General features: G+C 34.4%; 58 protein-coding genes and 1 tRNA gene. 41 read left to right on the forward strand and 18 right to left on the reverse strand.

Features of this window, described 5'->3' with window-relative positions:
* Window positions 1-148 precede the first annotated feature (148 nt).
* The gene (locus C6989_RS06070) at window positions 149-601 is read left to right on the forward strand and encodes a GNAT family N-acetyltransferase (RefSeq protein WP_182126668.1); all 453 of its coding nucleotides are present in this window, start codon (window positions 149-151) and stop codon (window positions 599-601) included.
* A gap of 563 nt (window positions 602-1164) precedes the next feature.
* Here the strand turns inward: C6989_RS06070 and C6989_RS06075 are convergent.
* From C6989_RS06075 to C6989_RS06095, 5 genes are all read right to left on the reverse strand, one after another.
* Window positions 1165-1338, reverse strand: coding sequence for a DUF1059 domain-containing protein (locus C6989_RS06075; RefSeq protein WP_182126669.1), 174 nt, complete (start codon window positions 1336-1338; stop codon window positions 1165-1167).
* Window positions 1339-1350: 12 nt separating this feature from the next.
* Window positions 1351-1605 carry a hypothetical protein gene (locus C6989_RS06080; RefSeq protein WP_148703799.1) on the reverse strand — a complete coding sequence of 85 codons (255 nt, stop codon included), beginning with the start codon at window positions 1603-1605 and terminating at the stop codon, window positions 1351-1353.
* A 472-nt stretch (window positions 1606-2077) separates the two neighbouring features.
* Entirely contained in the window at window positions 2078-2608 is a 531-nt protein-coding gene (locus C6989_RS06085) for an Lrp/AsnC ligand binding domain-containing protein (RefSeq protein WP_182126670.1), read from the reverse strand.
* 6 nt (window positions 2609-2614) lie between these two features.
* Window positions 2615-2854: an Lrp/AsnC ligand binding domain-containing protein gene (locus tag C6989_RS06090; protein WP_182126671.1), complete on the reverse strand. Its 240-nt coding sequence runs from the start codon at window positions 2852-2854 to the stop codon at window positions 2615-2617.
* A 126-nt stretch (window positions 2855-2980) separates the two neighbouring features.
* A complete protein-coding gene (locus tag C6989_RS06095) occupies window positions 2981-3139 on the reverse strand; it encodes a hypothetical protein (RefSeq protein WP_182126672.1) in 159 nt (52 codons plus the stop codon).
* A 449-nt stretch (window positions 3140-3588) separates the two neighbouring features.
* On the opposite strand from C6989_RS06095, the gene C6989_RS06100 reads away from it, so the two are divergent.
* The gene (locus tag C6989_RS06100) at window positions 3589-3939 is read left to right on the forward strand and encodes a DUF6659 family protein (protein WP_182126673.1); all 351 of its coding nucleotides are present in this window, start codon (window positions 3589-3591) and stop codon (window positions 3937-3939) included.
* 3 nt (window positions 3940-3942) lie between these two features.
* Here the strand turns inward: C6989_RS06100 and C6989_RS06105 are convergent, their stop codons facing one another.
* Window positions 3943-4095 (reverse strand): hypothetical protein, encoded by a 153-nt coding sequence (locus C6989_RS06105; RefSeq protein WP_160272916.1) that lies wholly within the window; start codon window positions 4093-4095, stop codon window positions 3943-3945.
* Window positions 4096-4234: 139 nt separating this feature from the next.
* Between C6989_RS06105 and C6989_RS06110 the strand changes: the two genes are divergently transcribed.
* From C6989_RS06110 to C6989_RS06120, 3 genes are all read left to right on the forward strand, one after another.
* Window positions 4235-4474, forward strand: a complete 240-nt coding sequence (locus C6989_RS06110; protein ID WP_182126674.1) for an Lrp/AsnC ligand binding domain-containing protein — start codon at window positions 4235-4237, stop codon at window positions 4472-4474.
* A 9-nt stretch (window positions 4475-4483) separates the two neighbouring features.
* Entirely contained in the window at window positions 4484-4633 is a 150-nt protein-coding gene (locus tag C6989_RS06115; protein ID WP_182126675.1) for a hypothetical protein, read from the forward strand.
* Window positions 4634-4901: 268 nt separating this feature from the next.
* A complete protein-coding gene (locus C6989_RS06120; protein WP_182126676.1) occupies window positions 4902-5198 on the forward strand; it encodes a hypothetical protein in 297 nt (98 codons plus the stop codon).
* A gap of 10 nt (window positions 5199-5208) precedes the next feature.
* Here C6989_RS06120 and C6989_RS06125 read toward each other — a convergent pair whose 3' ends face one another.
* Window positions 5209-5652 (reverse strand): Lrp/AsnC family transcriptional regulator, encoded by a 444-nt coding sequence (locus C6989_RS06125; RefSeq protein WP_182126677.1) that lies wholly within the window; start codon window positions 5650-5652, stop codon window positions 5209-5211.
* A 105-nt stretch (window positions 5653-5757) separates the two neighbouring features.
* Here C6989_RS06125 and C6989_RS06130 point away from each other — a divergent pair, with 105 nt between their 5' ends.
* Together C6989_RS06130 and C6989_RS06135 are read left to right on the forward strand one after the other, a co-directional pair.
* The gene (locus C6989_RS06130) at window positions 5758-6468 is read left to right on the forward strand and encodes a hypothetical protein (protein ID WP_182126678.1); all 711 of its coding nucleotides are present in this window, start codon (window positions 5758-5760) and stop codon (window positions 6466-6468) included.
* 238 nt (window positions 6469-6706) lie between these two features.
* Window positions 6707-7081: a hypothetical protein gene (locus C6989_RS06135; RefSeq protein WP_182126679.1), complete on the forward strand. Its 375-nt coding sequence runs from the start codon at window positions 6707-6709 to the stop codon at window positions 7079-7081.
* Window positions 7082-7085: 4 nt separating this feature from the next.
* Here C6989_RS06135 and C6989_RS06140 read toward each other — a convergent pair whose 3' ends face one another.
* A complete protein-coding gene (locus tag C6989_RS06140) occupies window positions 7086-7256 on the reverse strand; it encodes a hypothetical protein (protein ID WP_182126680.1) in 171 nt (56 codons plus the stop codon).
* Between the two features lie 614 nt (window positions 7257-7870).
* Window positions 7871-7945 (reverse strand) — tRNA-Glu (locus C6989_RS06145).
* Between the two features lie 112 nt (window positions 7946-8057).
* Here C6989_RS06145 and C6989_RS06150 point away from each other — a divergent pair.
* Complete coding sequence (locus C6989_RS06150) at window positions 8058-8936, forward strand: hypothetical protein (protein WP_182126681.1); 879 nt, start codon at window positions 8058-8060, stop codon at window positions 8934-8936.
* A 53-nt stretch (window positions 8937-8989) separates the two neighbouring features.
* Entirely contained in the window at window positions 8990-9133 is a 144-nt protein-coding gene (locus C6989_RS06155) for a hypothetical protein (RefSeq protein WP_014962771.1), read from the forward strand.
* A 35-nt stretch (window positions 9134-9168) separates the two neighbouring features.
* On the opposite strand, the gene C6989_RS06160 is transcribed toward C6989_RS06155, so the two are convergent.
* The gene (locus C6989_RS06160; protein ID WP_182126729.1) at window positions 9169-9396 is read right to left on the reverse strand and encodes a hypothetical protein; all 228 of its coding nucleotides are present in this window, start codon (window positions 9394-9396) and stop codon (window positions 9169-9171) included.
* Window positions 9397-9482: 86 nt separating this feature from the next.
* Between C6989_RS06160 and C6989_RS06165 the strand changes: the two genes are divergently transcribed.
* Together C6989_RS06165 and C6989_RS06170 are read left to right on the forward strand one after the other, a co-directional pair.
* Window positions 9483-10892, forward strand: a complete 1410-nt coding sequence (locus C6989_RS06165) for a peptidase (protein WP_182126724.1) — start codon at window positions 9483-9485, stop codon at window positions 10890-10892.
* Between the two features lie 46 nt (window positions 10893-10938).
* On the forward strand, window positions 10939-11295 hold the full coding sequence (locus tag C6989_RS06170) for a tetratricopeptide repeat protein (protein WP_182126682.1): 357 nt from the start codon (window positions 10939-10941) through the stop codon (window positions 11293-11295).
* 4 nt (window positions 11296-11299) lie between these two features.
* On the opposite strand, the gene C6989_RS06175 is transcribed toward C6989_RS06170, so the two are convergent.
* Complete coding sequence (locus C6989_RS06175) at window positions 11300-11776, reverse strand: hypothetical protein (RefSeq protein ID WP_182126683.1); 477 nt, start codon at window positions 11774-11776, stop codon at window positions 11300-11302.
* An 83-nt stretch (window positions 11777-11859) separates the two neighbouring features.
* On the opposite strand from C6989_RS06175, the gene C6989_RS06180 reads away from it, so the two are divergent.
* On the forward strand, window positions 11860-12501 hold the full coding sequence (locus tag C6989_RS06180; protein WP_148703762.1) for a hypothetical protein: 642 nt from the start codon (window positions 11860-11862) through the stop codon (window positions 12499-12501).
* Between the two features lie 3 nt (window positions 12502-12504).
* On the opposite strand, the gene C6989_RS06185 is transcribed toward C6989_RS06180, so the two are convergent.
* Window positions 12505-14727: a beta-propeller domain-containing protein gene (locus tag C6989_RS06185; RefSeq protein ID WP_182126684.1), complete on the reverse strand. Its 2223-nt coding sequence runs from the start codon at window positions 14725-14727 to the stop codon at window positions 12505-12507.
* Between the two features lie 128 nt (window positions 14728-14855).
* On the opposite strand from C6989_RS06185, the gene C6989_RS06190 reads away from it, so the two are divergent.
* The gene (locus C6989_RS06190; RefSeq protein ID WP_148703760.1) at window positions 14856-15599 is read left to right on the forward strand and encodes an ArsR/SmtB family transcription factor; all 744 of its coding nucleotides are present in this window, start codon (window positions 14856-14858) and stop codon (window positions 15597-15599) included.
* On the opposite strand, the gene C6989_RS06195 is transcribed toward C6989_RS06190, so the two are convergent.
* The gene (locus C6989_RS06195) at window positions 15596-15913 is read right to left on the reverse strand and encodes a nitroreductase/quinone reductase family protein (protein WP_148703759.1); all 318 of its coding nucleotides are present in this window, start codon (window positions 15911-15913) and stop codon (window positions 15596-15598) included. The genes C6989_RS06190 and C6989_RS06195 overlap by 4 nt on opposite strands.
* A gap of 88 nt (window positions 15914-16001) precedes the next feature.
* Here C6989_RS06195 and C6989_RS06200 point away from each other — a divergent pair, with 88 nt between their 5' ends.
* From C6989_RS06200 to C6989_RS06225, 6 genes are all read left to right on the forward strand, one after another.
* The gene (locus tag C6989_RS06200) at window positions 16002-16454 is read left to right on the forward strand and encodes a PRC-barrel domain-containing protein (protein ID WP_148703758.1); all 453 of its coding nucleotides are present in this window, start codon (window positions 16002-16004) and stop codon (window positions 16452-16454) included.
* 219 nt (window positions 16455-16673) lie between these two features.
* A complete protein-coding gene (locus C6989_RS06205) occupies window positions 16674-17672 on the forward strand; it encodes an ATP-binding cassette domain-containing protein (RefSeq protein WP_148704186.1) in 999 nt (332 codons plus the stop codon).
* Complete coding sequence (locus C6989_RS06210) at window positions 17669-18454, forward strand: ABC transporter permease (RefSeq protein ID WP_148703757.1); 786 nt, start codon at window positions 17669-17671, stop codon at window positions 18452-18454. The genes C6989_RS06205 and C6989_RS06210 overlap by 4 nt, the downstream gene beginning before the upstream one ends.
* A 71-nt stretch (window positions 18455-18525) precedes the next feature.
* Window positions 18526-20103: a 6-bladed beta-propeller gene (locus C6989_RS06215; protein WP_237087652.1), complete on the forward strand. Its 1578-nt coding sequence runs from the start codon at window positions 18526-18528 to the stop codon at window positions 20101-20103.
* Between the two features lie 86 nt (window positions 20104-20189).
* Window positions 20190-21443, forward strand: a complete 1254-nt coding sequence (pstS, locus tag C6989_RS06220) for a phosphate ABC transporter substrate-binding protein PstS (protein WP_148703756.1) — start codon at window positions 20190-20192, stop codon at window positions 21441-21443.
* A gap of 177 nt (window positions 21444-21620) precedes the next feature.
* On the forward strand, window positions 21621-23252 hold the full coding sequence (locus tag C6989_RS06225; RefSeq protein ID WP_182126685.1) for a hypothetical protein: 1632 nt from the start codon (window positions 21621-21623) through the stop codon (window positions 23250-23252).
* Between the two features lie 25 nt (window positions 23253-23277).
* Here C6989_RS06225 and C6989_RS06230 read toward each other — a convergent pair whose 3' ends face one another.
* Together C6989_RS06230 and C6989_RS06235 are read right to left on the reverse strand one after the other, a co-directional pair.
* Window positions 23278-23469, reverse strand: a complete 192-nt coding sequence (locus C6989_RS06230; protein WP_148703754.1) for a hypothetical protein — start codon at window positions 23467-23469, stop codon at window positions 23278-23280.
* Window positions 23470-23540: 71 nt separating this feature from the next.
* Complete coding sequence (locus C6989_RS06235) at window positions 23541-24584, reverse strand: PhoU domain-containing protein (protein WP_182126686.1); 1044 nt, start codon at window positions 24582-24584, stop codon at window positions 23541-23543.
* Between the two features lie 117 nt (window positions 24585-24701).
* On the opposite strand from C6989_RS06235, the gene pstC reads away from it, so the two are divergent.
* From pstC to C6989_RS06265, 6 genes are read left to right on the forward strand one after another with little or no spacing between them, the layout of a single operon-like run.
* Window positions 24702-25679 carry a phosphate ABC transporter permease subunit PstC gene (gene pstC, locus C6989_RS06240; protein WP_148703752.1) on the forward strand — a complete coding sequence of 326 codons (978 nt, stop codon included), beginning with the start codon at window positions 24702-24704 and terminating at the stop codon, window positions 25677-25679.
* A complete protein-coding gene (gene pstA, locus C6989_RS06245; RefSeq protein ID WP_182126687.1) occupies window positions 25676-26608 on the forward strand; it encodes a phosphate ABC transporter permease PstA in 933 nt (310 codons plus the stop codon). Before pstC ends, pstA begins: the two co-directional genes overlap by 4 nt.
* A 56-nt stretch (window positions 26609-26664) precedes the next feature.
* Window positions 26665-27438 carry a phosphate ABC transporter ATP-binding protein PstB gene (pstB, locus tag C6989_RS06250; protein ID WP_342751992.1) on the forward strand — a complete coding sequence of 258 codons (774 nt, stop codon included), beginning with the start codon at window positions 26665-26667 and terminating at the stop codon, window positions 27436-27438.
* Window positions 27438-28097: a phosphate signaling complex PhoU family protein gene (locus tag C6989_RS06255; RefSeq protein ID WP_148703750.1), complete on the forward strand. Its 660-nt coding sequence runs from the start codon at window positions 27438-27440 to the stop codon at window positions 28095-28097. Before pstB ends, C6989_RS06255 begins: the two co-directional genes overlap by 1 nt.
* A gap of 46 nt (window positions 28098-28143) precedes the next feature.
* Window positions 28144-29226 carry a sodium-dependent bicarbonate transport family permease gene (locus C6989_RS06260; protein WP_182126688.1) on the forward strand — a complete coding sequence of 361 codons (1083 nt, stop codon included), beginning with the start codon at window positions 28144-28146 and terminating at the stop codon, window positions 29224-29226.
* Window positions 29223-29525 carry a P-II family nitrogen regulator gene (locus C6989_RS06265; RefSeq protein ID WP_148703748.1) on the forward strand — a complete coding sequence of 101 codons (303 nt, stop codon included), beginning with the start codon at window positions 29223-29225 and terminating at the stop codon, window positions 29523-29525. Before C6989_RS06260 ends, C6989_RS06265 begins: the two co-directional genes overlap by 4 nt.
* Here C6989_RS06265 and C6989_RS06270 read toward each other — a convergent pair.
* Complete coding sequence (locus C6989_RS06270; RefSeq protein ID WP_148703747.1) at window positions 29522-29821, reverse strand: ArsR/SmtB family transcription factor; 300 nt, start codon at window positions 29819-29821, stop codon at window positions 29522-29524. The genes C6989_RS06265 and C6989_RS06270 overlap by 4 nt on opposite strands.
* A 40-nt stretch (window positions 29822-29861) precedes the next feature.
* On the opposite strand from C6989_RS06270, the gene C6989_RS06275 reads away from it, so the two are divergent.
* The 14 genes from C6989_RS06275 to C6989_RS06340 all read left to right on the forward strand — a co-directional run bounded on the left by C6989_RS06275 (window position 29862) and on the right by C6989_RS06340 (window position 41415).
* Complete coding sequence (locus C6989_RS06275; RefSeq protein WP_148703746.1) at window positions 29862-30260, forward strand: arsenate-mycothiol transferase ArsC; 399 nt, start codon at window positions 29862-29864, stop codon at window positions 30258-30260.
* A gap of 3 nt (window positions 30261-30263) precedes the next feature.
* Complete coding sequence (locus tag C6989_RS06280; protein WP_148703745.1) at window positions 30264-30944, forward strand: MIP/aquaporin family protein; 681 nt, start codon at window positions 30264-30266, stop codon at window positions 30942-30944.
* 81 nt (window positions 30945-31025) lie between these two features.
* Window positions 31026-31442 (forward strand): hypothetical protein, encoded by a 417-nt coding sequence (locus tag C6989_RS06285; RefSeq protein WP_182126689.1) that lies wholly within the window; start codon window positions 31026-31028, stop codon window positions 31440-31442.
* 756 nt (window positions 31443-32198) lie between these two features.
* Window positions 32199-33476 carry a glutamate-1-semialdehyde 2,1-aminomutase gene (gene hemL, locus C6989_RS06290; RefSeq protein WP_182126726.1) on the forward strand — a complete coding sequence of 426 codons (1278 nt, stop codon included), beginning with the start codon at window positions 32199-32201 and terminating at the stop codon, window positions 33474-33476.
* A complete protein-coding gene (gene hemC / locus C6989_RS06295; protein ID WP_148703743.1) occupies window positions 33473-34408 on the forward strand; it encodes a hydroxymethylbilane synthase in 936 nt (311 codons plus the stop codon). The genes hemL and hemC overlap by 4 nt, the downstream gene beginning before the upstream one ends.
* Window positions 34405-35145, forward strand: a complete 741-nt coding sequence (gene cobA, locus C6989_RS06300; protein WP_182126690.1) for a uroporphyrinogen-III C-methyltransferase — start codon at window positions 34405-34407, stop codon at window positions 35143-35145. The genes hemC and cobA overlap by 4 nt, the downstream gene beginning before the upstream one ends.
* The gene (locus C6989_RS06305; protein WP_182126691.1) at window positions 35145-35948 is read left to right on the forward strand and encodes a uroporphyrinogen-III synthase; all 804 of its coding nucleotides are present in this window, start codon (window positions 35145-35147) and stop codon (window positions 35946-35948) included. The genes cobA and C6989_RS06305 overlap by 1 nt, the downstream gene beginning before the upstream one ends.
* Window positions 35949-35989: 41 nt before the next feature.
* On the forward strand, window positions 35990-36178 hold the full coding sequence (locus C6989_RS06310) for a hypothetical protein (protein WP_148703740.1): 189 nt from the start codon (window positions 35990-35992) through the stop codon (window positions 36176-36178).
* A gap of 65 nt (window positions 36179-36243) precedes the next feature.
* A complete protein-coding gene (gene sufB / locus C6989_RS06315; RefSeq protein WP_148703739.1) occupies window positions 36244-37644 on the forward strand; it encodes a Fe-S cluster assembly protein SufB in 1401 nt (466 codons plus the stop codon).
* A gap of 25 nt (window positions 37645-37669) precedes the next feature.
* Window positions 37670-39067 (forward strand): Fe-S cluster assembly protein SufD, encoded by a 1398-nt coding sequence (gene sufD, locus C6989_RS06320; protein WP_182126692.1) that lies wholly within the window; start codon window positions 37670-37672, stop codon window positions 39065-39067.
* Between the two features lie 5 nt (window positions 39068-39072).
* On the forward strand, window positions 39073-39381 hold the full coding sequence (locus tag C6989_RS06325) for a Rieske (2Fe-2S) protein (protein ID WP_182126727.1): 309 nt from the start codon (window positions 39073-39075) through the stop codon (window positions 39379-39381).
* 3 nt (window positions 39382-39384) lie between these two features.
* Window positions 39385-40629: a cysteine desulfurase gene (locus C6989_RS06330; RefSeq protein ID WP_182126693.1), complete on the forward strand. Its 1245-nt coding sequence runs from the start codon at window positions 39385-39387 to the stop codon at window positions 40627-40629.
* Entirely contained in the window at window positions 40626-41069 is a 444-nt protein-coding gene (locus C6989_RS06335; RefSeq protein ID WP_182126694.1) for an iron-sulfur cluster assembly scaffold protein, read from the forward strand. The genes C6989_RS06330 and C6989_RS06335 overlap by 4 nt, the downstream gene beginning before the upstream one ends.
* A 1-nt stretch (window position 41070) precedes the next feature.
* On the forward strand, window positions 41071-41415 hold the full coding sequence (locus C6989_RS06340; RefSeq protein ID WP_148703735.1) for a hypothetical protein: 345 nt from the start codon (window positions 41071-41073) through the stop codon (window positions 41413-41415).
* Here the strand turns inward: C6989_RS06340 and pgk are convergent.
* Window positions 41408-42634, reverse strand: coding sequence for a phosphoglycerate kinase (gene pgk, locus C6989_RS06345; protein WP_182126695.1), 1227 nt, complete (start codon window positions 42632-42634; stop codon window positions 41408-41410). The genes C6989_RS06340 and pgk overlap by 8 nt on opposite strands.
* Window positions 42635-42751: 117 nt before the next feature.
* Here pgk and C6989_RS06350 point away from each other — a divergent pair, with 117 nt between their 5' ends.
* Window positions 42752-43420: a phosphatase PAP2 family protein gene (locus tag C6989_RS06350; protein ID WP_182126696.1), complete on the forward strand. Its 669-nt coding sequence runs from the start codon at window positions 42752-42754 to the stop codon at window positions 43418-43420.
* Here C6989_RS06350 and C6989_RS06355 read toward each other — a convergent pair.
* The gene (locus tag C6989_RS06355) at window positions 43409-43720 is read right to left on the reverse strand and encodes a hypothetical protein (protein WP_148703732.1); all 312 of its coding nucleotides are present in this window, start codon (window positions 43718-43720) and stop codon (window positions 43409-43411) included. The two genes, C6989_RS06350 and C6989_RS06355, sit on opposite strands and share 12 nt — an antisense overlap.
* A 137-nt stretch (window positions 43721-43857) precedes the next feature.
* On the opposite strand from C6989_RS06355, the gene C6989_RS06360 reads away from it, so the two are divergent.
* The coding region (locus C6989_RS06360) for a coiled-coil domain-containing protein (RefSeq protein ID WP_255464658.1) at window positions 43858-44569 on the forward strand (712 nt) is incomplete at its 3' end.

The raw sequence follows: 44569 nt of genomic DNA on the forward strand, positions 1-44569 counted from the left end.
GTGTTAGATTAATTCCATAAATCTCACTCAAGGATAACTTGGTCAATACTTGCAAAACGATAATTGGTCTGTGAGCCAAACTTTGTCTACATAAACGGTTCAAGACTCTATAGGCTCAATTCTTATGATATAATGATCTTGTCTAATCATGGACAATGTGACAATCAGAGATGCATCTGATAAAGACATTCCAATAATTCTTGGATTGTTATATGATTTAGGACGTCCAAAACCACAAAAAGACTCTGATATAGATTCATTTAGAAAATTAGTAAAAAAATACATCATAGATTCAGACAAACAAATCCGTGTTACAATTCTTGATGATACAAAAATAGTTGGTATGGTAAGTTTGATGTTTTTATCAAGACTAAATCGTGATACCTTGGAGATGTATATTCCAGAGTTGGTGGTTATTGAAAAATATCGTAATCAGGGAATCGGTAAAAAACTAATCAACTCTTGTATTGACTTTGCAAAAGAGAAAAAATGTCATAGAATTAGACTAGAATCTGGAAATCAACGAACAGAATCTCATCAATTTTACAAACGTTTGGGTTTTGAACAATCTGCATTTTCGTTTACATTGAATCTGGATTAAATCTGATAACGGTTCAAGCCTCTTACAAATTGAACCTATGATGAAATTATTGTTTAAATCAAATAAAGTACTAATTATTTTGTGAAACCTCAATCTTGTCGAAATTGTGGAAAAGAATTATTCCAAAACCAAAGGACTTGTAGTCATTGTGGCAGGGAAAGTGGTTATGACGACACTGAAACTTAATTTTTGGAATTTTGAAAAACAACTAGTGATAGTTAAAACTTATTAGATTTTTCTTGCAGAATCAAACAAATTTTTTGTTTTGACACCATTATGTTTATTGTTAATTTCTTATTAGATTGATTATGGCTGAAGCTGGAATGGCAGCATATGGAGCTGCTGCAGGAGTAGCAATTACCCTTGCAATAGTCTTGTTTTCACTACGTGGAAAAGGACATCCCGAAGAACTTGATTGAGGGAAAACCAAATGGAATTTCAAGAATGTATGTGTATGTGTGGTTGCAAAAGACTGGATATAGAAAGCATATGTTCTGTATGTAAGGCAAGTGTTTGCAGTATGGGACAAAAATTCAAAATTCGTATTTGAATAATCTGTATTTTTATTTACATTCAGGATATTTTCGTAGTATGAACTGTGTAACTGCCTCTTTTGTGTAATCTATTCCATGTTCTTCATAGACATGTGCCTTGAATTGTTCTGTAACTGATTCTTTGTCTCCTTTAATCTCATAATTGCATTCAAACCCATAATCATTACATTTTAACTCAAACATGGATTTTCACTATTACACTGGCACCGATAGTTTTTGCAAATAGTCATAATGAACTCTCAAAAAATCCATTACTTTTCTGTCCTCTCTTTTATCAATAGGTGCACCATTTGCAAGAATGCTCAGATATTTCAAATCTGATTCTAACTTGTGTAATGATTTTTTGATTTCTGCTTGATGTCTAAAATTCATAAATTCAACTATTTTGTTTTCTATCTGTACGATCTCGTTTTCTAATTTTCTGATATCATGACGGACATCAGTTTGCATATTTTATGAGTAACAATATACAAAATAACTCTAGTTCATTGATTTCTTAATACTTGTAAAAATTACTAAAAAATACTTAACATATTTTCATACTTGATTGTTTTTTAACAATTTTTCTAAACAAAAAATCAAAGACTAGGATTGTGCTTCAACCCAGCCTTCACATGAAACACAAATCTGCATTCCATCATCATTTTCATAGGTCTTTGAGCCTGGTGGGCATTCACATTTTAGAATCTCATCCATAATTCATAATCATATCCATGATATTAGAAGAAAAATTTCTAAACTTGAAAAGATGTTTAATTTTTTGATCATTTTTAGACAGTTTTATAGAATTTTCACTAGCTACAATAAATGATATAATTGTAATACTTAAGGCATGTCCAAAAACATGAAAGACCAAGAAAAAGATAAAGAAGATTTTAAAGAAAAATGTGCTAAAGGCGAAGTGCTGGCATTTACATAAAAATTATTTATCAAATCCCTGATTGTTTATTAGATTAATTGTTATTGTAGATTTTATTCCAGGAATCTTTCTAATCTTTTTGCTTATGATTTCTGATATTTCATTATAAGTTGGTGCTACAACTTTGCTAATGATTTCATAGTTTCCTACTAGTGTGTATGCCTCTACTACTTCGGCAACTGCATTTAATTTACTGATAATATTTTCTTCTTCTGATTTTAAACAATGAATTGTAATGTAGGCTTGAGCCATATGCTCATCTAGTACTTTTTGCTCTGTATCACTTATTTTAGAAATTCCTGATCTTTTGTCAACTAGTAGTGTGAGTGTGGATCTTATGTTTGGTATTTTTCTTATTCCATTTGAAATGTCTTGTTGAATGTTTTTCTCATCTGATGATTCTAGCTTTGCTAAAATATCATAACTTCCAAATGTACCATATGCATTAGAAACACTTTGTATATTACGTAGATGAGAAATTACTGAATCTTCTTTTCCTGATTCATTAATAATTAAAACATAAACTTTGGCCATTTTTTTCTAGGACTGTCCTGGTATCCCAACTAGTGTCAATGTAGAGCGTACGTGTGGAATTTTCCTAATATTCCAAGTAATTGTATCTCTGACTTTGTCTCTATCTGAATCTTCAATCTTTGCAATAACATCGTATGCTCCAAATGTTCCACATACTTCCTTTACCGAATCAATATGTTTTAGTTCTACAAGCACTTTTTCTTCTGCCCCAAGATCGCAGTTAACTAATACAAAGGCAGTGTCCATGAGGAAAATATGCGAAAAAAATATTTAAGCAAAACTCTACATTGCATTAAAAATTGTTTAATATTTTAAAAATTTTCTAAATGATTTTAAATAATTTTTTCATTAAATTTAATAGAAGTTTTGAGCCTAGTGATAAATCAGGTATGGCATCTTGTCTTTTACATCTGGTATGGGATTTGAGCATTGACCGCACCTTGGAAGGATAATCTCTGCATCATAATCTACTTCTCCAATAACTTTACCACAATCCTTGCATGTTATTGATTTTGTATCATAGATGTTCAATCTGACTACTATGTGATTTTATTATCAATAAAGTAGTATATTGGGGAAATGAAAATTTATTTGAAAATCTAACATTAATTAAAAAAATTTAAAGTTTCCAAAGATTAAATTTATCTTTTAGAAAACCCAAAATATGTTATGATGAGTCATTTGGTACATACCAGTTCTCTGCGAAATGTTCTAATTTTTATTGGAATACTGGCTGCAGTATCGGCATTAGTTTTGTTTATAAAATAACATAAACAAAAATTCATTTTCTATTTTAAAAATTAATAAAAAATGAATATCTGTATAGGTTTTTCTCCCCATTATTTTTGTTTTAGATATGTTATAATGAATTCATGGGGAAGACTGAACACAAGATAAAGTCCTCTGATAAACAAAATGATGATGAAGATTGGAAGCGGTTAGAAAAATGGCGTATTGGTAGAGCAAATTTTCCATAAGTCATGAATCCTAAAAAACTATGTTCATTAATTCTTGGACTAGAACCACAGATAAGATCTGTTTATGTTTATCATAATAATGGTGAGTTGTTAGCAGGAGGAATGCATGATGGGATTTCATCACTATTGCCTCCAGATGAATTAACAAAATCCATTCACAATACTTTACTACGTTGGAAAACACGTGAATTGCTGTATCCATTTTTAGGTACAGGAAAATATTCTCTTACTGAGTATGAAAAAGTCAAAAGAATTACTTTTCCTCTAAAAAATTATGCTGTACTTGTAATTGGAATGGAAACAACAGCCGAACACAACGTCATTATTGAAAAAATTCGTCAACTAATAGAATGATTTCTAGGCTGATTGTTCTTTTAGCTCAAAGAGAAGAGACAAGTCATGCTTAAAATCACACTTTTCCTTACTGTGTAATTCTAGTTCTCGTAAGGCTTGAAAATGGTATTCTTCTATCACTGCTCCGTGTTTTGGACATTGTACTACCCATGACATTTGAGTTAATTTAACAATAAATGAATATAAAGGAATATGTCTATAAAGTTTAAATCTTTTTAAAAAAACTGGATTAATAGTTTTAAATTTATAATATTTTGAACTAATGTTTAAAATATAATTTAACTAAAAATACCTCATGAAAAAGGCATATGTGCTAATTAATTGTAGTTTAGGATCAGAAAAAGAGATTCTGGAGGCTCTGAGAAGTCTATCATCTGTAAAAGAAGCTCATGGAACATTTGGGGCATATGATATTATTGCAGAAGTCATTACTGATTCCACTGACAAGTTACGTGAAGAGATAACCTGGAAGATTCGTAAACTGCCATACATCCGAGCTACTTTGACATTAACTGGTGTAGTAGGACAAAGTTAGGTGGAAAAAATGTCACAAAAAACATCTTTACAAATTGATAAATTTACCGATTGTCACTTGTGTCATAATCCTCTTCCACATTGTCATTGTAGATGTCCTTATTGTGATAAAAGAGATGAATGTGAATGTGCATTATTTGATGCAGCAACAGGCGGATAAACTATTTTAAAAAATCATCATATTTTAAACAAGTTTTAAGAATTCAAACAATCGTACTTTTATTCCAATATGTGGGTAGTAACTTTGCAGTAGTCAAACAATGAACAACATTGAAAAGTTAAACTGATCAATGGGCTGTACCCAGAGAAAGCCTGGTTTTGTAAGATTACTGCTATTCAATATTTTAAAAAATAATATTTTTTGTAAACAAATTTTTTGTATTGGCACAATGACCAATAAATTCTATTAAATCAATCCTAAAGTGAAAATGAGTTTGTTTTGGTTTGAAATAGGATTTGGATTATTAATAATTCTAATTTTGATTGTGTTGTCAATAAAATTCTCTAAACAAAAAACAACAATAAATGATGAAAAGGCATTGAAAATAATTCATGATGAATTAGAAAGAGACGGGCACTATAATTTTGAATTAGAATCAATCACATCTATTGATAATCCAAAGATAATTTCAGTAATTGTAAGAATGAGATATCAAGAGATAGGAATTGAAATTAACAAGAATTCTGGTGAAATCCTCAGCAAAGAGAGGATTGCAAGACAATGACTGAAGAATTTTATATGAAACGTTCATCTTCTTTAATAGTATTTAGTACAATATGGGTTACAGTATTTTCTACATTTGGAACTGTAGAGAGTTTCTTGACAAAGATGCTCAAAGATTTCCTGTCTTTGAATTTTGCAATAACTAGTATGTCTGCATTGCCTGTAATATCATAAACTGCAATAACATTTTCTTGTTGTGCAATATGGTTTTCAATCTCTAACATCTTTCCTTGATTTGTTGTAATCTCAATTACTGCTGTCAGCTCATATCCAAGTAGTTCATGATCAAGACGAACAGAATACCCCTGAATCACTTTTTGTTCTTCAAGCCTCTTGATTCTTGATATCATAGTTACTGTAGATAGTCCCATTCTAAGTGACAACTTTCTTGCAGATTGCCTAGAATCTGCTAAAAGCAGTTTTAGTATATGAGTATCTTTTTCATCCATTTTCATACGTATTATTCTCTTAACAAATATTTAAGAATAGAAGGTTTTACTTTATAAATATAAGGTTTTTAATTGATATATCTTATAATCATCAAATTATAACATAATCTAATGTCCATGTTATTACATGTTGAACCTGAGATAGAAAAACTGCAGACACATCTCAAAAAACATGAAATCAGTTCTATGATTTCAGAGAAGAGACTAGATTTTGAAGCAGATAACATTGATGCTGTTTTTCTTGGAACTACTGATGGAATTGGACATGTAGGGACATTAAAACTAGAAAACTATCCAATTGATTTTATTGAAATCATAAAAAAACAAGAATATGCAAAATGTGACTTTGTGATGGGAAGCCATGTTGGGATGGGTGTTCACAAACATTCTTGGAGGAAACTACGATTCTTTTTGTCACTTTCGCCCTCAATACAATTAGGACCGTTAGATTTTGGAACAATCACAACAATAAAGAAAGGATTATTCAATTCAAAAGTTGAAGATTTTGTGTGGAGTGGATATCAAAAACTCACAACATTACCTCCTGGGCTAGTCAGAGATAATGTTGCAGATGCATTATACCAAGAACAAAGATTACGAGCATTGATGATAAAATGCCTACTCAAAGAGCGAACAATTGTTATCTCTAGATACACCCCACAAGAAAAAGATGTTAAAACAAATTCAAAAATTGTAATTGAATCCCAATGGAAATTTCTCAAAGACATCTATCTTGATTTAGATACAATAGAGATGTATAGGATAATTGCAACTGTTCTCAAAAATAAAATCAATGAACTAAAGTATCATTTGGCATATTAGAAAAGATGATAGTAATCCACTGAAACCTTACGCAAGAACATTGTCCTTGTCCGTTGACCTTTTTTATCGCACCAACGTTTTCATTCAGTTGACTACTACCATCACAGCTTATTCTAATATGGAATAAAAAACTCTCCATCTAAAACATGAAAATATGTTTAAATTAATTTGAAATTACTTACAATAATTAATTTGTATGAGAAAAGAGTTATCTTTGATCCCAACATATTAACCATTTATGCACTCAAGCATTACTCAAAATATTCATGCATTAGAAAAGGATGTTTTAGAAATTGAAGGAAACATCAAAGAATTTTCAAAATTACACAATGTAGAGGAAATCAAAAAATCACATACCAAACTAAGGTCTGATTTGAAAGATCTTGGCATGTTTGCAACTAATTCATGCCTAAAAAAGGACGAAAACAGGCAAATTGTTGATTTTTTGAAAATTCATTACAACTATCTTCAACAATTTTCTATTGACAAATCGTTTCAATCAAACATTTTGAAGAGTGAGATTAATCCTAACAATCCAAGTAATACTAGAAGAAAAAACCATGGCATGTCTTTGGGCTTGCTAGAAGAAAATACAGAGTCTTTAGAGGATTGAGGTTTCATTTTCCTACAAACCCTTGTAATTTCTTTATGACTGCTTCAGAATCTTGAATGTCTATCTCTAAAACAAGTCCATTTCTCCATCCTAGTTTTTCAACACATTCAGGAGGAATCTCAATTTCAAAGCGACTTCCTTGCTTGGTCAATCTTGTTGTCTTTAACAATGACATGTTTTGATTAGGGGTTTGTGTTATCTAAGAATGAGTTTTTGAAAACTGAATATTTTTTTAAAAATTTTAAAAAAATCTATCAAATTTAAACATGTTTTAAGATTTTTTCTGATCATATTTTATGTGATGAATGAGTAATAGTATCAAGGAGCCGACACAATATCCATTGTCATATGAAATTCCCATCGTGTTACTGATGCTCGCTTACAGCAGCATTAGGTAGAGGGTGGATGCAGTTGGCTTCCTGATTTTTAGAGAAAGTTAATTTCAAAAAGACATGTGTTTTTTTAGTGATGAATTGCCAACTATTGCGACGGAAGCTGGAATGCAGTTATGATTAACATAACTTTGCTGAGAATTGCCACTGTTCCCTCTCAGCTTCCGTGAATTAAATTTGATTAAGTCCATTCCAAGATTATTAATCAAAACAATTCTACATTGATTGATTAGATTTACATTTTTTTCACTAAGATCTTTTTGCATTAGCGTAAACGTTCGAGTAATAATCCTGTCATAATTGTATAATCTGATCGAATTGTCTTTTGTGCCTAAAAATTGTTGTTTTAACATTCTTGTATAATGTAGCCAGATGGAGATTTAAACCAAACGTGTAATGCTCCCACCGGGATTTGAACCCGGGTCACAGCCTTGAGAGGGCTGTATGCTTAACCGGACTACACTATAGGAGCTTAATCCAAAACAATCTATGTCTCAATTTAAAGGAAAGGTTTTGACTTTACATGAATTTGTTAAACTTTGTGAGTTTGGCAATTTATAGAAAATCTAGTAATATCATTTCATATGGATTTGAAAAAACTTGCTCAAAGACTAGAGTTATCTGATTTTCCTGCGGGTCTAGGTGGATGTAGAATTTCTGAAAACTGCTTTGATTCATGTGCATATGATATTGTAGTTTTTGATGACAAATCAGAACCTGATCAAATTATACAAATTGATAATGAAACTGTCGTTCTTCATCATGGTACATTTTCTGAAAACAATTCAAAAAAACTATTGCAATATGATAACATGCAAATTCTTCAAGATGACTCTTGGGAACTTCGTATGTTTCTCTCAAAAATCAAAGAAAAACGTTCATCTCTGTTTTCTGATTTTGCTAAAAATTCTTTGATTGAATCAATGTTTTGCTGCCAAAAAACTAAAGAAGCAATTGAGAATTCTGATGAATTTGCTCCTTGCTGGCAAAAGTGTGCATCATTTTATTTGGCAGATGCCATCTCATCATTGAATAATCAGAGGTTAGGACCTACGCATCTACTTGACTCTTTAAGAAAATTAAAAAAAACTCTAATCAATGAACACATCTCTGTTGTAACTCAAACAGTTGGAATTGAAAGGGCCACACCTGTCTTACTTGAACGCATGACAAAGTCTACCATCGGATTTTCTGATATGGTTGAAAATAGTAATTCCCAAATCATTCAAAAAAAGCATGACTATTTTTTACAAAATTCGATGATTTCAGATTGCTACTTTTATCTTGGATATCTCAACAAGGAAAATTTCATAAAAATCAAAGACACACTACACAGAAATCCTGATCTTATTCATGTGCTAAAGACTGCATTTGATATTGAGGCTGATTCTAATGTATTGCTACAACAGGCTGATTTAGTTCAAAATTCTTGCAATAGATTACTTGGAGCAGGCTTGGAATAATTCTTCCATCGTCTTGTACTAACCTTTTAAAATAAGTAAGATTATGGTTTGTCATGACAGATCAAGCATGTGGATGCGAAGCTGATAGCGGCGATCCTGATTATGCATGTGATTGTGCAATGCAAGGTCATTGCATCTGTAGTGCAGATTGCAAATGTAATACTGACGTTTGTAAAGAAGCTACTAAAGACATGTAATTGGATTATTCCAATTTTTTCTTTTATTTTTAAAATTACTCTTCGTCTTCTTCAAAGCCCCAAGATTTTACTAACTCTTTTTGGAACTTGTCGTTTTGTTTTGAATCAAGTGCAAATCCACAATTTTTGTGGGTTGGTACAACATTCATTCCATCTAACTTGAATTCTACTTCATACAAGTGAACTTTTGGGCATTCACACATGTCTAACCACTCTCTAAATTTTCCTCTATATTTGCTTATTTGAACAAGGTTGAATAACATTTAACTATCTCTTTTGATAATTTTTTTTAGATTTGAATAAACTGTTTACTCTTTCAATACTTTTGACTGTACTTTTAGGTACATTGATGATTCCTTCAGCATTTGCACAGATCCAATCTGGAGGTGTCGATAAACCTGGAACCTGGTATGTTGGTGAAGGTCTCAAACAAGGTGACTATTTTTCATACAATATGTGCCATGTTGACTACAAAGAATGTGCTCAATTTGGTCTTGATATGTGGATAAAGGGAGACAAGCAAGTTGGTAGCGAAACAAAGTGGTTAGCAGAAGTTGTAGTATATGATGGCAACAAAGTAATTGTTGGTGAAATGGAACTTGGAAAGATTGCACCTGAACCAACTGGCGGAAGTCCTGAATTGGGAGTATATCGTGGCGCATTCAAGTCTTCAGTAGCTTGGTTGTCTGCATTTGCTACATCTGATGGAAGTGCAGGTGGAAAAGGACCTAAAGCATTTAGTGCTACATCTTGGGGAAAGATTGGAAACATTGGTGGTGAACAAGTACTTCCAATGAAAATTGAAACAATTACTGTGCAATCTGGAACTTGGGATACTGTACAAATTGGATGGAAGACTGGTGGATATTCTAGTAAAGTTTGGATTGTAGATGAATTTCCATTTCCTGTAAAAGCACATACTTTGACACATGTCTCAGAAGGTATTCCACCAGCTGAATACAAATTTGAATTATTAAAATATCAAGAGAATGTATCTACTAGTCCATTTTCTGGAATTGTTTCAACTGTTGATACTTTTTCAGCACAAGGATGTGATACTAGCTTTGAAAGAGATACTCAAGTAAAGAAGGCCACCAAAAACTTTGCTTATCAAATTCATGTATTTTATGGACCTGAAGATCCTGTGCAAGGATGTGAAATGCAATGGCTAATCAAATTCATCAGTAAATTTGATGATACAGAATTTTTGAATCAAGTCCAATTTGATGTTCTGGTTGTAGATGATAATTTGACTCCGCTAAGATCCCTTGCTCAAGAAGAAGGCAGGCAATACCTCTATTCTCCATCAGGCCAGTATATTTTGGATATGGTAGTTAAGGAAAAACCAGGAACTGCAAATTATGTTATTTGGATTTATGGCTTGGCCCCTGAAGGACTTGTCCCATCAACTCAAGATGATTATTTGGAAATTCCTATTACAATTTATGGTGATGGAAGCACAGTAACTCCCCCAGTAAGCACAACTCAAAAAATCCCTGAATGGATTAAGAACAACGCTGGATGGTGGGCAGATGGCGCAATTGATGATAACTCCTTTGTTCAGGGTATTCAGTTCCTAATCAAAGAAGGAATTATGCAGATTCCCCCAACTGCACAAGGAACTGGCTCTTCAAATGAAATTCCTTCTTGGATAAAACAAAATGCTGCATGGTGGGCAGATGGCGCAATTGATGATAACTCCTTTGTTCAGGGTATTCAATTCCTAATCAAAGAAGGAATCATGAGCATCTCTTCATGATTGTCTACATTCAAATTGTGAACTAGCTAAACTCAATTGAGGAAAAATGGTTGGACTTTTCAAGCATCCTAAACGTAAAATAAAAAAATTGATCAAAGATGGTGAGTATGGAGACGCAATAAAACTTGGAAAAAGTCTAGAATCTCAATATTCAGATGATCATGATTTTATGTTCATTATGGGCAGTGTCTATTTTTTAGTAGATGATGCAAAAAATGCATTACCATATTTTGAGAAAGCATTTGAGCTAGATGAGACTGACGTTGAGACACTAAAACTAAAAACCAATGTTCATTTGGCTTTGGAACAAAAAGACAAAGCCATAGAGTGCTGCAAACAAGTTCTAAAGATAGACTCTAAAAATTCTGAAGCCCAAAACTTGCTTGAAAAACTAGAAAACTAGTAGATTATTTCTTTTTCATCTGATATGCATTTTCCATTAACCAATCACAAAATGCTGTAACTTTCTCATCAAACTCAGTCCAGATGTGTACTGAGTGAGGCAAAATGTCTATCTTCCAGTTTTTCCCAAAAACTCTGACCCCTTCTTTGTTCTCATACATGTATGCATCTTCTGTTTGAACATCTCCTAAGAACTCCAATGCCTTTTGTTTGATTTGCTCTCTGTCTATTGGAAATCTCTTTCTTTCATAGTCTACGATCAAACTCAAATCCCTTTTCCCATACATCTCAAATTCCTCGATTCTTCCTTCTTTTGGAAAATTCACAACTAGTTTGATGTTGTATTTTTTGCCTACCTCTTTTCCAATATCGACAATTTTGGTGTATCCCATTGCTGGGTTTTTCTTTAAGAGAAATCGAATCTGCGCCAAGTCCTTTTTCAAAGCATCTTGAAGATCTGCAATCAATTCTGAAAATATCATGATTATTTTGAAAAGAAATTCCTATTATAACCATTAATTTTTTCCCAGATTGGTTTTTTTAGAACTTTGGAATGGCTTAGGGTATGGCAATGCCGACTGATGACTCTATGAGAACTGGTGATGAGTCAGAGAGAACTACTGATGTGAACTCATATCAAAGGACATGCATGGACTTTATCGAAGATATTTCTCATGACTATGAGGCATGGGTTGATTATTACAAATTGCCTGAAGATGAAGACAAACGAAGAAGAGAAGGAATTCGTGCAACCATTACTAAAACAAACACTTGGATTGCAAAAGTAGCAACATCGATTCCAGCAATAGATGTTGTAATGAATGACGGTATACAAAAGATGGCAGAATCAACTGCCGGAAAACCTCTCCAAATTGGAGTCTTTGTAAACAAGACTGCAAGTTACACTGAGGCAAAACCTGGAATAATTGATGTAAATGTAAAAGCAACTGCAAGAAAAGGTAGGAAAGTTAGACTGGGATATCACTTCAAAGATGACCGATTTAGGATAGAATCAACATGTGGCGCATACTTGGATGAGACAAATCTGCCCCTAGATGATTTTGAATTTATGGATATACATCTAAAACTTCATGCAGAAAATGCAAAGCAGCGAGATGTCATATCATTTACGGTTACCATTTATGAATTTGAAAATGATGTTGAAACAGAAAAGCGAGGACTAAGTACTATAGTTCACATTGTTTGAATTCTATCTGACAGGTTCTACTTCCATTACTGGCTCTTCCAAGTAATCAATAAACTTGCCAGTGTTCTCTAGTTTTATTGAATTAATCTTTTCTAGATTCTCAAAAGAATTCATCTTCAAGTATCCTTGTGATGCTGTGTATAAAACATCATCGATGTAAAATGTTCTAGCATCTCCCATGCTGTAGTATCTTGAATCACTATCTGAATGAGTGATTGTTCCTTTGATGCTAAATCCATTTGTCTCATCTATATCAAATACATAGAATCCACTCCAGCGGTTGTACTCTGGTGCAAACATCTTTGAAGAAATTCCCTCCAAGCTCTTTGAATCGCTACTTATTGGAATTGAAAGCACGTTTCTTGTCTTATCAAAGAAGAATGCCTTGTGGTTGTGTAATGCTTCAGAATGACTTGACCTGTCTCCAATAATATAGTCATCTACAACTTTGGGGTTCTTTACATCTGCTACATTAAACAATGCAATTTTGACTCCCAATTGCTGAACTCTATCATTACTATCCACTTTGGTGTCTCTGCCCACTCCAATTACATGCTCTTCATCAAATGGATGCAAATAGTTTGAGAATCCAGGAATCTTTAGTTCGCCTAGAATCTTTGGTGTGTCAGTTGATAAATCGATTACAAAGAATGGGTCAATCTGCTCAAATGTTACCAAGTAGAGCCTATCGTCCATGAATCTTGATGAAAATATGCTCTCATCAGGTGCAATGTTTTCTAGTTCTCCAACTATGTTGAGCTGATCATCTAAGACATAGACTGCATTTGATCTGACTGTTCCTTCATGCTGAATGTAATACTCTATTGTGGTTGCAACTCTGAATCTGTCTCCTGACTCATCCATTGAGAACTGGTTAAGTAGTCTTCCTGGGACAGTTCCCTTTGCAACATATTCTATTTTGTCCTCATCAATTGAAATTTTATGAATGATTGTCTTTCTTGTTTCTTCTTGGATTTTTGCATCATACTCATTTAGCGCATCTCTAATTTTTTCAAATAATTCCTCTTTATCTTTTTTGTCCATTTTGTTGTAAAAGTCTTGCATAAATTCAGAAATCTTTACCCATTGTTGGGATGAACTTAGTGATGAATCATTTTTGATATTGTTAATTTGGTTTTGAATGTCAATTGGCAATAGTGGAACAATTACTTCATAGAATCTATCTCGTGATGAGTTTTCATAGAATCCAAATGGCATGTTTTGCTGATATGTCAAGTAGAAATTATTCTCTGAAACATAGAATGAGCCCGTATATCCCATAAGGAATGTCTCAGAGTTTACTGTATCTCCAAAGATATCAATTGCAGTTAATGTGTTAAAGTTTGAAAACTCTTCGACATTATCAAAGTAAAATGCCTCTGGTGTCATGATTCTAACAGAATCCTCCATTATTACTGGGAGTCTTGGGTGTTGGTGGTTGATGTGGCTATTTGTAACAAAATATGCATAGTCTCCAATCATTCGGGCATCTCTGAAATGACCATCAATTGAGTAGTCCTTGAGAATTGTTGGGTTTTCCTTGTCTGAGACATCTACAATCAATGCATGAGTAACTGGACTGTAAGATGGTCTTGGGATAAAGTCAAACTGTGGAATGATCTCTTCGTCACTTTGTCCGTTGTAAAATATCACCAATCTGTCACCGTTGAGGAACATGTTGTGAATGTATTGAGATTCAATGTCTAGGGCAATTTTTAGAATTAATTTTGCGTCTTTGGCAGGATACGCATCAATTATTGAAAGTGTATTTCTTGAAACAATATAGACATACTTGCCATCATTTTTGAGATAGTCTGGCTCATCAACATTTTGCACTTGAACATTTGTTGTTGAATACTCTGCACCTGACTGTCTTTTTTCCATCATCATTCCTGATTCAGGGACTGCAGTTGGCATGGCACTATCAAATGCCATTTCATCAACTGCTGCAAATGTTCTAATCATTCCATCACTGTATACTGTTCTAAACGTTGATGATGCCTCAAGAATTGATGCAAGATCTTCTTGTGATGATATTTTCTTTATGTCGTTTGTTCCTTCAAAAAATTCTGAAATTGATTTGTCTACATAGATAATTTCTGGTTCTGGTACCTCTGTAACTATTCTTGTTTGTGGCTCTTGGTCAAATGTTACGGAATATGTGATACCTGCTGTTACTATTACCGAAATGGCAACTACAATTGGGATTATTATTTTTGAGTTCATTTTTATCATCTTTTTTTGTTTATCCGTTTTAGTGATTACTATTCTTTGGTAGTTTGGGATAAAAGGATTAGTGAAATTGAAATTTTACCAAAGAACTTACATATTCAAGATTCTCCCTATCAAATTTGATGTCAGCTGAAAATCCTGATGACGGACTAACTGAGAAAATCAAAATTCTAGCCACAGATGATGAAAAAATAAAGTCCTTTGGAGAACTGTTTACAAATGATTCTAGCCGTGAAATTCTGCAATTGCTCTTCAACGAAGAGTTGACAGCAAACCAAATTGCACAAAAGACCGACATCTCACTGCAACTGGTAAAATACCATCTTAACAAATTACAAGACTTGGGTGTCGTAAAAATTTCAAAGATTGAAAAAAATTCAAAATCTCAAGACATGAAAGTTTATTCTGCTACAAAATTTAGTATTGTAATTGTTCCTCCAAAACTATCTGAAAAAACTAAAGAAAGCAAACTACTTGTTCGCTCATTTAGACACATCTACAAGGTAGCTGGACTTGCTATTGCAACTGGAGTTTCAGGATTATTGTCACTATCTCAACTGCAAGAAAAATCAATTCCAGTAGATTCCTCAAAACAGTTTGCTGCAACTGAAGACATGTCTAAGCGTCTAGAGTCAGGTGATGAATCTGTTGCTTCTGTCCATGTGGGAGAGCCTGAATCTATTGCTTCTGCTCCTGTTGCCGAATCACAATCACAGGATTTTGCACCACGAAGTTTAGAAATTACTGAAGATGTAATTGATTCTGGTGTAACTCAGATTGATTTGTTTATACCATTTGTAGTAATTACAGTAATTCTTGGCGGATTGACTGCATATTATTTGTGGAAATTTAAAAAATCTAGTTAGTCTAGAGTAACTTCTATTGTTACTCTTTTCTCTTTTGCCCTCTCTTCGCCAGGATATTTTAGCTCAGAAATTTTTTTGCCCAACTCTTCATCTGCAACTAGTTTTGCTTTTCCTAAAAAAACAGAATCATTGTATTGAATTTTTACTTGAGGATTTGCAATTACATTTTGAAACCAATCTCCATCTGGTCTGTGTCTTGAAAAATAGATTTTTCCATTATAGTTTACAGCCCTTAGCATCACTGCATGCTCTTTTCCTGTCTTTCTTCCCTTTGTTACTAGAACCGGCCTAAACAAGTCCTCTGTAATCTTCATGCGTAATTTCTTTCTGTCAAGTAATTTAACCCCATTGCTAGAAATTTCTGATATTTGGTATGATAAGCAAATCTGAACACCTCAATCCATGTCCGTAAAACTAGAAGGAATGCCATCAAACCTGGCTACTGCAGATACCTTTACTGGAAAAAAAGTCATAGATAGAGAAGGAATAGAGTACGGCAAAGTCAAACACATTCACATCAATCAAGACACACTTACCGTATCTGGTGTTACAATCCACCAAGGATTCAACAAAGACTATTTTCTCTCAAATGATTACATTGACAAATTCTCTGAGGAGAAATTACTTCTTTGTAGACCTCCTGTCCGAACAGGAATTCCTGTAATTGATATCGATGGCCGCAAGATTGGCAAAGTAAAGAGATTGCACAGACATCCTGATACCAATGAATTAGAATCAATCGAAGTATCAGATGGATTGATGCATTCAAAGATCCTATCCAAATCAGAAATTTGGGGAATTGGAGAAAAAATCATTTTAAGAATGACCAAAGACGAATTCAAGGAACTTGAATAATCTCTTTTTTTAATTTCTTTTTTCAAAAATCACTTAGCTTTTCTTCGAACAGTTTTCACAAACAGGAATTCCTTCCTGAATTACTACATCTACATTTGATGAGTGACATTTTTGACATAACCCTTTCATGAAGAATACTCTCAAATCACTCTTTAAATTTTTTTATGAATTAGTAATTGAATACTTAGCAATTTATAATTGAAAAATGCGATCTATGTGTTGCATTCCATAGAGACAAAATCACTGACAAAATCATTTGGTGATGTCATTGCAGTAGACGATATCTCATTTACTGTTGAGAATGGTGAGATCTTTGGATTTCTTGGACCTAATGGGGCAGGAAAAAGCACTACTATGATGATTCTAACAACTTTGCTAAAACCTACATCTGGCCAAGCTTTGATTTCTGGATATGATGTAAGAGTTGATGCAAAAAAGGTCAGAGAAAATATTGGATATGTTCAGCAAGAGACTACAGTAGATGAATATCTTACTGGACGAGAAAATCTCTTGTTACAAGCAAAACTAAACCACATACCAAAAAATGAAATTGATTCTAGAATTGATGAAGTTTTAGATTTAATTGAATTATCTGACAAACAAAACGAGCCAGTTGTAACTTATTCAGGTGGTATGAGAAAGAGACTAGATATTGCTGGTGGATTGTTGCATCGACCAAAGGTTTTGTTTCTTGATGAGCCAACAGTTGGGCTAGATATTCAGACTAGACGGAAAATTTGGGAATATATTAAAAAAATTCATGACGAGTTTGAGATGACAATATTTCTTTCAACCCACTACATGGAAGAGGCTGATCAACTCTGCGATAGAATTGGAATAATTGATGGGGGAAAAATTCAGGTGATAGATTCACCTGAAAACATGAAAAATGCTATGGGAAATGAAGTGATCTCTATTGTGACTGAGGATGATTCCAATAGGGACTCTTTCATATCTGAACTCAAAAAAATAGAGCCTATTAACAAAATTAATGAAGACAATTTCAAACTCACTTTGTTTGTATCAAATGGAGCTGAAGTTATCCCCAAAGTATTTCAAATTTCATCAGACATTGGAATCAAGATTACTTCTATCTCATTGACCCAACCCACACTTGATGATGTATTCATATCTTATACAGGTCATGAGATTCGAGACGATGATGTAACGTTTAATCGAAAACGAGAACACGCAAAAATGAAGAGGTTACGTGCATGAATACTTTGATGTGTGATACCTATACAATTTTTTGGAGAGAACTAAAACGATACAAAAAATCCCGCAGTGGTGTTTTAATTCGATTAATACAACCTGCAATCTGGATTATAGTGATTGGAAATACGTTTTCAGGAACTCAACCACTAATTCAATCAGTTGGTTTTGAAGGTGAGTACATTGAGTTTATGGCACCGGGTGTCATTATTCTTACTGCAATTTTTACAAGCATCTTTGGTGGTGTCAATACCTTGTGGGATAGACGATATGGTTTTATGAACAAGGCACTAACATCTCCAATTTCTCGCTCTGCAATCGCACTGGGAAAAATGTCTGCAATATCTCTAATTGCAGCTCTGCAAGCTAGTTTGATTCTGGGAATTGCTTTGGCAATTGGTGTAACGTTTCCAAATCCAATAATGATTGCCCCGATTATGGCAATTGTAATTTTGTTTTCTCTAGGATTTTCAGGAATCTCTGTGATGGTTGCAGCTACTGCAAAGTCTCAGGAGACCTTTTGGGGTGTAATCAATTTCCTTGGAATGCCTTTGTTCATGCTGAGTCCTGCACTGTTCCCCTTGGAACTGCTTCCTGATTGGCTTGCAACAATTGCAAAACTCAATCCTGTAACCTACACAGTTTTGCTTGTAAGGGAGATGATGACTGGTGTTTCTGAGGGAGGGGTGTCTGTATTGCTTAGCCTTGGAATTATCTTTGTCTTTGTATTGGTGATGGTTGGGCTTGCAAGCTATGTGTTCACGCGTGAAGTAAACAAACCATTTTGAGATAAAGTTGACAAAAAATCAAACTATTGTTAACTCTGTTGATCTTTGAGAAATTTTGAAACGACTATCTGTTGACAACAATACCTGCACTTGTAGCAGTCTTTTCTGTAATATTACTATCTAGCACTTTAACTCAATACTCTTTTGCTTTGGGTGACTATGACTTTATTTTGGAATGGGGGGAATTTGGAATATACACACCTGGATATTTTTCATATCCTGAATTTATTGCAGTTGATGAGGACGGAAACTCTTACGTCAGTGATTTAGGAAATAAACGAATTCAAAAGTTCTCAAGTGATGGTCAATACATTACTCATTGGGGACAGAGCGGAAAACTGCCTGGTGAATTTCATTACCCATCTGGTATTGCAATAAGCGGTGATTTAGTTTATGTTGCAGACCAGAGTTTGCATAGAGTTCAAGTGTTTACTATGAATGGAACCTATGTAGATGGATGGGGCAGCAAGGGAATTCATGATGGAGAGTTCAAGTATCCATATGGCATTGCAGCTGATTCAGAAAGTGTCTATGTCGTAGATACTGGCAATCAACGAATTCAAAAATTTACAACTGATGGGGAATTTGTTTTATCATTTGGAACTAGCGGAATGGGCCCAGGACAATTTCTTACAGCAATTGGAATTGATGTTGATGAAAACGGTGATGTCTATGTAACTGATAAAGGCAATCGCAAGATTGAACAATTTGATTCTAATGGAAATCACATAAAGTCATATCAGTTTAATGGACTAGACTATGTATTTTCCCCTGAAGGAATTGCAGTATCTCCTGAAGACAAAGTTTTTGTTACAAATTCCGATAACAACAAGGTTTTGTATCTTCACCTAGATGGTGATTTGCGTTTAGATATCTTTGAGAAGAACGGTCCGTTATCTCAAACCTTTACTAGATTAACTGATGTTGCATTGGGACCAAACGGAGAATTACTGGTAGTAGATTCTGCAGCACACAAGGTAAAATCATTTGAAACTCCCTTTTACTCAGAACCTGCGATAGTTGAAAAAGTAGAAATCATTGCACCTGAAATAACTGAAGATTACACATTTGATGATATTGATCCTACGATCATGGCTCCAAGTGATATGAAATTAGAGGCAACTGATCTATTTACACCAGTATCAATCGGTGATGCGATTGCACATGATTTTCATAGTGGGATAAAGGCAATTTTGAATAACGCTCCTGAAGCATTCTCTTTGGGTGTAAACAAAGTCACCTGGATTGCATTTGATTATGCCGGAAATACTGCTGAAGATTATCAAATCATTACCGTCTTTGCATGTGGAAATGTTTATTCTGACTATAACATGGTAGTTGGCTCCGATGATGGCGATTATCTAGAGGGAACTGCTGCAAATGATCTAATCTTTGGACTAGGTGGAAACGATGTGATTAGCGGTCTTGAAGGAGATGACTGTATCTTTGGTGGGGACGGCGATGACATTATCTTTGGAAATGATGGATCTGACACCATTAATGGAAATGGTGGACATGACATCCTCAAAGGCGAATCAGGATATGATGTGATTTATGGCGGTTCAGGCTCTGATGTGATTGATGGTGGTTCTGAGAGTGATAACTGCTATGACTCACAAGAAAGCATCATTCTAAATTGTAATGACTAGAATTTCTATATAGTTAATAGAGTGATCTTGTTTTCCCGTAATCTATGATTGCTATTTGTAAATAAATTTCAAAACATGTTCTTTCAATGAGAAAACAAATAACATCAATACTTTTGATCGCAACATTAGTTGCTATCGTACCACCTCTTAATGCAAATGCCGATTCTATGCCTGATGCCCCAGATGCAAATGTTGAATTTAATTTGACAGGTGCCGGTGCAACATTTCCCTTTCCACTCATTGATTTGTGGAGAGTTGAATACAACAAAATTTACAACAATGTAAATCTCAACTACCAATCAATTGGAAGTGGCGGTGGAATCAAACAGCACATTGAAAAAACTGTAAACTTTGCAGCATCAGATAAACCAATGAGTGAAAAAGAAAGAGATCTAGCTAAAGGAACATTACACATCCCTGAATCAATTGGCGGTGTAGTGCTAGTTTACAACCTTCCTGAAGTCCCAAACAAAGGACTAAAACTGACTGCAGATGTTGTAGCTAAAATCTTCTTGGGAGAAATTACAAAATGGAATGATCCTGCAATTGCTGCAGAGAATCCAGGTTTGAATTTGCCTGACAAAGAAATAGTTACTGCACACAGATCAGATGGTTCAGGAACAACTTTCATCTTCACAGATTATCTAACAACTGTAAGCCCAAAATGGGATGAACAGATAGGTAAAGGAAAATCTGTTCCATGGCCTTCAGGTCTTGCTGCTGCAGGAAATGAAGGTGTTGCTGGAATTGTAAAATCAACTGCTTACTCAATTGGATACATTGAACTTGCATATGCATTCCAAACAGGAATGAGTTTTGCATTCATTGAAAATGCTGACAAAAGTGCATTTATTGAACCAACATTAGACAGCATCTCTGCTGCATCTAGTGGTGTTGCAAATTCCCTACCTGCAGCTGAAGAAAGCTGGGTTGGAGTATCTCTAGTAAATGCACCTGGTTCAGATTCATATCCACTTGCTAGTTTCACATACCTACTTGTGTATGATGATCTAAAACCAGTTACTAAAAACAAAGAGCAGGCAAAAGCAGTCATTCACCTTATTCACTGGATGATTACAGATGGTCAGGAATTCTCTTCTAGTCTTTTGTATGTTCCACTAGCTGACAAAGTCAAAGAGATAGGAAAGCAAGGACTATCCAAAATAACCTATGATGGTGAAGTACTTTGGGATTATCAGGCATCTGCAGATGGCGGTGCATTAGAAATTCCAAAATGGATTAGAGATAACGCAAAATGGTGGTCAGAAGGACTGATAACTGATCAAGACTATATCAACGGACTACAATTCCTAATCAAAGAAGGAATTCTCAAAGTCTAAACTCTTTTCTTTTTACTTTTATTTTTTGAAACTTGATATTACAAATTTTTATTCTAACTTCTTAGACTGATATTCAAAAAATTTCTCTATATAGCATTACGATGGCTATCTATTGATATATTCTAATTGGATAGAATGAGGATCTAGCTTATAGATAGAATTTCATTTTGATATTCAATGACTATCAAAAACGTACAAAACATTGCAGTGTTTAGCATTATTGCAACAATTGCTTTTGCTACTTTTGCAACTTCTAGTGTATTTGCAGAAGAGGATAGAAAATACAAAATGACTGGTGACATTACTCCTGTACTTACCTTTACATTTAGAGATGGAGTTGAAGTGTATTCATTTCCTGTCTTTAATATGGGTGAAAATCTCATAAGTGATTCAGGCGTATCCTTCTCAGTTGAAGGAACTGTTACCAAATCACCATTGTTGCACGAAGCAATGGATCAGGCATACAAATACAGATTCTCAAACAACGCATTTGATTATCAAATGAAATACTTTGACGTAGATGCGGCTTTTATTAAAGAAGGCAAATCTATCATGTCTATAGATTATAACACCTGTAGAATTGACAACTATCAAGTTGAAACTCTGGATTCCAACGACTATGAAAGCTATTTCAAAGATGTTGGATTTGCAGTTGTAGATAAGATAGACTTTGTATGTAGCGGTGTAGATATAGATAAAAAATTTGTAAAACCTGCCGTATCATTTACTGATTTTGGTGATTCTGGATTCAAGTTTGCAAAGGACACAAAAACTTTTGTGACTTTTATGTATGATAACGGTGCAGAAAAAATTCAATTTCCTGTGTTTAACCTAGTTTCAGCATATGAAGAATCTCAAGAGAATGTTATTGCAGAGTTTAAAGTGGAAGGTGTTTTAGAATATTATCCACTACTATACAAAGCAATTAAGAATTCAAAAGATGTCTCTGGAATGACATATGCATCAAATATAGACTTTGATGCTAAAGTCGAGTTTACTAATGGTGAGGAGACTTTGAGAGGATTCAATTTCAGAGAATGTGTTGTAAGTGATGCTAAGATTGTTACAAAGGCTGACAAAGAAGAAGGCTTTACCGGAAAAAGTGGCTTTGCTGTTGTTCATCAGTTAACCTTTACATGCTCTGGTATTAAGCCCATAAATTCAAACTTTGAAAAACTGTATGGAGATACTCCTATCTGGAAAACCTCCCAACTTTCAAATGTTTACATGGAATCTTTGCAAAATACTGATCAAGGACTAGATGTATTTACAACCTTTACCTTTGCAAACGGCATTGAGACAATAGAGTTTTCAATGTTTAAGCAAAGTGAAGTGTTGACTGCAACTGAAAATGTAAACAATGAAAACGGTAACACGGGTGTTGCTGCAGAAAAGTTTACAAGAAAAACTGTAGCTCCTACCTTGGAATTGCGAGGAATTGTAGGTGATTATCCAATGCTGTATAAGCATGTAGATAATAATCGTAAGATTCAAAGTGTTGCAGGATCTGCACTAAAAGATCTTGTAGACCTTGATGTAGAAATTGTTTCTAATGGTGAAGTAGTTCGTGGATTTAACTATTCTACTTGTAGAGTAACTGATTACACTGTTGAAACAGATCCAAACAACGAAGAGAGCTACATCAAAAATAAGTTTGCATTAGAAAGCATCTTTAACTTTGAATGCCAAGGATATACTCCAAACAATCCAATCTACGATGCAATGTTTGAAATCGAATCTGCAAACAACATTAGTTCTGCAGACCTAAGAAATACCCAAGACTGGGGTAAAGGCTTCTACGTTCAGTAGATTCTTTTCCTTTTTCTTTATTTTATCAAATTGTTGCTAAATGATTTGCATTACAGCTAGCATATCCTGCAATATCGCTAAAATGTGCAGTCAACCAGATGTATGCATTTGCAACTGTTGATGAATCTACAATCCCTGCATGCTTCCAACACAATACTTGAGAGAACCACTCTATCACTGTGTAATTATAGCGATAATATGTTAAATCGTATTCCATCGTAATATTTTTGACAAATTAGATAGTTTTTATCATAAATTCAAGAACTTATGAGTAAATTTTCCTAAAAATTACTCTTCTATGATTATTTTTTGAATATTTTCATCTATGGCTACTTCTGCAATATCTCCTGAATATTCTGCAATTCTTCTCAGGTCTTGTAGAATGAATCTGATTGAAATGGAATTTTTGTCTGTATCTGAAACTTTGGACATTATCTGCCGTTCATCTTCAATCACATCTGCAACCTTCTGTGCAACCTTTTCGCCTTTAATGAAATCTTGATTTTGAACTGCCGTAATTGCTTCTTCAAATACTGTAAGGGATTCTTCAGATAGTCTTTTAATTTTATTGAATAACTTTGTATCTAGTTTTCCTTCGATGAATTTTTTTCTTTTTGCAACATGTGCTGCATGGTCTGCAATCCTTTCAATTCTTGTAACTACTGCTCTATACCCCAGACAATCTGATGGTTTTCTTAGTCCCATGTCTTGTAGTATGTTTTCATTTTCTACTGCTAATACCAGGTTACGTCTCATGTATAATCCAAATCTGTCTACCTCATCATCCATGTTTACCACTTCATCTGCGTGAATATCTTCTTCTTCATCAATACTCTCAACAGCTTCTCTTACCATATTGCTTGCCATAAGATACATTCTCTTGAGAGCTGTCTCAAATGATAATTCTGGAAGGCGAGTTAGAATCTGAATTGAGATTTTCTCTGAACTAGATTCCACGATCTCAGTTCCGATCATACTTGTTCTAACTAATTCCCTGACATTTCTAGTGTGTTCTGTAGGAAGTCTGATTCCCTTTGATTTTATCTCAATGGTGTTGTATCCTCTAAGATATGCTGCAATTATTTTTCTTTTTATAGATTCACCTGATTCTTTTTGACTAGACTGAATGACTGCTATGGTTTTCCCCCCATTGTTGGTCTTTTCATTTGAAAATAGTGTTAATGATTGATTGGAATTCTTAACAATTGTAACGTTTTGCCCAACTTTGATCTTTAATTCCTCTATCCAGTTTTTTGGTAATGAAATAATGTATGTAGAGCCGCCACTGAGTTGCATACGTCTAGTTTGCTTTGAACTTTCAACGGTTTCCAATTAATTTCTATTTGGAAATTTTCCTTTTTACAATTTTGTTGAGGATCTATATAGAACTATGATGTTCTCATAAAATATGATCAGATCCTAGATAACATCACATTTACGCCCAAAATTGTGGGAAAGATAAAACTAAAATCTGAAAAATCTAGCAGACGACCAATCGCTGATAAAATCTTCAAAATTGGTGCAACCGTTGCGGGTGTTTATGTTTTAGTAATGGTAGTGTTATTGGTATTCCAATTATTTTCTGAATCTTATCCCATTTGGGAGGAAGAAGGATTATCTTTTATTTCTGGAACTGATTGGAATGCTGTAGAAGGTCGTGAATCATTTGGCGCACTGCCCTATATTTTGGGAACTTTGGTAACTGCTGCCCTTGCAATGATTATTGGGGTTCCGCTAAGTATTGGAATTGCGATGTTCATTTCAGATGCACCTGCAAAGATTGGAGGCCCTTTAGGATTTATTGTAGAATTGTTGGCAGCTGTCCCAAGTGTAATTTATGGACTGTGGGGTCTCTTTGTTTTTAGAATTTATTTCAAGGATTGGATTGAAACTCCACTTCATGATGTGTTTGGTGATTCTATTTGGTTATTTTCTGGAACTCCTTTTGGTTTGGACATCATTACTGCAAGTGTGATTTTAGCTATTATGATTATTCCAACAGTATCTGCTGTTTCTCGAGAAGTAATGAAGGCAGTCCCTCAACAACAAAAGGAGGCTGCGTATATGCTTGGCGCAACAAAGTGGGAGATGTTCAAGCTTGCAGTATTTCCTTATTCAAAAACTGGTTTGATTGGGGCCTCTATTCTTGGATTAGGTAGAGCTGTAGGTGAGACAATGGCAGTGACTATGCTAATTGGAAATGCAACCGGAATTGCTGCAATCCCATCATCATTTTTCAAACCTAGCCAAACTATGTCTAGTATTATTGCAAATGAATTTGTTGAGGCATCCCCTGCATCACTTCATCTTCCCGCGTTGATTGGTGTTGCATTGGTTTTGTTATTAATTGCAATTGCCATCAATATTGTTGCTCACTTACTAGTTACTAGAATGCTCAAAGTAAAGGAAGGTGCGATTAACAATTGAGCACAACTAATGAAAGAAGACAAGAGTATCGCGCATTATTCAAACAAAATGTAGAGAAACGACTAGTCGTTGATAAAATTGTTAGAATTATTGTTTTTGCTTGTGTAATTATTGCAATAATTCCTTTAGGCAGTATTCTTGTTGAAGTTTTTAAAAATGGAATTGCTGCAATAAGCTATGAATTTTTAACTGCAACTCCTGGTGCAATTGGTTCCGGTGAAGGAGGAATTGGTCCTGCCATTCAAGGAACTCTGATAATTATTGGATTGTCTAGTCTGATTGGTGTTCCGATTGGTGTGATGTCTGGAATTTATCTCTCTGAATATGGCGACAATAAACTTGCTCGTACTATTCGATTCTTCAATGATGTGTTTATGGAATTCCCATCAATCGTTTTAGGAATATTTGCATTCTTGGTGATTGTATTGATTTTAGGACATTTCTCAGTTTGGGCAGGAGCGTTTGCACTGTCTTTGATTATGTTCCCAATAGTTGCTAGAACTACTGAGGAGTCTCTCAAAATGGTGCCTATAACATATCGTGAAGCAGGTACTGCCCTTGGACTTAAAAAATGGGTAATTACATTTAGAATTGTAGTTTCTGCTGCAAAAAATGGAATGATTACTGGAATTTTGCTTTCTGTTTCAAGAATAGGTGGTGAAACTGCTCCATTAATCATGACTATTTTGGGAAGCAGTCAATTCTTTAGCAGTATGGATGTTCCAATGGATGCGCTCCCATTACGAATTTGGAGATTGTCTTTGTTGCCTTATGATAGTGCGCAACTACAAGGCTGGGGATCTGCATTAGTCTTGATCTTCATTATTCTTGGAATCAATCTTGCTGTTAGATACTTTTTTGCAAATAAGAAAAGAAAGAATGGATTATTCGGACAATTAATTAAGAAAGGAGGCAAGACTAAAAATTGACAGCATTGAGCGTTAAACCAACCGATATGGAAACACAGGTTACTTCTGATCCAACTATGACCGTTGATTCTGAAAAATATAAAATGATTACTGAAAATGTCACAATCAGCTATGATGGTTTTGAAGCTGTAAAAAATGTCACAATGAAATTCAAAGAAAAATCTGTTACTGCCTTGATTGGACCATCTGGGTGTGGTAAGACAACATTTCTTCGTTGTCTAAACAGAATGCATGATATGACAAAAAATGCCAAAGTTGATGGTAAAGTGATGATTGATAATATTGATCTTTATGATAAATCAATTGATCCAATTTATCACAGAAGAAAAGTTGGAATGGTCTTCCAAAAACCAAATCCTTTTCCAACAATGTCTATTTATGATAATGTAACTGCTGGACTGAAACTAAACGGCGTTAGAGACAAAAAAATCCTTGATGAAATTGTAGAGGACTCCCTTAAGATGGCCTACCTTTGGGATGAGGTGAAAACTGATTTGAAAAAATCTGCAATTGAATTGTCTGGTGGTCAACAACAACGCCTTTGCATTGCAAGAGCATTGGCAATACAGCCTGAAGTGTTGCTTATGGATGAGCCTGCATCAGCACTTGATCCTATAGCCACCCAAAAAATTGAAGAGACAATTACTGAACTCAAAAAAGAGTATACTATCATTATCGTTACACATAACATGCAGCAAGCAGTTAGGGTTTCTGATTATACTGGATTCATGTATCTTGGTGACTTGATAGAGTTTAGAGAAACAAAGAAACTCTTTACCGATCCTAAAGATGAATTGACTGCAAAATATGTTCAGGGTCAGTTTGGATAATGGCTCGGTTAATTGATCCCTCTTTAGAAAAACTGTCTTTTATTATGGCAGAAATGGGTGATATGGTAATTGAATCAATATCGCTTGCAATAGATTCGTATCTTGATGGGACAAACACGATGGATAAAGTCTTGGCATTATCTGATTCAATCCGCTCCAAATACTATGAAGTAGAAGACTTGACTTTTGACATGTTGCTAAAATTTCAACCAGTAGCTGACGATTTTAGATTAATACGTTCATCTACTGAAATATCTTATGCATTTTCTAGATTTGGTAGGTATGCCTATGATATAACACAAGTACGTGACTTGTTTGGAGATGTTTCAGAATGTACAAACGCATCACTAATTGAATCTACAAAAAAAGTAAAGCATATGATAAAAGAAGCAGTTATGTCATTTGCAGAACTTGATGTGAGAAAAGCAATTAAGATTCGTGAGGATGAAAAAGTAATTGATCAAATCTACAAAGACAGACTTCCTAAACTCATTGAATCAAACAACACCAAATGTGCTCTAGCTGAAGCATTACTCTTACGATATCTAGAACGTATTGGTGATCATGCTGTGTTTATGAGTGATGCAATTAACTACATCGTTACTGGAAAACACAGACCTAGTGAGGCTAGAATTGCATCTCATACAAAGTCTGACTAGGCGTACCTTGATTTTTATTCAACCAAAAATTGGCTGAAATATTCAAATGGAAATTCTAGAATTAATTCAAGCTAATCTTCTTACTCCAATAATTCTTTTCTTCTTATTTGGGATTATTGCTGCTAGAATAAAATCTGACTTGAAAATTCCTGAAGCAATTTCAGAATTCCTACCAATCTATCTCTTGGCAGCAATCGGTCTTCATGGTGGAATAGAGATGCGTAACACTGGATTTGAAAACATGTTGATTCCAATGTTTGTTGCAATTGGACTTTCATTATTATTTACATTAAATCACTATCAAATTCTCAGACGATTAGGAAAATTCAACATCTTTGATTCTTATGCACTTGCATCAACTTATGGTGCAGTTGGCGCAGTCCATTTTTCAGTTGGCTTGTCATTTTTGAAAAATCAAGGCGTTTCATCTGAAGGATATATTGCAGCAATTCTTGCGGTGCTAGAACCACTTGCCTTCATTTTAGCAATATTTATGACAAATATGGCAGTATCAAAACAGATCAAAGCAAAGAAGCAGTCTTTTTCAGATGATGATACTGAAATTGATGTTGGATTAAACCAAACAAAGACAAAACTCTCAAAAGTGCTACATGAATCCATAACTGGAAAAGCAATTGTAATTCTTCTAGGAAGTATAGTGATTGGTTATATCATAGGTAAAGATGGATTTGAACCCATCAAGATTGTATTTGATGATATGTTTACTGGTGCAATAGTAATTTTCATGATTGAGATGGGAATCATTGCCGGTCAAAGGCTTGATGACATCAAAAAAGTAGGCATTTTCCTTACTGGTTTTGCTATACTCATTCCTTTATTCAATGGAATCATTGGTGTTCTAGTTTCAACTGCTCTGGGATTAAGTATAGGTGGTGCAGTAATGTTTGGATTGTTAATGGCTAGTGCCTCATTTATTGCAGCTCCTGCAGTTTTACGCCATGCAATTCCTCAGGCAAAACCAAGTTTGTATATCACATCTGCTCTGGGAATCACATTTCCATTTAACATTATTGTCACATTGCCGATTCTGTTTACAATATCAACACTTATGCATACTGGAGAAGGAACGATAGACTTATTCAATTACATAACTGAGGTATTCTCATGAAACTGTTCAACGTTAAACTGCTTACAATTACTTGTGAGATTTTAGCACAAGAAAATATTATTGGGATACTCAAAAAACATGAAATCACTGGATATACAACTTATGAAGTTGATGGAAATGGTGCACGTGGTTTACGTGGACAGGGATTCAAAAATGAAAAAAATGTCAAAGTTGAAGTAATTATGAGAGAAGAAAAACTACCTGATGTTGTAGAAGAAATATCTCGAACCCTCTTTGCAAACTTTGCTATAGTGCTTTATGTTAGTGATGTTGGCGTGTTACGCCCAGAAAAATTTTAACAACAAGAATCATCTGAACATAAAACTGGAATCTTTTTGCTTGCGTTAGTAACATTTGAGATAAGTTCTGCAAGTTGATTACTTGAAATTGCATACATTGCCTTTTTTCCTTCATCTCTTGATTTTACAATTCCACACTTTTTGAGTGTCTTGAGATGATGTGACACTAATGGCTGATCTTTTTTTAATTTCTCTACAAAATCGTTTACGCACAGTTCTTTGTTTTTTTGTAATAATTCTAAAATCTCAAATCTGGTATCATCACATATGCATTTTAGTAGACTCACTCCATTCATATCAATCTAAATTTATATAAACTAATATTTATGTTAATGTATGGAAAATATCTTGTTTGTGTGTGTAGAAAATGCTGGTAGGAGCCAAATGGCTGAGGCATTTTTTCGAAAATATGCTCCTGCAAAATTTAACGTGATCAGTGCTGGCGTAACTCCATCTTCTCAACTAAATCCTATAGTTGTTCAAGTGATGAAAGAAGTTGGAATTGACATGACACAACAATCTCCAAAATCATTATCTAATGAAATGATTGAAACTTCTTCAAAAACAATCAATATGGGATGTATGGATAAAGAGTCATGTCCTGCATTGTTTGTAAAAGATGTACTTGATTGGAATATTTCAGATCCTAAAGAAAAATCAATTGATGATGTTAGAAAAATTCGTGATCAAATATTAAAAGAAGTTTTGCAGTTAATTGAATCTCTTGAGAAATAAACAATGGCTTACTCTAATTTACAAATTTTTACTGTTGAATTAATTGGAACTTTTATTCTTGTAGTATTTGCTACAGGTTCTATTGTTTATGATGCTGAATTCTTTAATGGGCAGTTGGGGATTCCGTTTGCTGCAGTAGCTCCATTTATTGCACTACTGATAGGCGTATATTCTTTTGGAAAGATTTCTCTTGCGCATTTTAACCCTGCAGTGACTATTGGATATTATATTACAGGACACATATCAAAAATTCAAGTTGTATATTATTTTGCAGCAGAAATTATTGGTGCGCTGCTAGGTTCACTTTTTGTTTTGCAGTTTATCGGAAACAAATCAAATCTTGGTGCCAATGCACCAAACTATGATTTTTCATTATTTCTAATTTTTCCAGTCGAAGTATTAGCTTCTGCAATGCTTATGGGCGTAATCTTCTATGTGGTGTATACAAAAGGATTGAGAGGATTTAGTGGCGTTGCAATTGGAGGTATTGTTGGATTGGATATTTTGTTTTTGGCCTTTATCTCAGGTGCATCGATGAATCCTGCAAGAGCACTTGCACCTGCTTTGTTGTCTGGTGCTGTGGGTGATTTGTGGCTATATTGGACTGCTCCTTTTGTTGGAACCATAATTGTGGCATTTTTGTTCAAGAAAAAATTTGAAAAACAACGAAGAGAAGAATTATAGAAAAACCATATCTTTCATAGTTTTCTTAGTTTTATCTAATCTAAAGACTCTTTATTTTAGTTCCAGTTGAGCCTATGATTTATGATGATATCATCTAATCTTGAGCGGAATCAAGCAATTTTACACCTGTGCCAAGACATTCTGGCCTCTGATGAGAGAATATTTTTTGTATCTTCTTTAAGCAAGAACGGTAAATCAACAGAGCTCCAATTTCGCAATGATAGAATCATCACAAAGATGTCAAAACAAGAGGTAGAGATGTTTTTCATGCAAAGAAGCTTACAAACTTCCCTTAGCAAAGAATTTGATGACCTTATTGGACCTCTAAACTATATTTGTGTTCAGAGGGAAACTCTTTTGGAATTTATCTTCCCTTATACCGAAGGTCAAATTCTTGTTTTATGTGATTTAGATGTAGTTCCAAATTATGTTGCAAAAAAAATTTCATTTTTACTTCGAGATTTTGACTGGAGATTAAAGGAAACTCTTTTTGCATAATGCCTGATGAAAGTTGCCGTAAATGTGGAAATAAATTACAAAATCATTTAAAATGTTCTTCATGTAATATTGTTATCCAAGAAATTTGTTTTGAATGTGAGCAAAAAACATTACTTCGATTTCATGGATGTAACACTGAAATTTCTATAACTTCATAATTTTATGTATTTTGGTATTCTTTTTATATATCTTACATAAATCCTTTAGAAATTATTTTTAGATCTACTAAATAATCCCTTAACATGCAAAAAATCAAATGCACAAAATGTAGAAATAATGAAACTGAAATCTTGAGACGAGGAAAATTTGCTGAGGATGTATTATTCTGTCCTTCTTGCGATGATATTTGTAATAAACTTCAATAATTCAGTTTCTATATAGATTACACAATTTTAGTTTTTTACATAAAATAATTACAATTATGTTTTAACAAATTTCTTATTACTATTATCAATGACTGCTGCCCGCTTCCTTGAGCATGACACTTATTCATTTTCGAAAATCTTATTGTCGAAAGAAGTTGCAGACATTATAAAACAAGTTGTACGAGAGTCAACCCAGGCGATTCATCCAAGTTGCAATGATAGGGAGAACCAAAAGGGAACAAATCATGTCTGAAAATAGAGATAATCAATGTAGCCCTAATTGTTGGTGTAAAAAAGAAAGATCTGATGAATATCTTTATGCATAGTTTTATGCCTAAAAATTCTCAAAATTTAGGCTTTTACGAATAATAATAACCTAATTCAGACTATGATGTTGACAAATTCTAAACTCTTCTCAGATGCAAAAAAGGTGACTCCTTCAGGTGTCAATAGTCCTGTTAGATACTTTGAACCATATCCATTTTTCACAAAAAAGGCAGATGGCGCATACATCTGGGATGAAGATAATAGAAAACTAATTGATTTTTGCAATGGTTATGGTGCATTACTTTTAGGACATAGAAGAAAAGAGATCATCAACTCTGTCTCAAAACAACTAGCCAAAGGTACACTTTACTGTACTCCCACAGAATCTGAAACTGAACTTGCTAAACTGATCATTGGTAATTTCCCATCCATTAACAAAGTTCGATTAATGAATACTGGTGGTGAGGCCACAATGACTGCAATTAGACTTGCACGTGGATTCACAAAAAAGAAAAAGATTATCAAGTTTGAAGGATGCTATCATGGAGCTCATGACTCTGTTTTAGTAAAAGCTGGCTCAGGTTATGCACATAACGGCATCTCAGTTTCTGATGGTGGATTAGATGAAGTCTCAAAGAATACTTTGGTAGTTCAATACAACAGCATTGAAGATTTGCAAAAAACAATTCAAAAAAATAAGGACATTGCTGGAGTAATTGTTGAACCAATTCTAGCTAACATGGGATTAATTTTACCTGAGAAAAATTTTCTATCTGACTTGAGAAAAATAACAAAAGAAAACAACATCCCGTTAATCTTTGATGAAGTTGTTACTGGATTCAGAGTTGCTCCTGGTGGTGCACAAGAACACTTTGGAATAAAACCAGACCTTACTACTATGGCAAAGGCTCTGAGCAATGGATTTACAATTTCTGCAGTAGGTGGCAAAAAAGAGATAATGGATTTGCTTTCTCCTGGAGGTAAAGTCTATCAGGCAAGCACATTTGCTGGAAATCCTATCTCTGTTAGCGCTGCAATTGCCTCAATTAAGACCATAAACAAACTCAAAAGCAAGCTATACTCTAAACTAGAGCGATTCAATCTCTTGTTTTCCACTGCTTTAGATGATATGGCAACTGACATGGGAATCCCCCATCAAATCAATTTTGCAGCATCAATGTTCCAGATTTTCTTTACAAACAAACCCGTAACCAATTATGAGACATCAAAAAAAGCAAATGCAAAGAAATTCCAAAAACTATTCAAAACTTTACTCAAACAAGGAATCTTCATTGCCCCATCTCAGTTTGAAGTTGTTTTCTTGTCTGATGCCCACACTGAAAATGATCTAAACAAAACACTTGATGCATATCATTTGGCACTAAAGTCGGTGAAAAATTGAAGTATGTGGTAGGAGCCAGAGGCAGCCAGTTATCTATCGCTCAAACAAATTGGGTCATTGATGAATTAAAAAAAGCAAATCCTGATGCAGAATATGAAATTAAAACAATTACAACAAAAGGCGATACTGATAACAGACCCTTATTTACAATAGACCAGAAAGGAATTTTTGAAAAAGAGATTGATAAGGCAGTCGCACTAAAGGAAATTGATTTTGCAGTCCATAGTCTAAAAGATGTTCCATCAGAGTTAGATGAGAATCTAATTTTAGCTTGTATCCCAAAAAGAGAAGCAGTAAATGATGTGTTTATCTCACCTGATGGATCTTCACTTGATTCAATAAAACCTGGTGCTGTGATTGGAACAAGTTCACTCAGGAGGGCAGTCCAAGTATCTAGAAAAAGACCTGATGTTACAGTTAAACCAATTCGCGGAAACATTGAAACTCGAATAAAAAAGATATCTGGAGACAACTATGATGCAATTGTTCTTGCAAAAGCAGGAATAACTAGATTAGGACTTGATGTAAAACACACCGAACTATCTACTGATGACTTTTCTCCTTCACCTGGTCAGGGAGCAATAGCTATTGTTGCAAGAGCTGATGATTCACAAACAATTGAGATGCTCAAAAGAATTGAGGACGCTGACTCTCGTTTGGAGATTGAGGCAGAACGTACATTATCTGACTTTGTTGATTCTGGATGTAGATTTCCAGTTGGTGCATATGCAAAGTCTAATGACTCTGATATTACACTAACAGTAACTGCATTTTCTGTTGATGGAAAGCAATCTCTTCACGTAAGCAAGACTGGTGATAAAAACAATCCAAAGTCTCTTGGCAAAAGTGCTGGAGAAGAACTTCGCAAGAAAGGGGTAAATGATCTTGCATTAAATTGGAGAGAAAAAGTGGAGGAATGGAATAAGACATGACAGGAAAAGTGTATCTTGTTGGAGCTGGACCCGGGGATAGTAAATTAATTACACTTCGAGCAGTTGAATTGCTCAAAAAGGCAGATGTAGTTTTGTATGATAGACTAGTTAGCAAAAAAATTATTTCCATGATTCCTAAAAAAACTGATAAAGTCTACGTAGGACGGGCAGTAGGTGATGACACTACTCATCAAAATACCACAAATGATCTGATGGTAAAATATGCAAAATCAAAAAAGAACGTTGTCAGACTAAAGGGAGGCGATCCAATAATCTTTGGACGCGGTGGAGAAGAAGCAGAATTTCTCAAAGAAAACAAGGTAATATATGAAATTGTACCTGGTATAACTTCAGGAATTGGCTCTGCCACTTATGCCGGAATTCCACTGACTCATCGTAAACATGCCTCGTCCGTTGTCTTTGTAACTGGCCATGAGGATCCTGAAAAGAAACAAGAGATTGTAAAATGGAAGAGACTTGCAAAGTCTGTTGACACAATAGTAATTATGATGGGGTTATCTCGAATTGATATTATCTGTAAACAACTGGTTGCAGGTGGAATGGATAAAAAAACTCCAGTTGCTGTAATTCAAAATGGAACTACTCCTAAACAAAAAATGATTAAAGGAACAGTCACAAACATTGCAAAAAAAGTTAAAGAAAATAAAATAACTCCTCCATCTAATATCATAATTGGTAAAGTTGTTGACCTGTCAGATACAATTGGGTGGAAATAATGCTTGATGGAAAGACTATAGCAATTACTCGCTCCAAAGATGATGCTGCTGAGTTTATTTCTCTATCTGAGCAAAATAATGCAACACCTATTGCATTACCAACAATTGAACTTGTCAGCAAAGGAGAAAAAATTGTAGATGAATTTTTAGAATCAGTAAAAACTTACAACCCTGACTATTCTGTTTTTATGAGTTCAAAGGCTGTAAAACTATTGTTTGATACTGCAAAACAATCTGGAAAACTCGAAACACTGCAATTAGCAGTAGCAAACACAATTGTGCTCTCTGTTGGCCCAAAAACCACTATTGCCCTTGAAGAACAAGGAATCAAAGTTAATCATCAGCCTGCAGAAACATTCTCCTCTGTTGGTATCGGAGAATTATTCACACAACTTAATGCTGTTGGCAAAAAAGTCATAGTTCCTAGGAGCGGTGCATCTACACCATTTCTAAAAGAACTCTTAAACAAAATAGGCATAGATGTTTTTGAAATTCACTTGTATGATGTTTGTGCATTCAGAGATACCACTCAATGGAATGGATTCAGAGAGCTATTCTCTCAAAACAAGATTGATGGGATTGTATTTACCAGTGCATCATCAGTTAGAGGATTCTTTGAAATTATGGAAAAAGATTATGATCAAAATACCTTGTTGGATAATCTTGCCAAACTATCCGTAGTTTCTATTGGACCGTTTACTTCCGACGAATTAAAAAAATTCAAAGTCAAAAATACAGTCGCTGAAGTCCATACTGTTGTAGGCGCATTTGATGCAATGAAAAACACTTTAACTATTGCATAAATTATGATCAAATTCTAATACTTTGAAATGTTTTTGAAATTATGGAATACGAAATAAAAAAGAAGATCCATATCACGTGTCCTCATTGTGAAAAACCAATAGAGACTGAAATTGAGATTGAGCTTGAAGTAGAAGAGAAGAAAAAGAAAGACAAGAAAAAGCACAAGAAAGAAATGAAAACAGATTCAAAAAAGAAGAAATCAAAAAAGTTCTATGATGAAGAACTTTAGCTCTGCCTATTTAGCTCTGCCTATTTTTCCTCATGTATTTATAATATAACGGGGTTATTTTACTCATGGCAACTGAAAACCTCGATATGGATTATTCAAAATATGATTTTAAGGACTCTACAGAATTGTATGTCCACCTTAGCAAGAAAGGCCTGACTAAGGAAACAGTAATTGGCATCAGTAAAATGAAAGATGAGCCACAATGGATGCTTGATTTTAGATTGCGTTCTTATGAAATTTTCATGAAAAAACCAATGCCAACCTGGGGTGGAGATCTTAGTGTCATTGATTTTCAAAATATCTACTATTATGCAAAAGCATCTGAAAAGACAGAAAAGAGCTGGGATGATGTTCCAGCAGACGTCAAAAATACTTTTGACAAATTAGGAATTCCAGAAGCTGAAAAGAAATTCTTGGCAGGTGTTGGTGCACAATACGAATCAGAAGTTGTATATCACAGCTTAAGAGAAGATTTAGCAAAACAAGGTGTTCTGTTTTTGGATACTGATTCAGCATTAAAGGAACATCCAGAAATTTTCAAAAAATACTTTGGAAAGATTATTCCTCCTGAGGATAACAAGTTTGCAGCACTAAACAGTGCAGTTTGGAGTGGTGGTTCATTCATCTATGTTCCACCTGGTGTCAAAGTTGACATGCCACTACAAGCTTACTTTAGAATTAATGCAGAAAACATTGGTCAGTTTGAAAGAACATTGATCATTGTAGATGAAGGTGCAGATGTTCACTATATCGAAGGATGTACTGCTCCTGTTTACTCTTCAGAATCATTGCATTCTGCAGTTGTTGAGCTGGTTGCACACAAAGATGCACATCTAAGATATACAACAATCCAAAACTGGAGTAACGATGTTTACAATCTCGTAACAAAACGAGCTTATGCATATGAGGGTGCTACAGTTGAATGGATTGATGGAAACATTGGAAGTAAACTCACAATGAAGTATCCAGGTGTTTATCTTATGGGCGAACGTGCATATGGTGAAACATTATCTATTGCATTTGCAGGTAAGGACCAACACCAAGATACTGGTGCAAAAATGGTTCATTTGGCACCAAACACTACCTCTAAAATTACATCCAAATCCGTAAGCAGATTGAATGGACGTTCCACTTACAGAGGACTACTCAATGTAGCAAAGGGCGCAACTGGTGTAAAATCCACTGTGAGATGTGATGCATTACTCTTAGATGATACATCAAAGACTGATACATATCCTTACATGGAAATTAATCAGGAAGATGCCACTATTACCCACGAAGCAACAGTTGGAAAAATTGGTGATGAGCAAATCTTCTATCTTATGAGTAGAGGCTTTTCAGAAGAAGAGGCATTGTCCTTAATTGTTAATGGTTTCATGGAACCATTTACAAAAGAACTTCCAATGGAATATGCAGTAGAACTAAACAGACTCATCAAACTAGAGATGGACGACTCTGTGGGATAAACTCCCAATTTCATTTTGATTAATCATGTCACAAACTCTCTCTAAATTAGATACAAGTCACATCGATGAAATCTCTTCATTTCTAAATGAGCCAGATTGGCTAAAAAATTACAGAAAGGATTCGCTATCTGTTTATGCTAGTCTTCCACTTGAGTTATCTCCTCTTTACAACAAGTACACTGATGCAAAAAAGATGGATCCTGAAAAGGTTTCATTGTCTGCATCAACTGCACAAACAACCCCATCATTTCTTCAAAAAAGATTAGGAGAGCTTGAAAATGAAATCTGTATTATTCAAATTGGAGCAAATATTACAAAAATCAACTTACCTGATGATCTTAAATCAAAGGGGTTGGTAATCTCATCTATCTCGGATGCAATTGCCAACAACCCTGAACTTGTCAAAAAAGCACTTGAGGCATCAAAATCTCAAGATGACAAATTTACTGCATTAAACAATGCTGCATTCAACTCAGGAGTGTTTATCCACATTCCACGCAATTTAGTTTTAGAGAGACCAATTCATTTCTTATCTTGCTTGTCTAATGATGGACACTCTGTCATATCTAGAAACATCATCTTTGCTGATGAAAGCAGCAAGGCAACAGTTGTACAGGAACTATATTCTCCAAAATCTGATTCTCAACAAGCATATCTTGAGTTACTTAACACCAATGTTGCAGCAAATGCACAACTAGATGTTACAACATTACAAATGATTGATCAGCATGCAGTTAATTTCTCTACAAGAAGAACTGATCTTGCACAAGATGCAAAAATAAACTGGTATTCTGGTCTCTTTGGCTCCATGCTATCGAGATACAAAATTGATTATTTCTTAAACGGGACAGGTGCATCATCAAATGACTCTGAAGTAGTCTTTGGTAATAATGAGCAATCATTTGACATTCAAACAAATGTAAACCATGAGAGTCCTGCAACTGAAGGACGTGTAGTTGAAAAATCAATTCTCAGAAACAAATCAAAATCTTTATTCAAAGGCATGATTAGGATTAAAGAAAATGCCACAAAATCAAACTCTTTTCTATCTGGACGTTCAATTTTACTAGACAAAGATGCAAAGTCAGATGCAATTCCTGGACTAGAGATTTTCACAAATGACGTAAAGGCAACACACTCTGCATCCGTTGCTCAAATTGATGAAGAACAAATTTTCTACCTAAAAACAAGATGCCTAAGCCATGAAGAGGCTGAAAGAACTATTGTTGAAGGATTTCTAGAACCACTTTCTAGAAAGATGTCTTACCAAGTCAGAGCATGGATTGCTTATCTTATTGAATCTAAATGGGACAATCGTGAACTTACTATTAACACCGATGAGGAGTTAACCAAATTCGTTGAGATAGAAGAAACACGCTATAATGAAGATGCAGAAATAGAACAACATTACAAGTATAGGTGATTTTTCTGTCTGAATGGATAAAAGCTTGTAATCTAGATCAAGTAAAAGAAGGACAACTTTTCGGTTTTACACATGATGATAAAAAAATTCTTTTGGCAAATCTTAAAGGAAAAATTCATGCAACAGACCTAATCTGTACACATGCTGATGCAGACCTGTCAACAGGTATTCTAAGTGATGAAGGAGTTAGGTGTCCATTACATCTCTCTGTTTTCAATTTAGAGAATGGTGAACCTCAAAATCTTCCTGCTGAAACCCCCCTTAAGGTATACAATGTTAAAATAGATGACAGCAAAATTTACGTGGAGGTTTAAAATATGCAAACTGCAGAATCATCTTTTGAAAATCTAAGAAAAGACTTTCCAATACTTAAAAGAACTGTTAGAGATAACAAACATCTAGTTTATCTTGATAATGCATCTACTACACAAAAACCAAACCAAGTAATTGATGCTATTACAAACTATTATCAAAATCATAATGCAAATATCCACAGAGCAGTTTATGCTCTAGCCGAAGAAGCAACACAGGCATATGAGGAAACTAGAGATAAAATTGCAAAATTTGTCAACATCAAGGACAGACAAGAAATAATCTTTGTTAGGGGAACAACTGAAGCAATCAATCTAGTTGCATATGCATGGGGTAGGCCTCACATCAAAGAAGGAGACATTATTGTTACTACTGAATACGAACATCACAGCAACATTGTTCCTTGGCAAATTCTTACACAAGAAAAACATGCAAAATTAGAATACATTGGAATGGATGATAACGGCGAATTAATTTTAGATGATCTTGACAAACTTCTTGCTACAGGAAAAGTAAAACTTGTAACATTTAGTCTGATGTCCAATGTCCTTGGTACGATTACTGATGCTCAAAAAATCATTGAAAAATGCAAGGCTGCAGGAATTCCCACCTTAGTTGATGGGGCTCAAGCAGTTCCACACATGAAAGTTGACCTGGAAAAATTGGGATGTGACTTTTTTGCATTTTCAGGGCATAAGATGCTTGGTCCAACAGGAATTGGTGTCTTGTGGGTTAGAAAACCTGTACTTGAAACTATGAGTCCTTTCCATGGTGGTGGAGATATGATTCGTGAAGTTCACAAATATGAAACTACATGGAATGATTTGCCTTACAAATTTGAAGCAGGAACTCCAAACATTGCTGATGTTGTAGGACTAGGTGCTGCAATTGATTATCTGACAAAGATAGGAATGGATAACATACGAGAACATGAAGTTGAACTAACAAAATATGCTATTGAAAAACTATCTCAAGTAAAAGGACTTCACATCTACGGTACTAAAGATATCTCAAAGCGAGGTGGCGTTATCTCATTTAATTTTGCAGACGTGCATCCACATGATGTTGCACAAATCATTGATGAGGAAGGAATTGCAGTACGTTCTGGACACCATTGTGCTCAAGTCTTGATGGAAAGACTAAATGTTGCAGCAACTTCGAGAGCTAGTTTTTACATTTACAATACTAAAGAAGACATTGATGTTCTTGTTAATTCATTAAATACAGTAGCAAAGGTGTTTAAGTTATGAGTAGCAATGCAGATATCTATCATGAAATGATTGTGGATTATTCAAGAAATCCTATAAACTATGGAACAATTGAAGATCATGATGTAACATTTCATGACTCAAATCCATTATGTGGTGACAGTATTGATATTGATATGAAAATTGATGAAAACAAGGTAACTGACATTAAATTTCATGGAAAGGGATGTGCAATTTGTATGGCATGCTCTTCTGTCCTAACTGAAATAACTAAAGGCAAAAGCCTTGAGGATGTAAGAAAGATTGAAAAAAATGACGTTCTTAGTGAATTAGGTCTTGAACACCTACAGGCTGTTCGAATAAAATGTGCCTTGCTATCTCTTAAGGTACTCAAATCCGCACTTTATACCTACATTGGAAAACATCTTGAAAATACAGAAGATATGGATAAACTAAAAGAAGAGGCAGCAAATCTGTACTAGAATGAGTTTTACTCCTACTGTACCAATCGAACTTCAAATCCGAAAAATAATTTTTGAAAAATTTAACGACGTTGATACTGTCTTTACCAATGACTCTATTTTTGAAATTCTAAAAGAAAATGGTGATATTGAATCCTCTTGGATAGTTGATGATATTGAATCATTTATCAATGGTATTTGTGATTCTGGTCTTGCAAGAAATGTAGCTCAAAATTTTACAACCATACATCTAAAATTATTTGAACCCGTAGAAAAAACTCACTGCAATTCTTGCAATCAAGATATCTATCTTAGTCCATCTGAAGATAAAATTTGCCCAAACCCTTCTTGTAAATCATCTATTTAGATTGCTGTTTTATTCTAGCATCTTCAAGTGCTTTTATCATTGGTAATTTTTCTCCTGTAAGATAAAGTACAAGTGCTCCACCTGCAGTACTGATATGATTAATTTTGTCTGCTAATCCTTGTTGTTTTAGTGCTGTTGTTAAATGACCTCCACTAACAATAGTTGTTGCCATAGAATTTGCAACAGCAGAAAGTAGTGCCTTTGTACCATAACTAAAGTTCTCTTTTTCAAAAAATCCCGCTGGTCCACTAATAAATACAGTTCCTGCACCTGCAATTAATTTTGAATAATACTCCACAGTTTTTGGGCCCAGATCAAAAATCTTATCGCCTTTACCCATCTCTCTTACATCCATCTCTACTCTTTCACCATCTTTGTCAATTGCAATATCTACCGGAGTTGCAAATACATCTGGGTATTCTCCTATCAATGTGTGAGCTTTTGCCACAACTTCTTCTTCTCTTTTAATTCCTAATGATGACTTGACTCTGGCTTGGGCACGCATAAACACATTTCCTATCAATCCTGTAAGTAAGACGTGGTCTGCTCTGCCATTTTGAATAAGTAATTTTATTGCCTCAAGTCTGTCTGGTACCTTGGAACCTCCAAGAACAATTACGTGAGGTGCCTTGGCTACTGTCATTATTTCATCTAGATTTCTAACCTCTCTTTCAACAATTCTTCCTGCACATGCTGGTAAAACTTGTGGAAATCCAACAATTGATGGATGTGATCTATGAGCGCTAGGAAATGAATCTAATACACATAGATCAAACAATTTGGCCAAGCGAGTTACCATGATTGTTTTTGCTGCATTCTCTGGTGTAAACTCGTAATTCTCCTCAGCACATAATCTGAGGTTATCTAAAAGTAAAATGTCTCCATTCTCTAAATTCTTGATTGCATTTTGTGCAGCTTCGCCAATAACGTCTTCAACATATTTTATTTTACGATTCATTAATTTTTCAAGAACATTGGCATGCTTGTCCATTCCTGTATAATCATTATTTCCAACTCTTCCTTGATGTGATGCAACAACCACTTTAGCTTCTTCTAGTGATTGTAGTGTTTCAATTGCTTCTTCAATTCTTTTTGTACCTGAAATCTTCATTGTTTCTGGATCGATGGGACAATTCATGTCCACTCTTAAAAAAACAGTTTTACCTTTTAAATCAAAATCATCTAATGTGAGTACCTTCACGCCTTTTCTATTATCCACTTGGTTAAATTCTTTGAGCCGATCAGAATTATTTTGACAAATCTATTTTCAAAATAATGATTTCCAAAACTTATCTATTGACAAAAATTAAAAGATGCATACATGGAGTTTGATTAATTGCAAAGCTGGCTTTTTGATATTAGGTCTCGTTCATTTGTATTACTGACAATTTTATTTTTGATTCTGACAGGATTGGTGTATTCAGGAATCACTGAAAGTTTTGATCAAAGTATTATTTCGTTTTTCTCTCAAAATGTTGGAAACCCTACACTTGACATCATAATGCAATATGTGACTGAAAGTGGTGATGTCTTTAACATGTTAATTTTTGGAATTTTGATGTTACTTATTCCTAAAACACGAAGAATAGGAATTACTCTTATGATTCTAATTGTATTGGCTACTCTTCTAACTGGATACATAAAATGTGGAGTTGACCGTGATAGACCTGACTTTGATTATGAAGGTGTGGAATTTCCCGTAGAAATTAGCCGTGATACGTTTGCCCTGTTTTGTGAGGGTGGATTTGATGCATCATATCCATCTGGGCATGCTGCTCGAGCCATGATATTTGGAATTATTCTGGGATATGCGTTATCTGAAAGATTCCCACGTGGAGCCTATCTGATGTTCTTGTATCCTGCAATGATTTCATTGAGTAGAATCTATGTTTTACAACACTATCCTATGGATGTGATAGGTGGAACTGTTATTGGAATAATGCTTGCAGGTGTGATGGCAAATAGAACAAAACTCTACAAAATTTTTGAAAAATCAAAAACCTAATTTTGTTAGTGCAGAATTGCTAATCAAGACTATTGCATAGTGATCAGAATCATGATGATATGTCCAATATCTTACATCGCGAATTTCATTTTTTTGTCTCAATCCATGAGTTACACCTGTTGTGACAGTATATCCAATTCTTTTTGCAATCTTTGATTCTTTTGGCATCAAAACTCGAAACCCCTCATTTTTATCTTGAAATCCAATTTTTACCATGTCTTCAACAGCACTTGCTGCATCTTTTTCGTCTTTTAGATCATAAGTTTTAAAAATTGGCAAGTCTTTTGGATGAAAATCCATGATAATTATCAAATTCATTGACTAATATTTTTTAAAAAAGTGATATTTGCGATCAATATTAGTTAATTTTCTTAACTGGAAAGTCAAATCATGATTATATTAACAACTTAATCGACTCTTTTGATTTGTTTGAGTCATTGGCATCATTAGAAAAAACAGTTTTACAACTACGCAAAAAGCAGCAAGAATCTACTAAACTAAGAAAAAAAGCTGAAAAACAGCTCAAAGAGGTTCTATCTGCTCAAAGACGTTCATCTTCTGGTCTTAACTCTATTGATAGAAAAATAGAATCTGAGAAAGAAGATGTTTCAGATGTCTCTGGTGTTCTTAATCAAAAAAATTCTCAATTAGAAAGTATTGAAAGATTAGTTCAGACAGCTGAAGAGAGATTATCTAGAGAAAAAGAGGCAATTGAGCAGACAAAGCAGGAAATTGAATTTTCTGAAAATCCTGAAGAAAAACAAAATGCTGAGGCAAGACTACGCTCACTTGAAGACCATGTTGAGGAGTTAAACTCTGAAATTAAAAGTAGGCAAAAAACTGCCAAAAAAATTGCTAATGATGTTGCCAAATTTGATACAATAAAATCAAAGATTTCAACTAAAATTCAAAAGCAATCTCAATCAAAGCCATCCCTACGTGAGACAATGGTATCTAGTAAAAAAGCAGCAGAAAAATTTGTTAAAGAATTAGAAAGACGAAAAAAATCTGAGGATTCTGCCAAAAAAGCATTAGAAAAAGCTGCATCAAAACTAAAAGAACTTTTGTCTAAGCGAAAAAAATCTCCTAAAAAGAAACCAGCAAGAAAGACTGCATCTAAAAAGAAACCAGCAAGAAAGACTGCATCTA

It is taken from the genome of Nitrosopumilus sp. b2, from assembly GCF_014078535.1.
Lineage (GTDB): Archaea > Thermoproteota > Nitrososphaeria > Nitrososphaerales > Nitrosopumilaceae > Nitrosopumilus > Nitrosopumilus piranensis.

What these genes read in the sequence shown, in the direction of transcription:
- C6989_RS06195 (WP_148703759.1), bottom strand. Translation starts at nt 15,913, where the DNA reads ATGAAGATTACAGAGGACTTGTTTAGGCCGGTTCTAGTAACAAAGGGA.
- C6989_RS06115 (WP_182126675.1), top strand. Translation starts at nt 4,484, where the DNA reads ATGTCACAAAAAACATCTTTACAAATTGATAAATTTACCGATTGTCAC.
- C6989_RS06355 (WP_148703732.1), bottom strand. Translation starts at nt 43,720, where the DNA reads ATGGATTTTCATCCAAAAGACTTGCCAATTTTTAAAACTTATGATCTA.
- C6989_RS06120 (WP_182126676.1), top strand. Translation starts at nt 4,902, where the DNA reads ATGAGTTTGTTTTGGTTTGAAATAGGATTTGGATTATTAATAATTCTA.
- C6989_RS06110 (WP_182126674.1), top strand. Translation starts at nt 4,235, where the DNA reads ATGAAAAAGGCATATGTGCTAATTAATTGTAGTTTAGGATCAGAAAAA.
- C6989_RS06275 (WP_148703746.1), top strand. Translation starts at nt 29,862, where the DNA reads ATGGAAAATATCTTGTTTGTGTGTGTAGAAAATGCTGGTAGGAGCCAA.
- C6989_RS06075 (WP_182126669.1), bottom strand. Translation starts at nt 1,338, where the DNA reads ATGTTTGAGTTAAAATGTAATGATTATGGGTTTGAATGCAATTATGAG.
- C6989_RS06150 (WP_182126681.1), top strand. Translation starts at nt 8,058, where the DNA reads ATGGATTTGAAAAAACTTGCTCAAAGACTAGAGTTATCTGATTTTCCT.
- C6989_RS06090 (WP_182126671.1), bottom strand. Translation starts at nt 2,854, where the DNA reads ATGGACACTGCCTTTGTATTAGTTAACTGCGATCTTGGGGCAGAAGAA.
- sufB (WP_148703739.1), top strand. Translation starts at nt 36,244, where the DNA reads ATGGCAACTGAAAACCTCGATATGGATTATTCAAAATATGATTTTAAG.
- C6989_RS06190 (WP_148703760.1), top strand. Translation starts at nt 14,856, where the DNA reads ATGTCAGCTGAAAATCCTGATGACGGACTAACTGAGAAAATCAAAATT.
- sufD (WP_182126692.1), top strand. Translation starts at nt 37,670, where the DNA reads ATGTCACAAACTCTCTCTAAATTAGATACAAGTCACATCGATGAAATC.
- C6989_RS06265 (WP_148703748.1), top strand. Translation starts at nt 29,223, where the DNA reads ATGAAACTGTTCAACGTTAAACTGCTTACAATTACTTGTGAGATTTTA.
- C6989_RS06085 (WP_182126670.1), bottom strand. Translation starts at nt 2,608, where the DNA reads ATGGCCAAAGTTTATGTTTTAATTATTAATGAATCAGGAAAAGAAGAT.
- C6989_RS06285 (WP_182126689.1), top strand. Translation starts at nt 31,026, where the DNA reads ATGATGATATCATCTAATCTTGAGCGGAATCAAGCAATTTTACACCTG.
- C6989_RS06125 (WP_182126677.1), bottom strand. Translation starts at nt 5,652, where the DNA reads ATGAAAATGGATGAAAAAGATACTCATATACTAAAACTGCTTTTAGCA.
- C6989_RS06335 (WP_182126694.1), top strand. Translation starts at nt 40,626, where the DNA reads ATGAGTAGCAATGCAGATATCTATCATGAAATGATTGTGGATTATTCA.
- C6989_RS06255 (WP_148703750.1), top strand. Translation starts at nt 27,438, where the DNA reads ATGGCTCGGTTAATTGATCCCTCTTTAGAAAAACTGTCTTTTATTATG.
- C6989_RS06070 (WP_182126668.1), top strand. Translation starts at nt 149, where the DNA reads ATGGACAATGTGACAATCAGAGATGCATCTGATAAAGACATTCCAATA.
- hemL (WP_182126726.1), top strand. Translation starts at nt 32,199, where the DNA reads ATGTTGACAAATTCTAAACTCTTCTCAGATGCAAAAAAGGTGACTCCT.
- C6989_RS06340 (WP_148703735.1), top strand. Translation starts at nt 41,071, where the DNA reads ATGAGTTTTACTCCTACTGTACCAATCGAACTTCAAATCCGAAAAATA.
- C6989_RS06330 (WP_182126693.1), top strand. Translation starts at nt 39,385, where the DNA reads ATGCAAACTGCAGAATCATCTTTTGAAAATCTAAGAAAAGACTTTCCA.
- C6989_RS06225 (WP_182126685.1), top strand. Translation starts at nt 21,621, where the DNA reads ATGACTATCAAAAACGTACAAAACATTGCAGTGTTTAGCATTATTGCA.
- C6989_RS06105 (WP_160272916.1), bottom strand. Translation starts at nt 4,095, where the DNA reads ATGTCATGGGTAGTACAATGTCCAAAACACGGAGCAGTGATAGAAGAA.
- C6989_RS06175 (WP_182126683.1), bottom strand. Translation starts at nt 11,776, where the DNA reads ATGATATTTTCAGAATTGATTGCAGATCTTCAAGATGCTTTGAAAAAG.
- C6989_RS06165 (WP_182126724.1), top strand. Translation starts at nt 9,483, where the DNA reads ATGATTCCTTCAGCATTTGCACAGATCCAATCTGGAGGTGTCGATAAA.
- pstB (WP_342751992.1), top strand. Translation starts at nt 26,665, where the DNA reads ATGACCGTTGATTCTGAAAAATATAAAATGATTACTGAAAATGTCACA.
- C6989_RS06200 (WP_148703758.1), top strand. Translation starts at nt 16,002, where the DNA reads ATGTCCGTAAAACTAGAAGGAATGCCATCAAACCTGGCTACTGCAGAT.
- C6989_RS06130 (WP_182126678.1), top strand. Translation starts at nt 5,758, where the DNA reads ATGTCCATGTTATTACATGTTGAACCTGAGATAGAAAAACTGCAGACA.
- C6989_RS06135 (WP_182126679.1), top strand. Translation starts at nt 6,707, where the DNA reads ATGCACTCAAGCATTACTCAAAATATTCATGCATTAGAAAAGGATGTT.
- C6989_RS06210 (WP_148703757.1), top strand. Translation starts at nt 17,669, where the DNA reads ATGAATACTTTGATGTGTGATACCTATACAATTTTTTGGAGAGAACTA.
- C6989_RS06305 (WP_182126691.1), top strand. Translation starts at nt 35,145, where the DNA reads ATGCTTGATGGAAAGACTATAGCAATTACTCGCTCCAAAGATGATGCT.
- C6989_RS06080 (WP_148703799.1), bottom strand. Translation starts at nt 1,605, where the DNA reads ATGCAAACTGATGTCCGTCATGATATCAGAAAATTAGAAAACGAGATC.
- C6989_RS06270 (WP_148703747.1), bottom strand. Translation starts at nt 29,821, where the DNA reads ATGAATGGAGTGAGTCTACTAAAATGCATATGTGATGATACCAGATTT.
- C6989_RS06185 (WP_182126684.1), bottom strand. Translation starts at nt 14,727, where the DNA reads ATGAACTCAAAAATAATAATCCCAATTGTAGTTGCCATTTCGGTAATA.
- C6989_RS06230 (WP_148703754.1), bottom strand. Translation starts at nt 23,469, where the DNA reads ATGGAATACGATTTAACATATTATCGCTATAATTACACAGTGATAGAG.
- C6989_RS06140 (WP_182126680.1), bottom strand. Translation starts at nt 7,256, where the DNA reads ATGTCATTGTTAAAGACAACAAGATTGACCAAGCAAGGAAGTCGCTTT.
- pstS (WP_148703756.1), top strand. Translation starts at nt 20,190, where the DNA reads ATGAGAAAACAAATAACATCAATACTTTTGATCGCAACATTAGTTGCT.
- C6989_RS06180 (WP_148703762.1), top strand. Translation starts at nt 11,860, where the DNA reads ATGGCAATGCCGACTGATGACTCTATGAGAACTGGTGATGAGTCAGAG.
- cobA (WP_182126690.1), top strand. Translation starts at nt 34,405, where the DNA reads ATGACAGGAAAAGTGTATCTTGTTGGAGCTGGACCCGGGGATAGTAAA.
- C6989_RS06260 (WP_182126688.1), top strand. Translation starts at nt 28,144, where the DNA reads ATGGAAATTCTAGAATTAATTCAAGCTAATCTTCTTACTCCAATAATT.
- C6989_RS06100 (WP_182126673.1), top strand. Translation starts at nt 3,589, where the DNA reads ATGAATCCTAAAAAACTATGTTCATTAATTCTTGGACTAGAACCACAG.
- C6989_RS06160 (WP_182126729.1), bottom strand. Translation starts at nt 9,396, where the DNA reads ATGTTATTCAACCTTGTTCAAATAAGCAAATATAGAGGAAAATTTAGA.
- C6989_RS06170 (WP_182126682.1), top strand. Translation starts at nt 10,939, where the DNA reads ATGGTTGGACTTTTCAAGCATCCTAAACGTAAAATAAAAAAATTGATC.
- C6989_RS06155 (WP_014962771.1), top strand. Translation starts at nt 8,990, where the DNA reads ATGACAGATCAAGCATGTGGATGCGAAGCTGATAGCGGCGATCCTGAT.
- C6989_RS06310 (WP_148703740.1), top strand. Translation starts at nt 35,990, where the DNA reads ATGGAATACGAAATAAAAAAGAAGATCCATATCACGTGTCCTCATTGT.
- C6989_RS06280 (WP_148703745.1), top strand. Translation starts at nt 30,264, where the DNA reads ATGGCTTACTCTAATTTACAAATTTTTACTGTTGAATTAATTGGAACT.